Raw genomic sequence first — 57,671 nt, forward strand, 5'->3', positions numbered from 1 at the left:
TCCCATTCCGAACCCGGAAGCTAAGACCCAGCACGGCAATGGTACTGCACCCGGAAGAGTGTGGGAGAGTAGCACACCGCCGCCACTACACCTACATAGGGAGGTCTCTTCAGGAGGATAAACCTGAAGAGACCTCCCTTTTTCCATATCTTCTCAGACTCAGGTCCGGTAATGTTGCATCCGTGCGCAAAGCCTCACGGGAAATAAGCGGCCACGATCAGGCTGAGCAAGAGAGGCTGCCCCTCACCAGCAGTCTGCAATCGAAGATTTGCAGGCACGGGCGCGGAAGCTCAGGCCGGTTTTACCGCCTGTCGTTTATGCCCACAAGATCTAGAATGAGAAGCAGCCGAATCATATACGCAAACACATATGCGAAGAAAGCGGATGAGCATGGGCAAACGAATCATTCTTGTAGGAGCCACAGGCCGAGTGGGCGCATCGACCTGCGAGGACTTGGTAAAAGCCGGCCACGAGGTGGTCGCCTGCGCTCGGGGAGCCTCGAAGATTCCAGCAGGCCGGCAGGTGGAGCCCATGACCCTGGACCTGCATGACCCGCTCTCCCAAGTCACCGACGCATTCCGCAAGTCGAATGCGGACGTCGTCGTCTTCACCGCAGGCTCACGTGGCAAGGACATCAATCAGATCGATGCCCTGGGAGCCATGAAGACCATAGAGGCCGCTAAAGCGGTCGGCATCACCAGGTACATCATGCTGGGGGCCATGTATGCAGCGGACTGGCTGCGCTGGGAGCAGCCACAGGTCAAACCAGCCATCGACGCCCTAGCCGACTACTACGTGACTAAGAACATGGCTGACCAGTACCTGATCAGCTCAGGTTTGGACTACACCATCATCGAGCCAGGCAGCCTCACCGAGCAGGAAGGCACAGGAACAATCCAGGTGGAGCCAGACGGACCCGGGCCCATACCGATTCCCGACGTGGCACAATGCCTGGCCGACTGCGTCGATCTCCCCCAGACCGCGAACAGGATTTACAACATCGTCGGTGGCAGCACACCCATCAGGCAGGCCCTCACTGCAAAGCAGTGAATGAAACCCAACCGAGTTCCTCAGAAGAGCCTCCCGTTGACAGACTATGGCGTGTCTGCACAGCATGGGGGATGGTACCTTGGTTGCAATGCTTGTTGCTGTTGATTGCGCGCTGGCATACTGAGTTCCCGTGTCCCTTCTGAAGGCAGGGTTTGCTTGGAGGCAGGGCGGATCTCGAGGAGGTCATTGATGAATATCACCAATTTTCGTGATCTGGGAGGCACCCGGACCATCCACGGCCGTCAGGTCCGTCCCTACAAGTTCATCAGGTCAGGACAGCTGGTCGGCCTGGACGAGGAGACCAAACAAGAGCTCGTCAACCGTTATCAGGTGACCCAGGTCGTGGACTTCCGCAGGCCCTTCGAAATACAGGAAAGCCCGGATGATCGGATTGACGGCGTAACCTTCACCAACATCGATTTGTTGGAGCAAAGCGGCACCAACAGTGCCAGTTTGGACGATTTCGCATCGTTGGGTTCGGCGGATCAGGTCAACGGCCACATGCTGAATGTCTACCATGACCTGGTCATGAATCCTGCGGCCCAGCAGGGGTATGGGCGCTTCCTGCGCATCGTCGTGGGCAACACCCAGGGTGCCACGCTCTTCCACTGCTTCGCCGGCAAGGATCGAACCGGATTCGCCGCGGCTTTGGTCCTCTGGCTGCTGGAGGTAGACGACGACCAGGTGTTTGCGGACTATCTGAAGACCAACGTGGAGCGGGTCGAGGCTAACAATCAATTGCTGGATCTATTCCGCGCCAAGGGCTTCGACCAGGATTCACTGGATGCACTACAGATTGCGCTCTGCGTCAAGAAAGAATACCTGGCCCATGCCCAACAGACCATGCTCGAGGCTTACGGGGATGTCTTCACCTATGCCCAGCAGGCTCTAGGGTTCGGGTCAGACCAGGTAGATGCCCTGCGCAGCAACCTGCTGGAGTAAACTTATAAGGCTGGATAAGTGGAGACTTCACCATAGTCCCCACTTTGTATATCTGAATAGACTGCCTTCCAAACATGTTGTTCCCGTTCTGCGGACTGTCACCGTCCCGTCTTACATCTGCAACAAAACTCTGTCCTCCTTCCTTGTTTATTGAGTTCGTACTTGGGGAATGGTGAATGGTTCCTCGGGACTGGTCTTATCCTCGTTACGTGCAACTACCAACTGCAACAGATTGAAAGTTATCTGTTCTGAAGTGTGAGGCATCATACTATATATGAGGTAGTGCGGTAATCAAAGTTGAAACCGCATTGTGCTAATGACAGGGGCCAACCGGTTCATAACGAAGCTCAGAGGTGAACAGATATGAACGTAAGCGGGAATAATCATAGAAATGCAGCAGAGCAGGCTTATTTGTCTGTCATACGTGAGTCATTGCGACGGAGAATCCGATTATTGCCTGCGATCTTGGCGGCATTGGCCACCTTAGCTGCGCTGGTGCTGACCGGGTTGATTGGGCCGGTTCAGGCTATGGCGGCGGAGCCGTCCAGTACTGCTGGAAGATCCTCAGTCGGCGATGCGCGACCCTTTACTTCTGTAGGTGTGTCAAAGACCGGTAAAACCTATTACGTTGATTCAAGTCATGGCAATGATGCCAATGATGGATTGGATTCGACGCGGGCCTGGAAGTCTTTGGACAAGATATCAGCCACGACCTTCGCGCCAGGCGACCATATCCTTCTTGAGTCCGGGTCTACCTGGCAGGGGCAGATACGCCCGAAAGGGGATGGTAGCGACACAGGAAAGATCGTTCTGGATTTCTATACCCGCCAGACAGATGGGTCTGCCTCGTATGAGGCGGCACGACGACCTGTCATCAACGGCGGCGGGACCTATGGCTCGGGCTCCTTTAAAAGGTATGTGTCGGGAGCGGTACAGCTGACCAACCAGGAATACTGGACAATCAGGAACCTTGAAGTCACCAATTCACCGGAACAGAAAGACCTTGAGGGCTATAAAAAGCACGGTGACGCCCAGAGGGTCGGAATACTCCTGCTGGGGTTCGGGTTGGACAGAATGCTTGAATCCGATACGGTCGAGAACTGCTATGTCCATGATGTTCAATCAGAGTACTACCTGCAAGCCAGACGAGAAGGTAAGCCGCAGACCCTGAAGGCCGTTGGAGGAATCATCGCTCTGGGACACTGGGTTGATCCGGACGGGCGGACCTTAGACGACGGAGTGACCAACACAGGCTTCCATAACCTGACCATACAGAACAATATCGTTCGGCGTGTCGGCCTTGAAGGCATACGAACCAAGGCGGACAGTTCCAATGACTCATCCCCTGGGCTCTTTGAGAAGGTCACCATCAGGAACAACTACCTGGAGGATATTGCAGGCGATGCCATCGTCATCTCAGAGAACAAGGCGCAGGGGCTGGTTGAGGGCAATACCGTGGTGCGGGCCTGCAACGCGGACTATGGAACCGAGAACTACGCGGCCATCTGGGCCATGGCCAGCAAGGACGTCCTCCTACAGTTCAACGAGGTGTACGGCAATACCCATGGGTATAACGACGGCGAGGCCTTCGACATCGATATGGGCTGCGACCGAATCACCTACCAATACAACTACAGCCACAACAACGGTGGCGGCTTCATGCTCCTCATGAGCAACCAGACCAACTCTGTCATCCGCTACAACATCTCGGTGAACGACGGGGCGGGGAACTCGGGCACGAATGCAGCCGGACCTGGTCACGGCTCCTACGATTACAAGGAGCAGAGTCTTTTCCATTACTGGATATCCGATCCTGGTGCCAGCATGCCGCAGATATACAACAACACCTTCTACGTGGGTGACGGGGTCTCGACATCCCTCTTCGGGGAGGGCAACTCCGGCGACAACTCCGGCACCATCGCTTACTTCACCAATAACATCCTCTACAAGACAGGTTCGGGGAGTCTGAAGTTCCTGGCAGCCTATCCGCCGGACGGCAGTCAGCCCATAGAGCACAGCCTGCACAATAATGCGGGCGACTTCATCAAGCACAACCTGATCTGGCCCGATACTGTTCCGACCGCTGCAAGTGGCGCTACTGTCGATGAGCTGAAAGCAGCAGGAAACGTTTTCCAAGCTCCGAAGCTGGATATCGACAAGAACACGGACGCAGCTAAGGTAATCCGGGATCAGCTTGCTACAACCCTCTCCAACCCTGAGACTTCCCTTCCCTGGTCCAATCAGGTCGATCGGATGCGCGAACGGGCTTCTCTCTTCAAAATTCAGACAGAGAGCCCTGCAGTCGCTGCTGGTATCAGAATGGAGGGTGCGCCTAATCAGGATATGTTCGGAGGCAGTACCAAGGACCGCGGCATCGATATTGGAGCCAATCAGATATCAAACAATGAGATTACGACCAGATACGAGATTCCGGAGACCAGGGTCAGCACTTTTGCTGGAGTTTATCCGGCATTGCCGGAGACCCTGAATGTCACTGTCAAGGAGTCATCTGGCGGATCCAACACCGAGAAAGTGACCAGCATGCCGGTCACCTGGGACCAGCTCAGTCTCAAGCAGTTCAGTCAGGAGGGTGAGTTTACCGTTACGGGCAGGATCCAGGGGATTCCCGATCTGGCCAAGGCCACTGTGACTGTAACAGGGCAGATGGGTTCGGGCAAGCTCAGGGATATCAGGTCCTTGGCTGATCAAGCGGCCACGGTTGAGCGGGGCTCAAGCGAAGCACTGGGCGCCAAGCCTGGAACCTCATCCAAGGCCATTGGCGACAAATACCCATTCGGTGTCTCCTATTCAAACAAGCTTGCTCTGAAGCTGAAGAATTCGTCTTCGGCCTCATACAACCGCCGTTTCTATGTCAAGGTCGATCCCTCTGCCTATCCCGGCCAGACCGACCAGATCAAGAAGGCCAAACTGCGGGTCTACCTGTTCAGGTTCGACATCAACACCAGTGCGGGGAGCAGCGACGCGGAACGTTTGAACAATACCGCTTTCAGCATTGACGTATACAGGACCGATCCGGGATGGGATCAGAGCACCCTTACCTGGGCCAACGGTCCTCTCAATAGCGAGGTGACCGAGGCCAACCATCAGCCGCTGGGGACCGGCGAAAATATCCCCGACTATGTCCAACTCCGGCCCGGCGCCCACCAGGTCTTCACCAACAAGGAGATCATTGACAATGGGTATGCCGTCGACATTGATGTGACCTCGATCCTTCGGAGTATGGGTGGTTCTCATTTGACGGGGCCGATTAGTTTACTTGTCGACATCCCGATGAGCGATACCCCCAACTTCAATCGTGACAATGGCGGATTTGATGCTTTCTCGGTGGAGGGGGCCAAGCAGGCCTATGCCGACTTCCAAAGCGGCCTGTTGACCGTGCCCGCCGGTGTGAGCAAACCTACCGATGAACACAGTCTGGCGCCGCAGCTGCTTATTTCCGATACCTATATCACTTCGGTGCAGGACGTTTCGGTTACCGTTAAGCCCGGGCAAGTCCCGGATTTGCCTGAAAACGTCTTGGTCGGTTATTCCGATGGGAAGTTCATTCGGAAGGCTGTGAATTGGAAGGTCGACCCGGCCTTGTTGACTCACGACGGCGTGTATACAGTGCAGGGAAGGCTACAGGACGATACCACCATGGTAAAAGCCCAGGTCAAAGTTGAGTCCGATCCGATTGTGTCCTTCGAATCCCTGCCCGCCATGGATAAGCCTGTTGGACTGGCGCGCCAGGAGCTGGGAATGCCCACGACGGTCAAGGCCAGCCTGGCATCAGGGAAGCAGGTGGATTTGACCGTGACTGGTTGGGATGACGATCCCTCCAACTACACGGAGAATAGTGACCCTGGCACCTATCACTTCCCTGGCGGTGTCAGCCTGCCCATGGGTGTCAGCAACCCCTCGAATCTGAAACCCATTCAGGAGGTCCGTACCCACCCTAGGCCTGAATCGATTGAGCTGAAGATGAAGCGGCCCGAGGTAATTCAGGGCAGGAATGCAGAAATTTACTTCAAGGTCCACACAGCAGCCCCCTTCACTGAACCGGATGACTGGGGCAAAAAGATCAGATGGACTGTTGCCCCGGGAGTTTCTAGTCGGCAGTTGCGGCAGAACCTCCCCGTTGTCGACCAAAGCGGGCAGGTCCGAACCAATCAGGACACGCCTCTTGGGACATACAGGATTACAGCAACCAGCATCCGGAATGCGGCGGTTGCGGCATCTGTCGAGATTCATGTGGTGTCCCCGGCTGATACCGCTTCTCTGACGCAGAAGGTGAATCAGGCTAAAGCCGTCAAGCCTTCTGCAGGCCACCAGTTCACGGTTGCCAGCGCAGCTGCGTTGAGGACGGCCCTGGCTGATGCAGAACGGATCATCAACGATCCTGATGCTTTGCAGGCCGAGGTTAATGAGGCTCTTGCCAACCTGAACGCAGGACTTCTGGGGTTGCGGGAGGAACCTTTGGACACGGATGGTGGCACGGATGGTGACACGGTTGGCGGCGTGGATGGTGGCACGGATGGTGGCACGGTTGGCGGCGTGGATGGTGGCACGGATGGTGACACGGATGGCGGCGCAGATGGCGATGAAGACCATACCTCCGATGCCACCCATCAGCTTTCTAGTCCAGACCATTCCTCCGATGCCACCCATCAGCTTCCTGGTCCAGACCATGGTCGGAAGAGTTCCACCAGTTCTTCATCAGACACCGGGAATACGGTCCTCAGCGCGACTGGTGCTTCAGTTCGCCCTGCCATCCTGATGATCCTGGCACTGTTTGTCTCCTCCCTAGCGACCCTGGTTACGGCTATCTCCTGGCGTAGAAACAACACTGATGAGCGCGAATCGTAGGGGCGCGACGATAGGATTGCATCAGTTGAATTTCTAAGGAAGAAACATGAAATATATGAATATTGGGGTCTCGGGTGTAAAAGCCTCCCGGGTGGCCCTGGGAGTCATGCGGATTAATACCAAGTCGTCCGAAGAGGCTGCCAAGATAGTGCAGAAGGCACTGGATGCGGGAATCGACTATTTCGATACGGCCGATTGCTACCATAACGGCGAGAGCAGCAGGGTGCTAGGTCGGGCCCTGAAGGATCTCGGCGTCGACAGGTCTAGTATTGGCATCCAGACCAAGGTCGGCATCTTCCGTAATCCTGACAACGATGAAATCACACGGTATGACTTTTCTGCCAAGCACCTGATTGCGGCTGTTGACCAGGAGCTCGAGAACCTCCATACGGACTACGTTGATTACCTGCTCCTGCACAGACCGGATACCTTGGTCGAGCTGGACCAGCTGGCGGAGGCCTTCAACACTATGCAGACTTCGGGGAAGGTTCGCCACTTCGGTGTCAGCAATGTCAATCCCATGCAGGTCGAGCTTCTTCAGAGCGGAGTCAGCCAGAGGCTGGATGTCAACCAGATTCAGTTCGGGCTGGGCCATACCGGCATGATTCAGCAGGAATTCCATGTCAATATGATTGACGGGCCCAGCCTGGACCATGACGGTGGGTTGATTGCCTACTCCCGACTGAGGCAGATGACCATCCAGGCATGGAGCCCCTTCCAGACTGGGTTCTTCGAGGGGGTCTTCATTGACAATCCCAAGTTCCCGGAGCTGAATGAACGTCTGGAGAAGGTGGCCGGGAAGTACGGCGTCAGCAAGAGTGCCATCGCTGTGGCTTGGATTCTTCGTCATCCCGCCGGCATGCAGGTTTTGCTTGGGTCTATGACCCCTTCCCGTATTGCCGAGATGGCCGCCGGGGCCGATGTGGAACTTACCGCCCAGGAGTGGTACGACCTCTATCTGTCCACCGGGAATGACCTCCCTTAAGGCGATTTCGGCGGGTCAAGAGGTTCAGTATCAAGGTATTCCATGCATTATTTCACTCCCAAACGATGTTCCAGCACCTCGAAAATCATGTATCACGACAAGGCGAAGGCGTTGCGAGCTGCTGATCAAAGTCTGATGGAGCGGGGTGCCCGGCTCTGGGTGTACCGATGCCAGTATTGCGGTGCATGGCATCTGACCAGCCATGAGCCGGGTTCCTATGCCCGGGTGCCCTTCAACCAGCAGTTGAAACCGCACTCGCGGAAGAAAGGGTATAAGCCCAGGCATGTGAAATGAGGGGACTTCTGGCCGCAATGGCGCTTGCAGGTCATCGACTCATATCGAAGCCTTGTGCCTGGATGGAGGGGAGCATGGGTTCATGGCCCTCTTTGGGGCTGCAGGATTTGTCGGCCATGATCTGACTAAAGGCCTTGCGAGGAGCGTCCATATGGCGCAGGTCCCGGTAGTAGAGCTTGACCGTTTCGTCGAAGTCCTTAAGGGCCCGGGCGGCCTCACCAGGCCTGTCGGACTGGCCATAGGAGTCGATGAATATCTGCGCGGGCCGGGGCATGCGGGGCTTCATGGGCGGATCCTGGTCAGGATGGCCAATGGCCAGACCCAGCACCGGGTAGACTAGGCGGGGCAGGTCAAGCAGGTCGATCAGTCCGTCTACGTCGTTGACGACGCTGCCCAGGATGACGGCTCCCAGGCCCAGCGAGTTGGCGGCTGTCTCCATGGCATGCAGAGCAAGAACGGCGTCGTTCTGGGATTGCAGGAAGGCATACCCTGTATTGAGTATAAACGAGTCCGTATCAATATCGACGCCTTCCTGTCGGGCCAGGTCAGCATTCCGGCGCTGGTCTGCGAGGAAGATGTATAGGAGGGGTGCCTGGGACACGTAACCTTGGTGCGCCATGTCGGCAATGGTCCGGGCTTTGTCGGAATCGGTGATGCGGATGGCGGACCATTCATTGAAGTACCGACTAGTGGCGGCATGCTGGGCCGCCTCCTCCAGAATGGCTATCGTGTCAGGGTCTATTGCCTCATTGGTGAAGGCCCGGATGGTCCGGCGGTTAAGCAGGGTGCTGATGGTCTGGTTGGGGACGGTTCTCTCGGATTTGGCGGATTGATCGCTCTTCCCGGCATCAGCGGGGGTCTGAATTGAAGTAGTCATGATGTCATTGTGACCATCGTAGGCAGGGAGACACAAGAACTGAGAAGATAATCTTGCTCTGAGAATAGTGACATATATCCAATCGGGCAGAAGTATTCCAGGTGGATCTGCTCAGATTGGAGAGGTGATATGCCGAATTGTGGAAGCCAGTCCATGCGCTGCCTTCGTAAATACTCGGCGGGCAGGTTTGCGGCAGCTTGGTTGGAGTTGCCTACTTATGGCGCTTGTCGATCAGAGTCTGGGATCCGCGTTCGATCAGCCCTGAAGCCAGGGTTGTCACGGCCGCCGAAAGTACCGCAAAGAGCAACCCGGCCGTTGCGCTTTCTTGATCGCCCTCCTCGGTGTCCATGTCACCATTGCGCTTGCGTACCAGACTGCTCCAGAACGCTTGGAAGAGCTTGCCGGCCAGCAACCCTGCGATGCTGGGAAGAGCGAACTTCAGCAACTTGTCCATAAGAGTCTCCTGATCAGATTCGGCTAAAGAACGCATCTGGCTCACCTTTTCATCTATACGGCTGAATGCGCCGACCAGTTGATCGGCCTGATTGTTCGGTTCTCGTTTTGCCATGTCCATATGGCCATTATTCCACGCTTCCGGGCCTTAATACCGCTCACTTGTGCATGATAAAATCATGGCCATGGTACTTGCAGCGTTTGCATCAGGCAAGGATGCCCTTGACAATGGATATGCCGTACTTCTGCGCCACGGGCAGACCGCATGGAGCGAAACGGGTCAGTACACCGGCAGGACGAATCTACCCCTGACAGCTGAAGGCAGGAACCAAGCAAAGGCAGCAGGCGAGCGTTTGGCAAGTGCTTTTCCAGAAGGATTCGATCCTGGATTTATTTTTTCCAGTCCCCTGCAGAGAGCCCGGGAAACCGCTCAGCTGGCTGGATTTAATCGGCTTACTGATATGCCTGAAATTATGGAGTGGGATTATGGCCGCGCTGAAGGGTGCCGACCAGCGCAGGTAAGTACTGAAATGAGGAAGGACTGGCGTCTTTGGGTCGACGGCCCCCAGGCCTTGCGTCGCTTCCCGGTCAAAGACTGGGAGACTGAACTGCCCTCTGGCGAGCGTATCAAAGTCCATGTCACGGAGGGGGAAACTCTCAATCAAGTGGCCCGACGCACACGCAAGGTTGTTGATCGGATCGAACCTGTTATCCGTGCCGGTGGGCACGTTCTTCTGGTCGCCCATGCACATGTTTTGCGCATTCTGGTTACCCAGTGGCTGGATCTGGAACCGAACAAGGCCCAGCTTTTGCGCATGGATACAGCTCACTATGGTGTTCTAAGCATCTACCAGAATCAGCGTGTCCTCAAGCAATGGAATGTCTGAGTCGAATGTTCAAGAGCTACTTGCTGCGCTTGAATCCTCTTTGGTGCATGAACTGATATGGCTCGGAACCTCTTGGGGGAGCTATTTTGGTGCATCAATCGCTGGCACTGTTGCTTGAATCTTAAGCGTCTTGGTGATGCAAGAAGTTCACTGTAACTTCCGTATTTGCTTCTCAATCGCAAATACCAGCATCTGATTCATATGACCTATAGTCTGCTGTATTTGCAAACGTTATACTATAATTGCTATTTTATATCCGGCATCGGGTCAACTTTCTAATTAATAAGCGGATTTACAAAATGCCATCGTTTGCTTTTTCGGTATTTTCATGCATAATTAAATTGATGATGCGAAAGGGTGCCAGACAGGTTCAGACACCTGTTTAGCTGCTCCAAAAAGAAAGGTCTGATATGTAGGTAGTCGGATTCACGGATTATAGGATTCTGGCGGATGCGTATGTTCATTGGAATATGCTGGTCCAGGCTGCCGGTTTTCGTATCCAGATGACAATATCAGTATCGAAGAAGTATTGAAAATTGTGTGCACGGGGGTTCACGCGACTTTTGATTCTTGCTAATCACCCTGTGCTGTCTTTGAAGATATATTCCCTGGCAGTTGGGATTTGTTGGCTTCAGTCAGCAGTACTTGGGCGATTTAGAGACGCTGATTCATATCTCAATGAGGAGTATGGCTAAGAATGATTTCAATGGCCGGGAAAGCAGTCAAGAGGTGGTGGGCGTTATTCGCCTTGCCGACTTTTATAGCTTTCATCATAGGTTTTATAGTTCCATTCCTGATGGGAGTGTATTTAAGCTTTACCAGGTTCAGCACCGTAACCGATTCCCAGTGGGTGGGTCTGAGCAACTATGCAGCAGTCTTCAGTGACCCTGACTTTATTCATGCGCTTTGGTATACGGTGCTTTTTACCATTGTCACAACGGTTGTCGTGAATATCGCTTCTTTTGCGATTGCCTATATGCTGACGCGCGGAATTAAAGGATCCAACCTGTTCAGGTCGGTTTTTTTCATGCCTAATCTGATTGGTGGCATCGTTCTGGGCTACATTTGGCTTCTCTTGCTTAACGGAGTTCTGCAGACGTGGGGGAAGTCGATCACCTTCTCCGGAACATATGGATTCTGGGGGATGGTGCTTCTTGTTTGCTGGCAGCAAATCGGCTATATGATGATTATCTACATTGCCGGCATACAGGCTTTGCCTGGCGATTTAATCGAGGCGGCCGCCGTTGATGGCGCCAACAGATGGCAGACCCTTTCCAAGGTCGTTATCCCCTTGATGATGCCGTCCATTACCGTTTGCACTTTTTTGACAGTCACCAATGGTTTCAAGATGTTCGATCAGAATCTGGCACTGACTAATGGCGCCCCATCAAATAGTTCTGAGTTGCTTGCGTTGAACATTTACAGGACCTTCTATGGCCGTGCAGGCTTTGAAGGTATCGGGCAGGCAAAGGCAGTGGTCTTCTTCGTGATTGTGGCAGTCATTGCATTGGTGCAAAACAAGATCACGACCAGCCGGGAGGTAGAGGCATGAACGCACAGAGAAAGCATAATTTGTTATGGACCCTCCTGTTTGCCGCCATTTCGTTGGTCTGGATCTTCCCCATTGTTCTTGTGTTTATCAATTCCTTTAAGCAAAAAGCCTATATCTCTAGGAATGCTTTTTCCATACCCAAGGGCAAAGCTTTTGTCGGTTTGGAGAATTATCGTACAGGAATTGAGCAGACCAACTTATTTGTGAGTTTCGGCTGGACCATTGTGGTCACTGTGGGTGCTGTCTTACTGATTCTTGTTTGTACCTCAATGTGTGCCTGGTGGATTGTCCGAGTGAACAACTGGACAGCTAAAACGCTGTATACCCTGTTTCTGCTGAACATGATCGTACCGTTCCAAATGGTGATGTTCACACTCTCCAAACTGGCTGACATGCTCGGGTTCAATACGCCTTGGGGATTGTGGTTCATATATTTGGGATTTGGCGCAGGCTTGGCTGTCTTCATGTTTACGGGAGTGGTAAAAGGGATTCCCAAGGAGCTTGAAGAGTCGGCCATGATCGATGGTGCCAGCGTTCCGAGGATATTCTTCAGTATCGTTGTCCCGATAATGAGACCATCCATAATTTCGGTTGCCATCCTTGAGGCCATGTGGATTTGGAATGATTTCCTTCTTCCGTATCTGACTCTTGACATAAGCAAATACAAGACGATGAGTATTGCCATCCAATACCTCAGAGGCGGCTATGGCAGTGTGGACATGGGCGCTATGATGGCCTGCCTGGTCTTGGCCATCATTCCAATCCTTCTCTTCTATTTGCTCTGTCAGAAGTACATCATCAAGGGCGTTTTAGCTGGTGCAGTAAAGGGCTGACTCCTCAGAAAGCCAGTCTTTGCTTCACTGTTGTATCTGCAGGGCTGGCTTGGTCGCAGTTCTCCGATCGGGGGAAGAGTACCGCGAAGACCCTTATATTTCTGCGTGCTGCTGAAACTGTAACGAAAACCAAGTCGTACCAGCGACTGAAAAAGAAAAAGATAGGAAAGAAAATGCAAAAAGTTCGGCAAATCATCATCACTGCCGTCGCCGCATCCTTATGTGTAGGAATGACGACCGCATGCGGCTCCGGCGGTGGAACATCAGATAAAAATGCAGATGGCAAGGTCTATTACCTGAATAAGAAACCGGAACATGCCAAGTACTGGGAGAAACTTGCCAAGCAGTTCCAGAAGGAAACAGGCATCGAGACGAAAATTACGACGAGCCCCAATTACGATGAGACGCTTCGATCAGAGATAGCCAAGAGTGATGCCCCGACTATGTTCCAGGTGGACGGCCCGCCGAATCTTGAACAGTGGAAAAAGTACGGTACCGATCTTTCCGACACCCAGGGGTACAAAGAGCTTACTGATAGCAAGTTGGCTCTGAAAGCTGATGACAAGCCAGTGGCACTTCCCTTTGCCATCGATGCCTATGGCCTGATTTACAATAAGGCAATTCTGAACAAGTACTTCAAGTCATCGTGGGCGAGCGTAAAGTCTCTGTCCAAACTTAACAATTTTGAAGCGCTGAAGACCGTCGCCGACGAGGTCCAGGAGCATAAGGATGACCTTGGCGTCAAGGGAGCCTTTACTTCAGCAGGCATGGACGATACATCGGGATACAGATTTAATTATCATCTGCCCAGTGGTCCTCTTTTCTATGAGTACAAAGACAACAACTGGGATATGAACACGACCGTTCCTGCGGTGAAAGGAACCTACGTGCCGAATATGAAGAAGATCTGGGATCTGTACATTCATGATTCGACCGTTCCCGTGTCGGCCATTTCGGGTAAATCCATGTCAGACGCCACTTCTGAGTTTGCTCTTGGAGAGGCATTATTCCTTCAGAGTGGCACCTGGTCCTATACCGACATCTCTGGCCAGAGCGTCGAGGATTCAGATATCGGTGTTTTGCCTATCTATCTTGATGTTAAAGGAGAAGAAGATCAGGGTCTGAATACTGTTACCAGCAATTATTGGGTTGTGAACTCCAAGGCTCCCAAAGCCAACCAAAAAGCAACTAAGAAATTCATTGATTGGCTGATTACCTCTGATGCCGCCAGGACTTCCATTTCGCAGGACATGGGCTTCCTCACGCCTTTCAAGACGTTCTCTGGCAAGAAGTACGCTCCCAAGAACCCGATTTATACCGAATATACGAAGCTGAAAAAGGAAGGAAAATACGACGTGTATGGTGTCTGTGCAGTGACGCCTTCCCATCAATGGCAGAAGGATCTGGGAAACGCGATGCTGAACTATGCACAAGGAACAGGTGACTGGGATGCCGTTCAAAAGGTGTTCAGCGACAATTGGGCCAAGGAATATAACCTGGTTTACAAGCAGTAAGGCATGAAAAAAGACGGTGCTGCGTAAAACCTTACCGGGCTGCGTAGCACCATTGAGCCTGTCTGTGCCCCCCCCCCCTCCCCCTAGTTTTCTTCAGTGGCATGGTCGGCTGCGAATTATGGCTGGTCGTTCAGTTCGGCTAGTGCGTGGTTAAAATCTGACAGGCGAGGATTTAAAACGGTGCCTGCCCAATCAGTTTGGGCAGGCACCGTTCGTTTATATAGGTTTGGATGATGATTACCTGGCCCGGGTCAACACCTCGGTAAGGGCGCTGAGCACGGCTTGCGGTATCACCGGGCTGGCTCCAGTTTCTTGGTCGCGCCCCGAGGCCTTGTCGACTTCGCCTACCGACATGAGCGAGGCTATGGAACCGCCCTTTTCGGCTTTGATGATGGAGTAGGCTTCCTCTAAGGTGGTGTATGCGATTTGGGCATCACGCAGTACGGCGAATGACTCGCTCACCACCGATTTGGAGGCTATGATGATGGGCCTGTCCTTGGAGGGAAGAATGCGTATGGTTGATGATGCAGGAATCTTCTTCACAGAGATGGACAGCGTCTCGGTTGCCTCATCGTAGTCGATTGTAGCTGCGCGGTCATTTCCGTCAACTATCACCCTGCATGTGCCTTTGGTGACGCCCCTGAATCTGATGGTCCAGTTGCGTTCAGTCGGCAACGCTGCAAGATTGCCCTTGGCGCCTGCTATTCTCAGCTCTGTCAATTTGCCGTCTTCATTCGACCATAACGTAGTAATTGATGTAGATGCGGCATCGGATGCTTGAGGACTTTCACATCCAGAATCTTCAAGGATGGTGAAGTGGTTACTGGCACCCGGAAAGACCAGGATATCTAGATCAACCGGATTGTCGGTGTCGTTGATGTTGCCGGAGCCTGTCTGCAGTTTTTGCATAGGGATGATAGCCCCCGCTTTAGCAAAGACCGGTATGCGGTCCAGCCCGCGCCAAACCTGCATATATCGGCCTTGCGCCGATTTGGCCTCATACCTTGAACCATCAAAGAAATCAAACCATATTCCTTGGGGGAACCAGACATCAGTGTGGGCTTTCTGCACATCATGGCTCTGTGGCTCAGTGATGGGTGAGACCATGAGTTCGCTGCCGAACATATACTGATTCCTGACCTTGTAAGCGGCGGAGGTTTCTGGATTATCCCAATACATTGGCTCCACGATGGGCAGCCCTTCAATCGCAGCCCTCCAATTCATGGTGTACAGATAAGGAATCAGACGGTGCCTAAGCCGCAAGGCCCGTACCATCGACTGCATGATCTCAGGGTGGTAATTCCAAGGCTCCTTGCTGTTGAAACTGGAATCGGTTGAATGAAGCCGGTTGATGGGGCTGAATACCCCAAGCTGATACCAACGAGCTTCTAGTTCCTCATCACGGTAACCGAACATGTGCCCGCCGATATCGTGGCTCCACCATCCATATCCGATGTTGCTGGCCGTTGCAGTGAAGTATGGCTGGAAATTGAGCGATTTCCACGAAATGACCGTGTCGCCAGAGAAACCGATCGGATATCTGTGCGAACCGGGCCCCGCATATCTTGAAAAGGTCAGAGCTCTGGTTCCTCTGCGTGAAGAGTCAAGGTAATGCAGATAATTGAGAATCCATAGAGGATCCAAACCTTTCTGTCTGGTTACCCCGCCCTGTTGCCAATCAAGCCACCAAAAATCGACGCCCTCATCTTCGAGGTCATGATGCAAATCCAGATAAGCATGGACGAAATCAGGATTGGTCAAGTCGAAATCAATGGTCTTCTCGTTCTTGGGATCCAGCCCCATCGACTTGGCTGCCTTGGCGTAACCCTGCTCGAAAGGCCTGATGCCATCCCTTGGGTGTACGTTCAAGGTTGTCCGAATGTTTCGTTTATGGAGCTCTTTCAGGAAATCTGCATGGTCGGGGAAGAGCTCTTGATTCCATGTGTACCCGGTCCAACCGGATCCGTACTTGGTATCAATATCCGTCAGGTGCCAGTCCATGTCGAGCACTCCGACTGCGAGCGGGATGCCCTCGGCGTTAAACCGATCCATAAGTCTGAGGTATTCATCCGCCGAGTATGGATAATATCTACTCCACCAATTGCCAAGAGTGAAACGCGGTATTAGTGGTGTCGGGCCGCATAGCCGGTAGAAATCCTGGACGGCCTCCTTGTATCTATGCCCATATCCGAATATGTACAGGTCGACATTGGAGTTGGCCCTTGGACGGATTGTGCCGAATGGGTTCGTTGTGGATTGCGATGAGTGCGTACTCGGAATAACTTCATTGCTCCTGGAATCGTCGAGTATGGCCCATCCGTCGAAGGACGCGACTCCTGGATCGAGCGGCGCCTCGCCATTGACTCCATCAAGTGTTCGTCTGGTGCCGAGTAGGTTGCCTTCCTGAATGTCCTGATAATGCCAGGTGTTATTGTGCGTGATAGGAACATTTTTGACAGTTACGCTCAGTCCCTCCTTGCTGAAAGGCTTTTTGTCATAAACCAGATGCATCTTGGCGGTATCCACAATCAGCCTATCGCCCTCGACGGTGGAGGTGTAATGAGGCTTGGCATCCCAATTGCGGTTTACTACTATTTGTGTCATCTCATCTTCGAAGTTACCGGAATCAGACCATTCAAGTCGTAGCAGGGAATCAGTAATGATGCCTATCCGCCAATGCTGTCCGGTGATAGTCGAGTCGGGATCCATCAAGGGATGGAAGGACGAACGACGAGACATGCAATGCTCCTTTGCTCAGCAGTTTCTTTATATCTGTCATTTTCCAGCATACTATGCAAACATATTCATACACCAATAAAGCTATAAATATGCTTAATTAGTTAATATAATGCTAACGTTTGCTATTTGGTGTGTATTTCTTTATCCTGAGTGGACGTTGATTGTCATGTGCGCTTTTTACAGACTGCTGTCGTTTCACGAAGTAAGAGGCGAACGGGCGGTTTTTCGTACGGTTCTTCCAATGGATCACCTTCAATCAGCGCCATCGTCTTTTTGGCCGCAGACTGTCCGTTGATGAAAGGGTCTTGGTGCAGTGTCGATAGGCCGATCTCGTCGGCGTAAAGACTGTCATCGAAACCAAGTATGGAAAAATCATCGGGAACCTTGATGCCATATTGTCTTAGACGGAAGAGCACCGGTATGGCAGATCGGTCACTTTCGAAGAAAGCCGCTGTGCACGACCTAGCATCAGAGGTGAGACGGCCCAGAATAGTACTGGTCAGATCCTGCCCGGGGTCGACCTCAAGCACGTAGGGGTTGATTGATTCGCTACTGGATTTGCAGGATCTGAGGAAGGCCTTTTTCCTGGCTTCAGAGCTGAAATGTAGGTTCTTTGACTCGTTAAGTACTGTGACGTAGGCGATGTGACGATGGCCGAGGGATATAAGGTGCTCTACACCTGCTTTTACCGCTTTGGCATCATCAATGGAAACAGTTGCGTTAAACCCCTGCTCGGGTGGCGTATTGATGCCGATGACAGGAACATTCATCTCGCTCAGTTTGGCCACTTCTTCTCCGACAATGTTGAAAGAGCAGACGATGACGGCATCGACATTGCGCCGCATGGGGAGTTCCTCGAAGAAAGCCTTGCGGGATTCCCCGCTGTTGATCCGGTAAATGGATATGTCATAGCCGGCGGTATGGAATACGGAATCCAGACCAGCAAGAATTTGCGAATTGAACCACTCGGTTGTCGGATCATTGGTGAGCACGGCGATTCTTAGGGATTGTCCTGATTTCAGGGCTGTTGCGGACCGTGATATGCGAAAATTCAAGGCGTGGGCAGCTTGCATGACTTTGGCCTTGGTGCCCTTGGCAACCAGATCTGGTCTTGCAAACGTTCTAGAAACAGTGGATACGGAGACCCCTGCTGCATCTGCCACATTCTGTATTTTGACAGTCATATTGTGCCCCATTTTGTGCGCCTGCAAAAATTGATACAAGTAAATGTTAGTTCACGACCTGCGTGGTAGAGCAACGATCCATGGAAAAGGGTCGTTTATCGGGTTGCTGCCATGGGGCTCGACGGATTGAATGTGCTACAAACGAGGATGTAATATGAAAACGTTGCATATCCTGATATCTGCATTGAGTATGACCAGGCAAGGAGTGGGATGGAGTTCCTGTCACCTGATTCAAAATTGATGCGAGGTCTGTCTGATCTGGTCGATGCCATATGGATCAATGTCCTGATGCTGATAACCTGTATTCCAATAATCACCATTGGTGCAGCTTTGACTGCGGCTCAGGTTGCCTCACGACGCTCGTTGCAAGGCCAGGGAAAGGTTACGGTCAATTACTTCAGAGCTTTCAAGGAGAATTTTTTTCAATCCACCCTTTTATGGTTCGTTTTCGGCCCGCTTCTGGCGGTTCTGGTTGCATCTTGGATATTTCTGCAGATCACACCCCTGCTCATTCCCAAATTCGGATTAAGTATCGTCTGGCTTGTCGCCTTTGATTGGGTCTGGCCCTTGCAGGCGAGGTTCACTAATTCTGTGGGGCGTACCCTGCTTAATTCCTTGGTTTTCGGGTTTGCCTATCTAGGTGAGACCGTAGCCATGGTGTTGATTGATGTTGTTTATTTCGGTCTCGTGGCAGCTTCCTGGTTCTTCATGCCCCAAGGTTTGATCCTGCTCCTGATCCTGGGATTTGGTGTAATCACGATGCTTCATGTCCCGCTTACCGAGAAGGTGTTCGTCAAATATGTGCAGGCTTAGCCGGCCGGGGCGCTTCAGCCTTACCAGAGGGTGCGTGGAGAGCGACAAGACCGATATGCAGAGCAAGATACCAGCATAAAATGCTGGAGGTTCTTGAAAATGAGGGCAACCTTGTCGAAGCGATGTGCCGCCACTCAGATGAATTCCGGTCAATTGGTGGCGGCTCTTCTCTCAATATAGGGGTCTCGCTTAGGCTTTAACTAGCCAAACACAGGTATCGGTTGGAATTTTACCTCCGGCAAGCGGTTCCGAGGAGATGACAACGCGACCTTCAGGGGCGTCCACAGGTTGATGTGTAAAATTGGTGATGCAGACCAGATGACCAGGCTTGTTGTCAAGAAGGGCCGAGCGCGTATAGGTCAATACCCCGTGGTTTTGATTAATGGATTCTATGGTCTTGTTGCCTGTGGCCGTCAGAAGCTGAGCCCTCAGTATGATTGCCGTACGGTATAGATTGAGCATTGAGCTCTTATCGTGACATTCGACATCAACCGCGAATTTCTTGAACCATAGAGGCTGTGGAAGATGAGGATCGTCGGCAATGGTGCCATCAGCCTTGGTTTTGGGAGAAAAGCCGAATGAGGCACCCTGCCCAAAGTTCCTGTTCCAATCAGCTGGCTCCGGTGTATCCTCGGAATTCCAAGGCAGGGGGACCCTGCATCCATCTCGTCCTTTTTCAGTAAATTCCCTACTTGATCTGAAGGCGGTTGGATCCTCCAGACGGTCCCATGGGATGTCAGCAACTTCAAAGAGGCCAAGCTCCTCTCCCTGATAAATGTAAAGGGATCCTGGCAGAGCCGCCTCCATAAGGAAACCTGCGCGTGCGCGACGATTACCGACAGCGCGGTTTTCCTTATAAGTCTGACCGTTTCGGAGCAGCCAGTCCTTTCCCAGTTGCTGGGTATCCAGATCCTCCGCTTGAGGAAGCGCATACCGTGTGGCGGAACGGATAATGTCGTGGTTGTTCATGACCCATGTAGTCGTGGATCCGGATTCCTTGGCCTCCTGCAGGCCCTCTTTGATTGCCGCTGAAAACGCCTGGCAATTCCAATCGGCCTTGGCGAATTCAAAGTTGAAGACCTGTCCCAATTCGTCCTCAGAGGCATAAAGGTGCTGGTGCTCCGGCACAACCCAGGCTTCTCCAACGGCGAAGCGATGAGGTTCGTACTCGTTGAACACCTGCCGCCATTCTTTATATATGTCATGCACTTCAGGCCTGTCCCAGAGCGGGTGCTCGTAATTGTGACTGGCTGATTGCTGCTGCACAGGCCAAGCGTCGAGTTCGGACAGAGGTTTACTGTCGAGGTCCTTGGCCAGCCCATGCGCAACATCGATACGGAATCCGTCGGCGCCATGGTCGGACCAGAAGCGGAAGATATCCTTGAACTCCTCGTGAACATCGCGGTTCTTCCAATTGAGATCAGGCTGCTCCTTGGCGAAGAGGTGCAGGTACCATTCCCCGTCTTCAACCTGCTCCCAGGCGGGGCCGCCAAAAATGGACATCCAGTTGTTGGGAGGGAGCTCCCCATTTTTGCCTCGTCCTTTGCGGAATATATACCGATCGCGCTCAGCTGATCCAGGGCGGGCTTTTAGTGCCTGCCGGAACCACTTATGTTTGTTGGAAGTGTGGTTTGGCACGATATCCACGATGATTTTGAGGCCGGCCTGGTGTGCCGCTTCAACCATGGCATCGAAATCCTCCAAGGTTCCCAGCCTCGGATCGACGTTTTCATAATCAATGACATCATAGCCGCCGTCGGCCAGATCCGACGGGTAGAAAGGTGAGAGCCAGATGGCATCGATGCCCAGCTCCTGCAGGTAGCCGATTTTTTCAGTCACACCACTGATGTTTCCGATTCCGTCCCCGTCAACGTCCTTGAAACTACGAGGGTAAACCTGGTACACAACCGCTTGCTTCCACCAGTCCTCGCTCAAGTTGTTCGTTGTCATGATGGGCATCCTTCCTGAAGATATTCACCAACTCAGTCAGCTATTAACTGATAATGATAACGATAGCAAATAGGTCAATACAATCTGAAAATAGAATATCCCTTGTATGATAAGCAATATCTACCCAAGATTCTCTTTTTCTTAAGCAAAATGTTGTGAGATATATTTATTATTTGCATACGTTTGCAAATCAGTTTAGAATTTAGCGCCTATTGCAAAATCGACCTGTCTGAGTGGGAATAATATTTGCCAGAAGAAGTTGAGTGATGTAGGCTCAAGTTTCGGAGTGGTCATGATGGCTGCTTGCCCGGGTCGACGGAAGCCGGCCATCGGGACCACGAACGAAGCGCGAGCGGAGAACGTGAACGTCGAGGTGCGGGGTCAGACCCTACGCCCCATTTCATCAGGAGGTAACGAGTATGGCACGTGCAGTTGGCATCGATCTGGGAACCACCAATTCCTGCATTGCAACCCTGGAGGGCGGCGAGCCCACGGTAATCGTCAACGCTGAGGGCGCGCGTACCACGCCATCGGTGGTGGCATTCAGCAAGTCCGGCGAGATTCTGGTCGGTGAAGTGGCCAAGCGTCAGGCCGTCACCAATGTGGACCGGACCATCAGCTCGGTCAAGCGCCACATGGGCACCGACTGGTCCGTCGAGATCGACGGCAAGAAGTGGACCCCGCAGGAGATTTCGGCCCAGATCCTCATGAAGCTCAAGAGGGATGCCGAGTCCTATCTGGGCGAACCCGTCACTGACGCGGTCATCACCTGCCCTGCATACTTCAACGACGCTCAGCGCCAGGCTACCAAGGATGCCGGCAAGATCGCCGGTCTGAACGTCCTGCGCATCATCAACGAGCCCACGGCTGCGGCTCTGGCCTACGGTCTGGAGAAGGGCAAGGAGGACGAGCGCATCCTGGTCTTCGATCTGGGCGGCGGCACCTTCGATGTCTCCCTGCTGGAGATCGGCAAGGATGACGACGGCTTCTCCACCATCCAGGTCCAGGCCACCAACGGCGACAACAAGCTGGGCGGCGACGACTGGGATCAGAAGATCATCGACTGGCTGGTCAGCGAGGTCAAGAACAAGTACAACGTCGATCTGTCCAAGGACAAGATCGCCCTGCAACGGCTCAAGGAGGCCGCCGAGCAGGCCAAGAAGGAGCTGAGCTCCTCCTCGTCCACCAGCATCTCCATGCAGTACCTGGCCATGACCCCTGACGGGACCCCAGTCCACTTGGACGAGACCCTGACACGCGCGCACTTCGAAGAGATGACCTCCGACCTGCTGGGCCGCTGCCGCACGCCTTTCAACAACGTGCTGCACGATGCCGGCATTTCGGTTCAGGACATCGACCATGTGGTGCTGGTCGGCGGTTCCACACGTATGCCCGCCGTCAAGGACCTGGTCAAGGAACTGACCGGTGGCAAGGAAGCCAACCAGACCGTCAACCCTGATGAGGTTGTGGCCGTCGGCGCTGCCGTGCAGTCCGGCGTCATCAAGGGCGACCGCAAGGACGTCCTGCTGATTGACGTGACCCCGCTCTCCCTGGGCATCGAGACCAAGGGCGGCATCATGACCAAGCTGATCGACCGCAACACCGCCATCCCCACCAAGCGGTCCGAGGTCTTCTCGACCGCCGAGGACAACCAGCCCTCCGTGCTGATCCAGGTCTACCAGGGCGAGCGTGAGTTCGCCCGCGACAACAAGCCTCTGGGGACCTTTGAGCTGACCGGCATCGCTCCGGCCCCGCGTGGCGTTCCTCAGATCGAGGTCACCTTCGACATCGACGCCAACGGCATTGTGCACGTCTCCGCCAAGGACAAGGGCACCGGCAAGGAGCAGTCCATGACCATTACCGGTGGCTCCGCCCTGCCCAAGGACGAGATTGATCGCATGGTCAAGGAGGCCGAGGCCCACGAGGCCGAGGACAAGCAGCGTCGTGAGGATGCCGACACCCGCAACGCCGCCGAGTCCGCTGCCTACCAGACCGAGAAGCTGGTCAACGACAACAAGGACAAGATCTCCGACGAGGTGGCCAAGGAGGTCACCGACAAGGTCAACGCTCTGAAAGAGGCTCTGAAGGGCGAGGATATGGACAAGATCAAGAACGCCCAGAGCGAGCTGATGACCTCTGCCCAGAAGATCGGCCAGGCCCTCTACGCCCAGCAGGGCTCCGCTGACGGTGCAGGCGCTCAGGGCGCTGCAGGTGCCGCCGGTGCTGCCTCGGGTGCAGGCTCTTCCTCGTCCGCCGATGACGACGTGGTGGATGCCGAGGTCGTGGACGACGACGACAAGAAGAAGGACGGCGAGTGACATGTCGGCTTTCGACAAGGATGATGCCGGGCCGCTGAAGGGCGACCCGGCCGCCGCCGGCAAACCGGACGGAAATGAGGCCAAGGCCTCTGACGCCGCCTCTACGCCCGATCAGGAAGCGGCCCGCGGCCGTCATGCCGGCAGGAGCGCTGCAGACGATGACCGGGCGGCCGGCCAGCCCTCGTCGGATTCCTCCGCCAAGGATGCGTCGTCAGCGGATGCTCATGCTGATGACAAGACTGATGCTGACTCGGCCAAGGAGGAGAGCACCGACAAGGGATCAGACGGGCTGACTCCTCTGGGCCAGGCCAAGAAGGAGGCCGCCGATTACCTGGAGGCCCTCCAGCGCGAGCGGGCCGAGTTCGTCAACTTCCGCAACCGTGCCAAGAAGGAGCAGGACATCTTCCGCCAGCATGGCATCGTGGATGTACTGACCGCCCTTCTTCCGGCCCTCGATGACATTGACCGGATCAAGGAGCACGGGCAGATGGACGATTCCTTCCAGGCCGTGGCCAAGAAGATCGACAAGACCTTCGAGAAGTTCGGTGTCGAGAAGTTCGGCGAAAAAGGCGAGGACTTCGACCCCACCAAGCATGAGGCCATCCTGCACAAGCCGGACCCCGATGCCAAGAAAGAGACCGTTGACACGGTCGTCGAGGCAGGTTATCGGATCGGCGACCGGGTGATCCGGGCCGCCAGGGTAGTGGTGACCTCGCCCGGGCAGTAGCAGGGACGGTGATTGCGGACCTTCCGCAGGCTGAATCGGCGCCTTCGCATGCGGCGGCTGGTGGGTATGGTCCTGCCCGCCGCCGCACGCGAAAGGGCGGATTCCAATTCGATATATTCGTAGCTTATGAGGAAAGGAGACATGGATGGCTGAGAATGAATGGCTGAGCAAGGACTATTACAAGGTCCTTGGTGTCTCCAAGGACGCCAGCGAAGCGGAGATCACCAAGGCCTACCGCAAGCTTGCCCGCAAATACCATCCCGATCTCAATAAGACCAAGGAGGCCGAGGAGAAGTTCAAGGACATCTCCGAGGCCTACGACGTGCTCAGCAACAAGGAGCAGCGTCAGAAGTACGATGCCATCCGCCAGTTCGGCATGGGGGGAGCCCGGTTCGCCGGAGGCTCAGGCCAGGGTGGCTTCAACACCGATGCATTCTCGGACATCTTCGGCTCTATGTTCGGCGGGGCCGGGGCGCCGGGAGGCACCCGCATTCGTTTCGGCGATGGTTCGGGACAACCCGACTTTGCTGACATCTTCTCCTCCTTCGGTGGGGGTGCCGGCGGTGGCGGTCGGACCGCTTACCAGGAGGCCAAGCCCAGGCCCGTCAAGGGCGAGGATCGCAATTCGAAAATCGGCCTGTCCTTCCGTCAGGCGGTCAAGGGGGCTACGGTCTCTCTGAGTGTGGGTGGCAAGCGTTTCAAGACGCATATCCCCGCCGGGGTTCGCAACGGTCAGCGGATCAGGCTGGCTGGCAAGGGTCGGCCTGGCAGGGACGGGGGCGCCAATGGCGACCTCTACCTGCAGATCAGCGTCCAGCCCAGCCACCGGTTCACCATGAAGGACAAGGATTTGGTCATGACCCTGCCGGTTACGGTATCCGAGGCGGCCCTGGGAGCCAAGGTCCAGACCCGGGACATCGATGACCAGGTCGTCACCTTCAGGATTCCTGCTGGCTCCTCCAGCGGCGACGAGATTCGTATCGCCGGCAAGGGGGTTCAGGACCGGCGCGGCAAGGGCGACCTGGTGGGACGGATAGAGATCCGCATGCCCGGTCGGCTGGGTATGGCCCAGAAGAAGGCCATGCGCGACTTTGCCAAGTCCAGTGGCGACTTCGACGAGCAGATCGCCGGGGAGCGCATGAAGATATGACGATCCGGATGCCGGATCAAGTCGGAACGAAGAGCGGAGAGGAGTGATGATCATGGTCAGGGTGGATCCCGAGACCAGGCGGATCTATCTGGCCTGCGCTCGCGGACTGGTGGCCGGACACATCAGCCTGGATGCTGCCGACGATGCCGGTTTGGACATCGAGCTGCCGGTCTTCAGCGTCGGCCAGGTCGGGCAGTTGGCCAACATCCATCCGCAGACCCTGCGCCAATACGACCGGCTGGGTCTGATTGTGCCGGAACGTACCGAGGGGGGTGCGCGCCGTTACTCCCTGCGGGATCTGGACCGGCTGGGCCAGGCCCAGCATCTGAGCCAGGACGAGTCCATCAACCTGGCAGGTGTGACGAGGATCCTGGCCCTGGCCGAGGAGAATCGTCAGCTGAGGCGCCAGCTGCGCCGCTCCCATCAGTCACAGGGATCCAGTATGTTTGCCGCTGCCACCGATGGCCGGGTCGTCGAGGTCAGGCGGTCCAGCAGGGCCAGGCTCTGGCGGCAGGACACGACGCATGACGAGGCCGATCCGACTGATTCCAAATCGTTGATCGTCTGGAGCGTACGCTCCTGAAATGGGTGCGGGGCCTGTGCTATGGTGTACAGGTTGGCCGCTCGCCCAAGAGCGACGGCTGATTGTCGCCTGAATGCTTTGAGTACGGGGAAACCGCTTGCGCGAAATTCGTCATTCTCTGCTTTGCACGCGGCCTGCGAACTGTCGACCGACAGTACCGTTTTCCCTGTTGTGAAAGGTCATTGTGACTGCTTCATCCATGCCCGATTCCAATTCGTCCAATTCCGGCCAGTCTGCCGTAGAACCTATGACTTTTGACCAGCTGGGGGTGCCTGAGCCCTTGGTTCGCGTCCTGCGCAAGGACGGCAAGACCAGGGCCTTCCCCATCCAGCGGGATACCCTGCCTGATGCCCTGGCTGGCCGTGACATTCTGGGACGGGGCCGGACCGGTTCCGGCAAGACCCTGGCCTTTAGCATCCCTCTGGTGGCTCGACTGGCTGCCTGCGAAGGAGGACGGACCCGCCATGGACGCGGTGGTGCCGCCGGTTCAGACAGTCTGCCCCGCCCGCGCGGTCTTGTCCTGGCTCCCACCCGCGAGCTGGCCAATCAGATCGACGAGGTTCTCAACCCCCTGGCTCAGGCCTACGGCATGCGGACCTGCACCGTCTACGGCGGGGTGGGCCAGGGTCGTCAGGTCGATGCCCTGCGGCGCGGGGCCAAGATTGTGGTGGCCTGCCCGGGCCGTCTGGAGGATCTGCTCCGCCAGCGCAAGCTCAGTCTGGGGGAAGTGGAGATCGCCGTGTTGGACGAGGCCGACGAGATGGCCGACATGGGCTTCTTGCCAGCTGTGGAGCGGATTCTGGCCCAGGTTCGTCCGGGTGGTCAGCGCATGCTCTTCTCGGCCACCCTGGATCACGGTGTGGATGCCGTGGTCAAGCGTTTCCTCAAGGACCCCAAGATTCACGAGGTGGATTCCGCTACCCAGCATGTGGATCTGATGACCCACCACATCTTCCGCACCACCCAGGCAGCCAAGCACGATCTGGTGCGCAGGCTGGCCTCGGGTACAGGACGGCGCATCCTCTTCACCCGGACCAAATTCCAGGCCAAGAAGCTGGCCAAGAACCTGATCGACAACGGCATTCCGGCTGCACAGCTGCACGGCAACCTTTCCCAAAACCAGCGCGATCGCAACCTGGAGGCTTTTTCCCGGGGTGAGGTGAAAGTCCTGGTGGCTACCGACGTGGCCGCCCGCGGTATGGATATCAGCGACGTAGACCTTGTGGTCCAAGTGGATCCACCGGCCGATCCCAAGTCCTTCCTTCACCGGTCAGGGCGCACGGCTCGGGCCGGTCGTTCCGGCGACGTGGTCACCCTGGTTCTTCCCGACCAGTGGCGTGACACCAGACGGATGCTGCGCATGGCCCATATCGATGCCAAGCCGGTTCAGGTGACTGCCGATTCATCCGAGGTTACCGAGCTCGTAGGACCCGTGGCCAAGCCGGTACATGGCTGGTCCTTGCAGACCGAGCAGCCGCAGGCTTCCGCTGGTCGCCCTGCTCGTAGCGGGCGTGGCGGCCGCAGCGGACATCGGGGCCGTTCCCGCGCAAACAGGCGCTTTGATCGCGGCGGCCAGGCCCGGGCTGCAGGTCGAGATCGGGATCGCCGGCCTTCCCGTTCCAGGCGGTCAGATGACCGATCGGCATTCAATCGTGAGGATGGTCCCTTGGATGGCCGGACCAGAGGCCATCGTCATGCCGACAGTAGCGGGCGTGCCCATGGTCATGATCATGGGCACGGCAACGGTCGCGCCGGCTCCCGTTTTGATGCAGACCGTCGGGGATTTCGCCGTGGTCATCGCCACCATCGCCGTGACGATAATCCTTTCCGCTCTGCTTCCCGGCGCTGATCCGTTTAGCGGCAATCATGATTCCCAAGCCTCGGTTGGCATAAAATCGGTATTGACGGCGTGCCTGGTCTCCAGCAGGGAAAAGAGGAGGATCCGATGTCAGTAAGTAAGCGCACGTTGGCCTACGATTACCTGCGCGATCAGATCGTCTTCTGCAAGATGAAACCTGGTGATCTGATTGACGAAAAGGCTGTGTCGGCCCAACTGGGATTCAGCCGCACACCTGTACGCGAGGCTATCAATAAGCTGGCTGAGGAGGGTCTGGTCCAGGTTTTTCCGCGCAAGGGGATCATCGTCAGCCAGCTTTCTCTTAAAGACCTCAACGACATGCTCGACAGCAGGATGCTGGTCGAGCCTTATCTCATGCATCAAGCTTTCGCTCATCTGGATGCCCAGACCCTGCGGAGCTACCGTGCGGCCGCCAATACCAGGCTGGAGCGTGGATCAGTCAAGCCGGTCTCCATTCAGGATGACTTCGATTACACTTTTCACATGTATTTCGCCAGGCAGGCAGGGAACAAGTACCTGCTTGCCTTCATGAGCACCCTGCTGGCATTGAGCCAGCGCACCCGTGTTTTCCTGCCTTATCAGGAGGGGAGGGACGAGGCTTCCTGCCAAGAGCATATAGCCATCATCGATGCAGCGCTCAATGGTGACGAGGAAGGCGCGGTGGAGGCCATCCGCGCCCATCTGCACAATTCGCGAATCAGCTATCTACAGGCCAGCAGGGTTCATGCCGATTACTTCCGCTGATAGCATCTTCTTCCGCACCGTCCGACCTTAAGCAGGGACGCGTGTGCTGCATCCACTACATGGTCAGCGGTGATGCCGTAGTCTATGAGATTGCTTTCGCCGTCTCCCTGAAGTCCGAAGTCCTCGACTGAAACAGCCTTGCCTGCGTCTCCCAGATACTGGTGCCAGGACAGGGCGAGTCCGGCTTCGACGCTTACTCGTGCTCGTATCTCCTCCGGCATGACCCAGCTGCGGTAATCCTGGTCCTGTTGCTCGAACCATTCCATGCAAGGCACGGAGACAACGCGGGCGCCGATGCCTTCGATCGCCAGGCGGTTGGCTGCCTCCAGAGCCAGCTGCACCTCAGATCCTGATGCCATGATCAGCATGTCCAAACGGTTCTCGGGCTCTTGGAGGATATATGCTCCACGGGATACGCCCTGGCGGGCTCGAGCTGCGGTTGCAGCCAAGTTGGGCAACGGTTGTCTGCTGAGCACTATGGCCGTGGGATGTGTGTCGCTTTTTTCGAAGATGTGTCGATAGGCTTCTGCCGTTTCGAATTCATCGGCAGGGCGGACAACAGCCAGACGGGGGATGGCCCTCATGGCAGCAAGATGCTCGACTGGCTGGTGTGTCGGGCCATCCTGTCCAAGGGCGATTGAATCGTGGGTCCAGATGTAGATATTGGGAATGTCCATCAGAGCGGCCAACCGGACCGCCGGCCGCTCATAGTCGGCAAATTGGAAGAAGGTGCTGCCAAAGGGCCTGGTGTCCGAGTCCAACAGGATGCCGTTGGTAATGGCCCCCATGGCGAATTCTCGGACGCCGAAGTGGATCTGTCTGCCATAAGGATTGGCCTTTGGGAACTGGCGAGTGGCCCGACCGGCGGGAGCGAAGGAGTCCGCTCCTTCCAGATCAGTCATGCAGGCGCTGCCCAGGTCAGCGGATCCGCCCCAGAGTTCAGGCATGATCGGGGCGATGGCGTTGAGCACGCGCCCTGAAGCCTGTCGCGCCGGCACGGAATCTCCCACATGCAACTCGTTTTCAAGTTCATCGATGGCGCTGTCGAGCTCCTTAGGCGGCTCGTGCCTACGGATGCGGTCGTAGAGAGAGGCCCGCTTGGGATTGTCCTTTCGCCACTGTCTATAGCGTCGATCCCAATCAGCGTGGGCTCGAACCCCGCGTTGCGCAGCCTGTCGGGCGTGCGCCAGAGCCTCCTCGTCAATGGGGAAGTCCTCATTGGGATCAAATCCAAGAAGGCTCTTCAGGTCAGCCAGAGCCTTTGCGCCCAAAGGCGAGCCGTGGGTGGAGGCATCATTGGTCAAACCTGGGGTCGGCCAAGCAATCAGGGTGTTGACCTTGATGAACTTGGGGCGATCGGTGATCTCGCCTGCTTGATCCAGGGCGCGGGACAGCGCAGACAGGTCTTCTTTGTAGCTACCGTCCGGCTGGACAAAATCGATGGAGTCGGTGTACCAGCCGTAGGCGCGCATACGTGCGCATACATCTTCGCCTAAGACCATGCTGGTGTCGCCTTCAATCTGGATATGGTTGGCGTCATAGATGACGGTCAGATTGTCCAAGGACTGATCTCCGGCCAATGAGCAGGCCTCTGCGCTCACGCCCTCCTCCAGATCGCCTTCTCCGCATATGGCCCAGATTCGATGATCAAAGGGAGAGGAACCCCTGGGGGCATCAGGATCCAGCAGGCCGCGCTGATAGCGCTGGCCATATGCGAAGCCTACGGCCGAAGCCAACCCCTGTCCCAGCGGACCGGTGGTCATCTCCAGACCAGGGGTGACACCCAGCTCGGGGTGGCCTGGAGTCCGTGTGTGGGCGCCGGACCGGTAGTTTCTCAAATCATCCAGCGTCAGGCCGTAGCCGGCCAGGAAGAGCTGAGTGTATTGAGCCAGGGATGCATGGCCGCCGGAGAGGATGAACCGGTCGCGGCCGGGCCAATGGGGGTCGGTCGGGTCATGCGTCAAATACCGCTGATAGAGGGCGTAGACGATTGGGGCCAAGGATATGGCCGAACCCGGATGTCCATTGCCGGCCCGCTCCACCGCATCAGCCGTCAGCACCTTGGCCATGTTGATGGCTCGTCGATCCAAATCATCCCAAGGCTTTTGCATGATTCTTTATCCGCCTTTCCAGGTGTGTTCGTGCACCGTTGGTCGTCTTCTGTGGTCAGCTTTCGCCAATCCTCTTGGACGGCCCAAATTGACACCGCTGTCTTTCGCCTTTAATATATCAGTAATATATCAGTTACGCAATGAAGCACTGATTCTGGCATCGGGCAGGAGAACAGTCAATGGGCTCAGACCGAGCGCCGGAGCGAACAAAGGAGTCCAATGACGGATTTATCAATTTACCAGACCCTTGACAGGGCCAAGGCCATTCTGGACAGACAGGAGGCCAAGCACTCCTCGAGGGCCGGTTGGCTCATGGTGACGGCTCTGTTGATCGAATCCTGGGATATCTACTCGATGTCGTTCATCATGACCCACCTCAAGGATGTCTTCCACCCCAGCAGCTTTCTGCTTGGATTCGCGGCAGCCGGCACCCAGCTCGGTGCCATCGTCGGTTCCATCCTGGGCGGCTGGCTGACCGACCGGTTTGGGCGTCGCAACATCTTCTTGGCTTCCATGAGCATGTTTGCGGTCTGTGCCGTTCTTCAGGCGCTTTCGCCCAACATGTGGGTTCTGGCAATCATCCGCTGCTTTGCCGGCCTGCCTGTAGGGGCCGATGTGGCCAATGGCTTTACCTATATGATGGAGATCCTGCCCAAAGGCAAGCGCGAGATCATGGGCAACCGATGGCAGTTCATGTTCTCCCTTGGGATTTTATGCGCCATTCTGCTGGTCACCGCCTTTGAGCTGAGCAAGATGCCGGCCAACCTGACCTGGCGGTTCATCCTGGCTGTGCCCGCCATCCCTGCCGGCCTGCTTCTGCTGGTCAGGTCCGGCCTGCCCGAGACCCCCGTCTGGCTTGTGGAGCATGGTGATTTCGTCAAGGCCCGGAAGGTGGCCAACGAATACTATGGCAAGGATGTTTTGGCTGGCGTTTTGCCTGATCATGATATGCATATTCCCCAGCCCTCCTGGCGTGAGGCCATCTCGGACCTTTTCAGCGACAGCTTCAGTCGCAGGAGCACCATATTCGCCTGGATATCCTGCTTCGTCCAGGCGTTCGAGAACTATTCGTTCTCCTTCTATCTGCCTACCATCCTGGCCGGCCTGGGCATAGCGACCCTCGTTCAAAACAATATGGCCATGTTCGCCGTTTACCTGCTGGCCTCCATCTCCGCTTTCGTAGGACCTCTTACCCTGCCCAAACTGGGGCATAAGGGATTGAGCGAATGGGGCTTCGGCCTGGTGACCATCGGCATTCTGGTCATGGTCTTCGGCATCACCCGGACCAGTATGGCCATCATCATCACCGGATCGGGCATCATGCTCTGGGGCCATTACTGGTCTTCGGAGAGTGGAATGACCATCGCCTCATTGGTGGCCAAGCCGGCCTATAGAGGAGCCGCTTCAGGCATTGCCTATGTCTTCGTCAAGCTGGCCTCCTTCCTGACCCTCTGGGTGTTCCCGACCCTTTATGACCGGCTGGGCGTGCCTAAAGCCACCCTGCTGATCGCTATCGGTCCTGTGGTGGCCTTCCTGGCCGCAGTCTTCATTCTGCCCGAGACCTTCGGTCACGCGGTCAATGCGGAGACCATACAGTCGGCTGAAGCCAAGGCGACCGGATCTAAAGACTGATTCGCTGATTGGAACGCTTTGTCTGCAAAGGATAGGCGCGTTTGGATCAACATGCGATGTGACGCTATGAAAAGGCGTCGATAAGAAAGGAATTATCACCATGTTCCAAGTACCGAAAATCAAGAAAATAGAACTGACGACCGCCCGGGTTCCGTTGCCGGAAGGCCCATGGGGCGACCAGATCCACCACGTTGAGAACATAGAGGTCGTCGTTGCTGATGTCACGGCAGACAATGGGATCACCGGCACGGGGTTCAGCCATACCTCCGGCTGGTGCGGGGCCACCATCGCCGCTCTGGTGAGGGAGATGATCCCCGATGTGATCGGCCTGCCCGTATCCCCTCGAGCGCTTTGGCAGCGCTCGTGGAAGTACATTCACGATGTAGGTGGGGCCGGTGTGACCACCCACGCCCTGTCCGCTTTGGATATCGCCTATTGGGATCTGCTCGCCAAGTCCCTTGACGTCTCTCTATATGATCTGCTGGGCAAGGTGCGCGATCGTGTCCCGCTCTATGGGTCCGGCATCAATCTGAATCTATCGGCGGATGAGATTGTGGATCAGGTCAAGCGTTGGAAGGCCAAGGGATTCATCGCCGCCAAGGTCAAGGTGGGCAAACCCGACATCGAAGAGGATGTAGAGCGCCTGAAGGCCATCCAGGAGGCTGTGCCAGGCTTCCCCCTGGCGGTGGATGCCAACCAAGGATGGGATTTGCCGGCCGCCTTGCGTGCATTCAAAAAGTTCGATGATCTGGATTTGCTTTGGATCGAGGAGCCGTTGCCTTCAGACGATATTCTGGGGCATAGGATTCTACGTGAAAGGGTCAATACCCCGCTGGCCATGGGCGAGAACATATACAACCTCAATCAGTTCAATCAGTATTTTGAGCAAGGTTCCTGCGACTATGTCCAGGCGGATCTGGGCCGCGTGGGCGGTATCACCGGCTACCTGGATATTGCTGCAGCGGCCAGGGCCCACAATCTGCCCATGACGCCGCATTTCGTCTTCGAGCTCAGTGCCAGCCTCCTGTCGACCATTCCTAACATCTATGCTTCCGAGGTCACGGATGGCGGCACTTGGACGGATCTGCGGATCTTCAAATCCTCGGGGCATGTGGATGAGGATGGCTTCTGGGTGCCTCCCACTGGTCCTGGACACGGCATTCAGTTGGACAGGGACTATCTGGAGGATCATCGCTTCTGACGGCATCGTACGTTCTGTGCCAAGATAACGGGGATTCGCCCACGATGACCGAGCGTCATCTTGGGCGAATCCCCGATGTCCTGCCCAGTGACTTAATAGAACCATTTACGCTTTTCTTGTATGCAGACCCCGCGTGCCTGTGCTTAGGGGAAGCCGGCGGATTTATGCCAAGGTCTGACAAATAGCGAAGGAAGGCCCGAAGGCTGATGGGGATAGCCGTAAGCCTGATCTTTAGGCGCGAGGAGCCTGGCGACAGAATCTCACGTGAGCGCAAGCGCCGGTCGCTTGCACCTGAGCCAGCTTCATTCAGCCGAGTCGCGCTTTGACAAGTATTCTCGTTCATTGGCCGGATCTGGCCCGATCTCCTGCGGTGAAGATACAGACAAAGCGGAAAGTTGAAGGACTCAACGGCGATTTCGTCTGTGGCCTGAGCCGCTGTGGCCTTAAGGGTATCCCTATGAAGGAACGTCGGTGGTTGGTGATTTGCCGTCTCTCGTCGGCCTGGCGATGGATATCATCTCAAGTAAGCGGTCGGACCAACTTTCGCCTGGTCCTGAATCCTGCGTTGACGATGACTGTGCTCGAGAATGTTCTTATTTCTGCCCAGTTTGCTGGTTTGGGCATTGATGTGAGGCGAGCCGGATTTATTTTGCAGCTGTTGGGCCTTGCTAATTACTTGCTGATTGTATTCATGACTTTGTTCTGAATTTGTCTGGAAGGCAACAACTGAGAGCCGCTGTAGTGCATGTGACTCCACCTCCAGCCCAGGATTGTCTTCGCGGACGAGCCGATTGGAACTCTTGATTCGGCAAACGTTCCACTCGTCATTGGGCAACCGCGATTTCTGGCCAAGCGTGTTTCCATTGCAATAATCGTGACACGCAGTTTGGATGCCGTAAGCGCATTTGACCCCCCCCCCCCCCACCCTTGGTGGTTCATGAGGTCGTTTGACTCATCAGATTATGCAGCCCAGGGAGTATGAGCTTGGCTTTGCATCGGTAAATCGTCATCCTTGCAATCTGTATTCCTAGCAGGGCAGAAAATGCACGCCTTTCAATAAGGGAGTCGGTTTGATGTGAATTAGGCAAGTATCTGCTGCAGGAACTGCACAGACTCAAGGTCAATATATGTGGAACGCAGATTTACTACAGCGGAATCTCTTGCGAGAGTGGAGCTGAGGGTAGTCGAAACCCCGACCTCTTCGATGCGAACGAAGCGCTCTACCAACTGAGCTACAGCCCCATTCGTTGCCCGACCGTAGCCGAACAACAGAAATTTACTTTAGCGTGTGCCCTGGCCAAACGCAAAATATCACAGGTCAGACATCAGTCCGCCGTGGAGCTGGTTTTTTCTGAGGGAGCTTTATGACCGAACTTGGCCTTGAGCAGACCGATGACCGTGGGCAGGACCGAAATGACCAGAATCAGGATGATGACCAGCTCGAAGTGCTGCTGGACTGCGGGGATGCCGCCGAAGAAATAGCCCAGGAGGGTGAAGAGGGTGGACCATATCAGGCCGCCCAGGATGCTGAATGGGGTGAAGCGCCTCCAGCGCATTCCGGAAATGCCCGATATGAAGGGCATGAAGGTCCTGATGAAGGGAAGGAAGCGTCCCAGGACCACGGCCAGGGGTCCCCACTTGTCGATCAGCCCCTCGGTCTTGGCGATTCGTTCGGGGGTCAGTGACTTCACGCGGCCGGAACGGACGATGGCCCGGCCGAAGAAGTGTCCGATGAAGTAGTTGCTCTGGTCGCCCAGGATGGGGGCCAGCCAGACGACGGGAAGGAGCACATCCAGGGCCATCCCGCTGGACGGGTCATGGGCGAAGACACCGGCGGCGAAGAGTAGGGAGTCTCCTGGCAGGAAGGGCATGAAAACCACGCCGGTCTCGATGAAGATGATCAGGAAGATGAACGCATATGTGGGTACCAGTCCCATGGCAATCCACCCCGCGATGGCGCTGCGCGGATCTTTGAGCAGGTTGATGAGCCAGTGTATGAATCCCATTTGTCAAAGACCGTCCTGTTGTATTGAAACGCAAACCGTTTCAATACTGTAGCAAGACTGCTCCACGGCAGGTAGGTCTCCAGTAGACCCTTGCGAGGAAGACACAACTGTGGCCCATAACGGCTGATGCGCAGACAATCCATATGAAGTGTGCCTTTGACATCAAGAGGGCCGGTGGCAGGGTGATGGCACCGTCCTGGCCGTGCCCTGCACATATTCCGTGTGGAAAGGGGGAGGCCAGCCATATACCTATTTCCTGACAGCCTTACAGGGAACCTTTCTTGTAAGTAGTTTTGGCGTCGCCCCTGGTTCCGCGTTCGAAACGGTCGAAGGCCTGCAGATAGATTAGTGATTTGACTAATGCCAGTCGGGAAAAGCCGAAGATGATGGCCGGGACCTGCAGGAAGGACGCGGAGTAGATGAGGAAAGCGAAGACCACGTAGATGGCCAGGAGGCAGATGGCGTAGAACGGGGTACCTATGGGAATCTCGACACAGAGTTTGAAAACCCAGTCTGTATTGGTGTAGCGGGATTGTAGGGGGTAGAAGAACTTGTATGAAAGGACTAGGAGCGCGATCCTGATGATCAGGATGATGAGGGCAAGGTAGGTCACTACCCCCCCCCCCCCCCAGCGTCGCGTGGATGATGAATGCGATGATGGACTGTCTGACCACCCGGACGAGGAGTTGCGGGTGCTGCCTGCAGAGGAGGATGTCCTTGTGGTTCTCATCGCAAGACCGCGCCGTAGAGGGCGCTGCGGGCGAGGCCTATCGAGACCAGGGGTAATGCAGGTGAGGACGAAGAACAGGTTCAGGGTTGTGAATCTGAGTAGGGTGTTCAAGGAGAGTCAGAAGGGGCTTTCGAGGTTGAAGTGCATGATCCGCCTTTCCTTCCTGCAGGGTTGGCGACGTGCAGGCAGGCGAATGGGTCCGGCCATCCCGTGTAGCGCTGTCTCCTGCTCGGTCGGCTATAGGACCGTCTGCTGGACATGCCTGTCAGGAGGATAATCGTCTCTGACCAACCCTGGACAATCTGTCTGATTAATGGGCTGACGGTCCAATCCTGCCTCATGTAGTGACACGCTTGGCAGCGGGCTGCGGTTTGACGGCTTAGTCAAATCGACGTACCAATCTATTTACAAATGTATCAATAAGACAACTATGATCTGCGCGGTGCCGAGACGTGGTAGAAATATGAGGTGCTGGCTGGTAATGCAATGGGAGCGGGCTTATGGGAAAAGACAGAAGGGTAGTATGTCAACTGTCGACATTCATTGAAAGCCACCCGGCGGCGTGAGACTAAACACTAAGGGACATAAGCGGCAGGAAGAAACACAGCATCAACCTTTTCCTCTTGACCGTCCCCTTTCTGATACTGTTCGTCCTCTTCAGTTACTATCCCCTGCTCGGCTGGGTATATGCCTTCTATGACTATCAGCCACCCATCCCACTGTCGGAGAGCGAATTCGTCGGCTTCCAATGGTTCAAGATGATTGTCCAGAACCCTGCCCAGTTGCACGCGGTCGTCCAGGTCCTGACCAACTCTGCCTAACTTCATCAGCCGGGTCCTGGTCCACGCCGTGGCATTCGCCATGTTTTCCTCCGTTGGCATGGTCAATGAGCTCTTGCAGAACCTCCGCCTGATTTCACAGCCTATCCATTTCCTGGATTCCGACAGCGGGGCCTACATCAAGATGCTCCTGTGGAGCTTGTGGAAGGGTCTGGGCTGGGGATCGATCCTCTACCTGGCTCTCATATCCGGCATCGACCCCGAACTCTACGAGGCCGCCAGGCGGATGGAGCCAGCCGCTTCCAGCAGATCATCTATGCTACGGTCCTGTAGCTCATACCCACCTACCCAGTAATGCCGATGCTGAGCGTCTCCAACTTCCTCAGCAACGGGATGGACCAGTACTTCGTCTTTCCGCAACACCTTCAACCTCAAGCACATCCAGGTGCTTGGCCTCTACGTCTACAACACGGGCATGGGCGAGAACAGCCTCTCTCTGGCTGCAGCCAAACCCATGCTGAAATTCTAGGTCAGTGTGGTCCTCCTGTTCCTGGTCAATTGGGCCTCGAAGCGGAACCGTGGCGAGTCAATCATCTGGGTGTGAGGGGAAAACAATCATGAGAGACAGCATGACAAACGAATCGGAGGGCATCTCTCCTCTCCTGCGGCGGACCAGGGATAAGAAGATGTTCAATGTCTTCAACATCGCCTTCTTCATCCTCTTAGTCTTCATCTGCGTCTACCCGTTCTACTACCTGATCATCAACAGCATCTCCGACAACACCCTGAGTGCCGCCGGCAGGATAGCCGTCCTGCCCAAGGGAATCAACTGGAGTAACTATGTGGAGGTCTTCAAACAGGAGTGCCTGGGCACAGCCGCCATGGTCTCCCTGGGACGTACCGTGATCGGTGCCGCCCTGACCGTACTGGCCAGTGCCTTCCTGGGCTTCCTTTCACCCAGGCGAGCATGTGGCACCGTAAGTTCTGGTATCGCTTCATCATCATGACCATGTACTTCAATGCTGGTCTGATCCCCCTGTTCATCGTGATGAAGAACCTGGGTCTGACCAACAACTTCTGGGTGTACGTTCTGCCGACCATTGTGCACCTTTCAACATCATCCTGGTGAAGACCTGCATCGAGTCCATCCCCTCCTCCTTCCCGGAGGCGGCCGAAGTGGACGGCGCCGGCACTCTGACGGTCTTCTTCAAAATCGTCTTGCCCATCTGCACGCCGATTCTGGCCACGGTGACCATCTTCTCGGCCGTGGGGCAGTGAAACTCCTTCCAGGACACTTTGATATACATGACCGATTCAAAGCCTTACTTCCTGTAGTACTTGCTCTATCAGTACATCAACCAGGTAAGCTCTCTGGCCACCCAGCAGACCCCGTCGTCGATCAGGATGACTGTCTCGGTCATCGTGGTCCTACCCATCCTCTTTATCTATCCGCTCTTCCAGCGTTACTTCGTCAAGGAGTGATCGAGAGGAGGTGCAATCCCGCCACCGTACGGGCCTGATTCCACGCGGTGGCCAGGAAGTGTTCATGTCGATTCATCAAGGAGGATAAATCGATGAGAGATGCAAGGCCGACAGTGGTCCCTTCAGTCCGCAGAAAATCAACCACTGGGTTGACCATCACCGCTGCCGAAGTCGTCGGCGGTGGCAGATTATCCGACCGCAAGTCGGCGGGCAGGGCCTGGAGGCCGGAAGCGTGGACCGAGGAGGATCACGCAGTCCGTTGAGACAATCATATGAGCCATAAGGACGTAAGCGGAAGTCGGTATCATCCCGATGATCTGCGGTCCGCCGGCCTGCAGAAAGTGACAGGACGGGCCCGGGAGCCGGACAGTGTCTGGAAAGGGGAAACAATGCAAGCCAAGAAGCTGGCGGCGGTGGCTGCCGCTGTCTTAACCATGTCCATGGCCTTGGCGGGCTGTGGCGTCCGAGACAACTCTGCCAACGAGAAGGACGACGGGTCGCTCATGCAGGTGGAAGTCTTCGATGGGCTGGCAAACTACCAGGGCATCCAGAAGGGTTGGTTCGCCAAGATGGTCAAGGACACAAGTTCAACCCCAAGTTGAACATTGTGGCCCCCAATGTGGCGGACGGGGGCAACTCCCTCTTCAATACCCGTTCAACAGCCGGGAACCTGGGCGACATCATCATCGCCGGCTCTGGTCAGGCGCCAAGCCGGTCAAGGTCCACCTGATTGAGGACATGACGCCGTATCTGAAGAATGCCAAGAAAATCAAGAAGTATAAGTCCGTCACCGATACCCTCAACAAGGCGGCCGGGCAGACCGGCGGGGTCTGGAGCCTGCCCGGGTCGGTCACTTCTCTGCCGCCCCACGGAGACCTCCGAGGGGCTGGAGCCCACTTTCGGCCCTTATGCGCGGTCTGACATCCACAAGGAAATAGGCTATACCAGGATTGCCGACCTGGATGACCTGGTCAAGGCCCTCTAGTTCCTTTAGCAAGGCCAACCAGATGGGCCTGGCCGACCCCCAGTCCTCCACCCAGCGCTACGACTCCAGCATGTGGAAGTCCACCATCGACCGGTTCAGTAACTCCGCCCTGGACAAGGATCGGTCCGAGCATATGGACAGGGCCAAGACCTCCATGCAGTGTCTGGAGAAAGCGAGCAAGCTCATGATCGCCCCAGGCTCCAGCTTCACCCAGTCCGATGAGTCTTCTCAGATCTCCACCTTGCGCGGTCAGGTGAAGACCGAAATCATCAACACCTCCTGGAAGGCAGTCTTCGCCAAGGAAGACAACGAGTTCAACGGTCTTATGGATGAAATACGCTCCAAGGTCGACGGACTGGGCTTCAAGCAAGTCCTGAATGTGGACATGAAGAACGCCAAGGATCAGAACACGGCCCATGTCAACGTCAAGAAACGGCTCACCAACTGCAGGCATCGGGAAGCAGCTGATTCCACGCCAGACGGTAGGGCAGGGCAGCCTCGGCGACCCCTGCCCGCCGTCATGCATGTACTTCTGGGGAGCGTGTAGCCGGGCGGTGATCAACCACCTTCCGTCGCGCTCCCTTGCCATGCCGGTTGCACGACGGTTGGTTCCCCGGTCACCGCTTATGAATGCGGCCTCGGTCCCGATTAGGAGCCATGCCGCGGATGGCGGAGAAAAAATAGAGAAGGGAAACGGGATGCGAGAGCGGCATGCTCCCATTTGGATAGAATTCGAGGATCGTCTTCTGCGGGGACTCGGTCACCGATGACAACCGTGGTTGCAAGGCCGTCCCCGTCAGCTGGGATTCCTTCGGCGGCGGCTATGCCAACCCGGTCCACGCCCTTCTTGCTACTGCCTACCACGACAGGGAACTTATGATTTTGAACGACGAGGTCAGCGGGGATGACATCGAGTTGATGGCAGCCCGATGGGACATGGACGTGCTCGACATGAAGCCCAACAGGAATGATTCGATGAGGGCCAGGGTCGACCGGTATGCCGAGGTGGCCAGGCAGGTGGCTGACAACCACGGGGACACCTACGTGGACGACCAGGCCGCCATGGACGACATTCTTGAGAAACTGAGTAGCTATATACTTTAGCGTGGACCGTTGCAACCTCAGAATCGAGGGGCATATGCTGGTGGCCAGGATCTGGCTCCAGGCCGTCGGCTTCGACTGGGAGAGGACCACATTCGATGACGAAAAGTGAGCAGGAACCCCGTCCGCTGCGTGAAGACGTGGTTGGGGCCGACGACCTTTCGCGGGTGGATGACGAGATTAGCCGTGGCGCTTTCAAGGCCGATTGGGCCTCTTTGTGCGCCATGGAGCCCCCCACTTGGTTTACCGATGCCAAGTTCGGCATTTTCACCCACTGGGGCCTGTACAGCATTCCCGCCTATCATAACGAGTGGTACTCGCGCAATATGTACATCAAGGGATACCCGGAGTTCGACCACCATGTGAAGACCTACGGACCCCAGAAAGAGTTCGGCTACAAGGACTTCATCCCTATGTTCAAGGTGGAACGTTTCGATTCCGACCAGTGGCTGGATCTTTTTCGCCGGGCTGGCGCCCGCTACTACATGCCCGTGGCTGAGCATCACGATGGATTCCAGATGTACCGCAGCGACCTGTCAGAATGGAACGCCTACGACAAGGGGCCACACCGCGACCTGATCGGTGAACTGCGACGGGCCACTTTGGATCAGGGCCTTCACTTCGCCCTGTCCGACCACCGGGCTGAGCACTGGTGGTTCATGGGCCACGGGCAGGAGTTTGATAGCGACGTGTGTCAGCCAATGAAGAAGGGCGACTTCTACTGGCCCGCCATGCCCGAGCCTGACGACCAGGATCTCTTTAGCAAGCCCTATCCCACCAAGGAGTACCTGGACGACTGGCTCCTGCGGGTCTGCGAGGTGATCGACGCTTATCGGCCCGAACTCCTCTACTTCGATTGGTGGGTTCAGCACGAGGCGTTCAAGCCCTATTTGCAGCGCTTGGCCGCATACTATTACGACCGGTCCGTCGAGTGGGGGGTTCCGACCGCTATCTGTTACAAGATGGATAGCATGGCCTGGGGTTCAGGCATTGTGGATGTGGAACGCGGCGGCTTCGCCAACCCCACCCCCTTCGTCTGGCAGACGGACACTGCCATCGCCCGTAACTCCTGGTGCCATACGACCACCCTGGACCACAAGTCGGTGGCTGAAATCCTGGCCGCGCTCCTCGACGCGGTCAGCAAGAACGGCAATCTCATGCTCAATGTGGGTCCTTGCGCCGACGGATCCATCGATCCTGAGGAGGCGAGGATGTTGGAGTCCATCGGTCGGTGGATGGATGTCAACGGGGAGGGGATCTACGGGTCCCGCCCCTGGTGGGTCGCCCAGGAGGGCCCTACCCACCCGGCAGCGGGATCCTTCGCGGATCAGACTGAGGCCGTCTACACCCCCGAGGATTTCCGGTTCACCTCGGCGTCAGGCGCCATCTACGCCTACCAGCTCAAGCCGTCCGCAGACGGACGGGCCCTGATTAAGGCTTTCGCCCCACGGGGAGAGGAGGGACCGATATTTCAGGGGATTGTCCGAGAGGTCAGCCAGTTGGGTGCAGGACCGGTCAGTTATGAGCTGACAGACCGGGGGCTGGAGGTTCAAGGCCTCAAGGACCCCGCTGGGACCATGGCCACCGGCCTGCCCCTGGGCATCCGGATCGATGTGGAGTGAAATCCCTACAGGGTTTCCGTCACCGGCCCGAGGACATAGTGACCGACAATAACAAGGAAAGATAGGAAAACAATAAGTTCCTCAGGGGGGGGGGGAATGGCTGGTGCGCGACGGTTTCGACATCAAAATATGCGGCTAATATTTACCGTGCAGACGTCGAAGAGAAGAGGCTGATTCTCTATCCCCCCCCCCCCCGGGGACAATCAGGGACCCCGGCTTGATTGAGGTCGGCGAAGGTCTGGTCGACTTGGTCGTCCCTCATGAAGCGCTCAAGGAGGGCGTGTGCGGGTTTCTTATTGATGATTCCCGCCTTGGCGGGGTTATCTGGGTCCTCCCACTTGTCTTCCTTATATCGACTCCGAGAACGACCTGCTCAGGGATGGTCATGGAGCAGGCCTACGACTCCTCTGAGGCCAACCAGTTCATCTATACGACCTGTACGGGGACGGATGCGGACGGGCACAACCTCCTCTTCTTTCCCTGATTCTGCGCCAACAATGTCATTTTTAATGCCCGCAGGCCGGAGATGGTCAAGCTCTTCTCTATCCTGAACGGAGAGGCTCTCAGCCCTTCGCACCCAGCCCACCGCTATTTCATAGGTCGCAACCAGAAGTTCTGGCAGACCATCAAGTCACTGAACTGGTGCCTGCCCAGAGGGTACGACCTGGGCCGCTCCCACCCATGTGGATGCTGTGCGTGTCGGCCATGGATGGCTTGCAGTACCGCTGGCTAGCGGACGGGTCAGCCGATCCGGTGGTCGAGTGGCTTGCCTTCTCCGACGAGCTCTTCTCCCCGGAGAAGTGGCATGGGTTTATGGACCCCAAAGACATCGACCCGGACTCAGAAGAATGCCTGGCCTCCTTCAGCCTTATCACGGGTGGGGGGGGGGCAGTCGGTTCAGGACCGGCGGCTTCGACCAGACGACCCCTGCGGTGGAACAGCGGTCACCGAGGATGTCCACCGGCCGGAGGGCAGCAAATGGCCGCAGGCGAGAAAAGCGCCATGAATATGAAAGAAATGAAAGAGAGCATCAGCATGGGTCAAGAGGGCAAGTTCACCTCCCCGTCCGATTTCATCTAGGGAACGGCCACGGCCGCCTTTCAGGTGGAAGGGGCAGCACATGGGTATGGTAGGACGGATTCCATCTGGGGCACATGAGGACCTCGCCGCCAAGAAGAGGGCCGACCTCTTCACCGACGAGGTCTTTCTGGCCCATGCCGGAAGGTTCCTTATCCGGAAAATGCCAGTCAGGCGGGGGGGGGGCACTGACCGGTGCTTCGTGCAGGATGGTGACCTGGAGGCCATCCATCCGGTCTGCGGTCGGCAACGGCTCCGTGTAATCTGTGGGCCGCCCGCCGACCCTGACCATTTAATCAGGTCGGCAGGGGGGTGACTCTTCCCGTCGGCCTGATTGATGTGTTTGCTTTCCGGATTTCTGGATCCCTCATATCTGGCTTGGCGGTCACGTGTCAATTTGTCAGAACCCGTAAGGGACCTGAAAGGTCATCCATAGGGACAAGAAGAGGAGGGAGGCCAGCACGATGCGGCCTGGGATGATCGCCTACCAGCATCGATAGGTCATCCGTCCTGCAATACGCACGAGCCAGTCGGCCTTGCAGCAGATGGCCGGCACCATCCAAGGAAGGATGACCCGCCTAAGTGGAGATGCTCCTGGTGGTGACCGGGTTCGCCGCTTTCCGCAGACGGACGCTTTCCATGTACACCTACAGGTGTGTCAAGGATTGAATTGACTTTTTTTACAACGTTAGATAAACTAACTTTGTCATGACGGCACAGTTGCCGAATGTGGATTCCTTCAGGTTCAAGGATTGAGCCGGATGGGAGCAATACTAGTCATAGAAGGGCTGAGCATGAACGGAACCGATGTAGAAGTCGACCGTCAGGCCAAGACTTCCGGTAAAACCGCGCGTCTCGCCTCCTCCAAACCCGCCAAGGCACATAAGACTCTTTCTCGCGGGGGGGGGGGGGTATAAATCTTCCCTGAAGCGCTGTTGGCCCTTATGGGTCATGGTGCTTCCTGCCATACTGTTCGTGGCCATATTCAACTACGGTCCCATGTATGGCATTCAACTGGCGTTCAGGAAGTATGATTTCACCAATGGCCTCACCGGAGGCGACTGGGTCGGTTTCCAGTATTTCAAGCAGTTCTTCGCCTCACCCATGTTCAAGCCCCTCATGATCAACACGATCAGGATTAGTCTTTGGACTCTGGTCATGGGCTTCATCGCCCCCATCATCCTGGCTCTCCTGATCAACCAGATCCACTCCACCAAGGTCAAAAGCTTCGTACAGACCATCACCTACATGCCGCACTTCATATCTACGGTGGTGATCGTGGCCATGATCAACCTTTTCCTGACCCCCTCCACGGGTCTGCTCACCCGCTTCCTCTCCTTCCTCCACATCGACAACGCCAACTTCATGGGCAGTCCCAGCACCTTCACACCCATCTACTGGATCAGCGAGGTCTGGCAGCATATGGGTTGGAACTCGATCATCTACCTTGCCGCCCTAAGTTCGGTCGACGTGGCCCTCTACGAGGCGGCCAAGATGGACGGGGCAGGCCGTTTCCAGTTGATTCGTTACATCGATATACCCGCAATTTTGCCCACGGCCGGCGTCCTCCTGATCCTGAACATGGGCGGTGTGCTCAACGTAGGCTTCGAGAAGGTGTTCCTCATGCAGAACACCCTGAACCTGCCGGCCTCCGAGGTCATATCGACCTACACCTACAAGATCGGCATCCTGCAGAATCAATTCTCGTATTCCACGGCCATCGGCCTGTTCAACATGCTCATCAACTTCGTCTTCCTGGTCATCGCCAATCAGATCTCCAGGAGGGTGTCTCACACCGGCATCTTCTAAGGGGAGGAAGACAAAATGGAAAACACGCAAGATATGGCACGCTCCGGGGCCCGCAGGGTCAGACGGCTTATCGGGGGGAAGACGCTGGGAGACTGGGTGGCTGACCTGATCATCGTCCTCATCCTGCTACTGATAGTGGCCTCCATCCTCTACCCAATCTGGTTCATCATCATCGCTTCGGTCTCGGATCAGACCTTGGTCAACACGGGCCAGGTCACCTGGATTCCCAAGGGCATTTCAGCTTATGGCTTCCAGCAGATCCTCGGGGATGACAGGATCTGGAACGGCTACCGGAATACGTTGATCTACACTGTGGCAGGCACCGTTTTGAACCTGGTCGTCACCATGCCGGCGGCCTTCGCCCTCTCCCGGCCCGAGTTCAACTGGCGCCGCCTGATCATGCTCTTCTTCACAATTACCATGTTCGTCAACGGCGGTCTGATCCCGACCTACCTCCTCTACAAACAGCTTGGTCTCCTGGACTCCTGGGCGGTCTTCGTCATTCCCCAGGCCCTGAATGTCTACAATCTGATCATTGCCCGGTCTTTCTTCGAAAGCTCCATCCCTGAGGACCTTCATGATGCCGCTCAGATTGACGGGCTGGGCTACTTCCGCTACTTTACGCGGATCGTCATCCCTCTGAGTTCTGCCATCATCGCCGTCATCGGCCTGTACTACCTGGTACAGCACTGGAATGATTTCTTCACCGGCCTGGTCTACATACGCACCTACGACAAGCAACCCCTTCAGATCGTCCTGCGCGACATCCTCCTGTCCAACCAGGCTTTCCAAGGAGGGTCGGGCTCGACGGCCGGCGCCGGATACGGACAGGAGTTCGCCGACCAGATCAAATACGGGGTGATCATCGTCTCCACCCTTCCTCTTCTGGTCATCTACCCCTTCATACAGAAGTACTTCAACAAGGGGGTCATGATTGGGGCGATCAAGGGCTGACCGCACCGGACCGTCCTACTGACGGGGAGCAAGGACAAGACGGATATGGGCCGGACAGCTATGGCTGTACCCGGGAAAGGAGGGAGCATGCACAGATTCGCCCTCGGATACGAACAGGCGGCCCGCCTGGTCCTGGTGACCTTCATCTCCAACCTGGCCCTCCTGGCACACACCATCATGGGGCTTGTCCTGGTAGGCTTCTTCCCCTCCCTGGCTGCAACCTGTGGGGTTTTCAGGAGGTGGCTGACAGACGAGGACAGGGAGTGGGGGATCGCCCAGACCTGGCGGACCTTCCACCGTCTGTGGAAGAGGGAGCTCAGGGGGGCCAACATCTTCGGTTGGGTACAGGCCGCCATCTGGGCCCTCCTGCTGGGGGATTATTGGATCGTCAACTTTCACCGGACCGGCGGGATCGGGGTTTTCGTCTCCGGAATCCTCTTCTGCCTCATGGTCTTCCTGATTTTGGCCACTGCCCTGTCCTGGGTTCTTTTCGCCCTTTATGACCAGGGGGTCGCCTGGATTCTGGTCAGGTCGGTCCAGATGGTCCTGGCGCGCCCCTGGATGAGTGTGGTTTTGGCTTTCGGTCTGGCCCTTATGGCCTTTGCCTGTTGGGCCTGGCCTGGCCTGGCCGTGGTCTTCGGGCCTGCCCTGCCCTGCCTTCTGTCGTCGTCGGCGGTCTGGTTCTACGGCAGGCTCGATGGTTTTTCCGTCCGCATGCGCCGGGGCGCACAGGGCGGGATGGCAACGAAAGGAGAGTGACGGATCCGTCCTTGAGTACACCGCCCGGACCAGTGCAATCGGTGCATGCGCCCGGGGTAAGCAGAGAAGTTCACTGTCGAACAGGAGAAGCGAATCATGAGTTCGTTCGGGAAACACAGTTTCAGGAAACGTCTGGTGGCCGTGGGGGCCGTGACGATGGCCATGTCGATGATGTTGGCCGGTTGCGGTGGTTCTAAGGAACCCACCACCAATGCCCAGGGCAAGCCGATCATCACGATAGCAGTGGCCAAGCACCCTCTGACCAAGAAGATATCCAAGATGAAATGGCCCAAGCAGCTGGAGAAGGAGTGTGGCTGCGAAATCCATTGGCAGGAGGCCAGCTCGGACTGGGATCAGAAGAAGCAGGCCATGCTGGCGGCCGGCGACGTGCCCGACCTCATCCTCAAGGGGATCAACCTGGTAGACATAGCCACTTACAGCTCCCTTTTCGAGGATCTGAGCCAGGACCTGGACAAGATGCCGAATGTCAAGAAGATGTTCGACACCGACCCCACCGCCAAACAGGTGGTCGCCATGCCGGATGGGAAGATCTACATCCTGCCCGCCGTCAAGAAGGGGATCTGGCCCAAGGCCGTCAGCCATATGTACATCAACAAACAGTGGCTGGACAAGCTGGGCCTGAAGGTTCCGACCACCTGGGATGAGCTTGAGCAGGTGCTCAAGGCTTTCAAGACCCAGGACCCCAATGGGAACGGGCAAGCCGACGAGATTCCCTTCGACTTCCAGTCGCCAGGTACCGGGGGTTTCGGTGACTATCAGCCCACCCTCCTGCTGGGGAGTCGAGGCATCGTGACGTCGGCAGGTGGCGCCCAGGGCTTCTATGCCGACAAGGGCAAGATCAAGTCCTTCCTGACCGATGACCGCTACAAGGAGCTGATCCAGTTCCTCAACAGGCTCTGGAGTGAGGGGTTGATCGCCAAGGACGCCTTCACCCACGACTACTCCAAGTCCCAGTCCACCGCACGCGGACAGGGCGACATGGCCAAGATCGGCTTCACTTGGGGGTGGACAGCCTCCGACCGTTTCGGTGACAAGTTGGCCGGTCAGTATGAGGCCATGCCCCAGCTGAAGGCCAAGGCCGACCAGAACCCGGATGAGCTGGTCTACGACACCCAGGGGGACCGGTTGGACTACAGCGAGTTCGCACTAGTGGTCTCGGCCAAGAGCAAGAACAAGGAGACCGCCATCAAGGTTGCCAATGCCTTCTACGGGCAGGACATGTCCCTGCAGATGCTCTGGGGTGACCTGGGCACGGACGTGCAGAAGACGGGGCCGGACTCCTACAAGGTCCTGCCGCCCGCGGACTCCACCAAGGACCCCTCCACCTGGAAGTGGACGGAGACCCTGGCTGATGACTCTCCCTACTGGATCCGTCCTAACCTGAAAATCGAGCTGCCGGCGGACCTCGAGGAGGTAAAGGGCCAGGAGCAGCCTCTGGAGCCGGCCTTGGCCCATGTGGATCCCAAGTTGGATGTCATCCCGGCCGCCCTCAAGTACTCTTCCGAGGATCAGACCACCATGCAGAACAACAACACAACCCTGATGAACACCGCCATGACCAAGTTTGCCCATTGGGTGACCAAGGGTGGTGTTGACCAGGATTGGGACAACTATGTGCAGACCCTGAAAAAGGCCAATTTGGATCAGAACATCAAGTTGGTGCAGAAGGCCTACGACCAGTATTACTCCAAGAACTGACGGATGCAGGCGTACCCTGGGGTCCTCCAGTGATTCAAGGAGAGTCCCCAGGGTCCGTCGTACCCCGGGGCCACCAACTACACGATATGGTCCCCGGGAGGGCCGATGAGGCGGCCGGGTTGGCGACAAACCGCCGTCTGAGTTCAGGGCTGCCTCAGACCATCCGTCAAAGCTCGGCTGTTTCTGTACACGGGTCTATGGCCGTCAATAGTCCGGATTCTCCGGTTCTTCTCTGGTTCCCCTCCGGTTGGACACTACCCATCCGATGCAGACTGAGGGCATGCATGGCATCCCCCCCCCCCCCCCCCCCAGAGGCTGTCGGATTCACGGAACAGGGGGGGCTGCCCGCCGGGCTCTGCCTTCTCCCGGTGGGTTGCCCTCTTGTGCCATTGGCCGACTGCCAGCGTTTTTGCTGGAGTAATCATGACCGGCTTCGGCCCCTCCCCGGGCGTTTCGCTGGCCGTCAGTGCCCTCAACTGGAATGGGCCTGCCAGGTCCACCGCGACCTTGGCCGAATCGTAGGAGGATCCTCAATCCTGCCAACGTTGGGACGTTGACCGTTATATCGGGTCGTTGCCAGGGATTTGTGCGATTTGGGACTCAATTATGACCTTTTCGCCCGGATCATGACCGGCAATCTTGGGAAAGTGGTCCAGAAGCTCTTCCGCCAGTGCCGGGGCCAACCTGGCTTTGCTGAAGACCCGCAGCGCCTGGCGCAGCAATGTGCTCAACTTCTCCCTGGGGCTGTTCAAGGAGGTCAAGCCGCGGGCCATCACGCGCAAGATCGACTGGGGCATTCCCGTGCCTGTGGACGGCTGGGTCGATGCCGTCATCGGCTATTTGTCGGCATCCATCGAATGGGCTCTGGTCTGAACTAAACGTTTTGGGCTGATCAGACGACTATAAAACCCAGGAGCGGATCTGGAAGGATTGCGATTTGAGGTACGCGCAAATCATCAGCGATCGAGCTGTCTGAGTATGACGGTATCCAAACGTTGCTGCAAGGCGGGTCGGGCAAGAAGGATGCCCGACCCGCCTTGCCTTTGTCTTAGATCCAGCTGGACAGCCACATGTGCATGCGCCAGAAGTCATAGGGGATGGGCATGGCGGTCCATAGCGGGTAGAAGAAGGCTGAGGTCAGGCCCAGCAGGGTCAGGCCCATGATCATGGTCTGCCGGTAGAGGACGCTGTCCGAGTTCTGCCGTAGCCAATTGGCCACATAGCAGATTGCCAGGATCATCCAGGGCAGGATGACGATGGAGTAGAAGGTGAAGGTGGTCCTGTTCATGTATTGCATCCAGGGCAGCCAGCCGGCCAGCAAGCCTGCCAACACCCCCCAGATGCGCCAATCACCGTGCTTGACCACAACGGCGATGAAGATGGCCAGAATCACGCAGATGCTGCCCAGCCACCAGGTCAGGGGATTGCCCAGGGAGGTGACGGCGGCTACGCAGGGGGAGTCCTTGGCCAGTCCGCACAGGCCGGGGAAGCCCGTGATCTTCTGCCAGTAGAAGCTGGTGGGCCTGATCTGCAGGGGCCAGGTCAGGGGGTTGGCCATGTATGGGTGGCGGGTATGCAGGGTGGTGTGGAAGTGCCACATCTGCCGGTGGTATTCAGCCAGGGACCGTAGCCCCTCAGGCAACCAGGTCAGACCCTGGTCAGGGTGCTGGGCCGCCCAATTGTGCATGAAGGAATCGCCGTGCAGGAACCATCCCGTCCAGGAGGCCAGATAGGTTCCCGCCCAGACGGGGATCATAAGCAAGGCCGCCGGCAGCCCGTCCCTGAACACTGCACTCTGCAGCCAGGATCCATACCCTGCCTGATGGCGCTCCCATCCGTCCCAGAGCACTGAAATCAGGGCGAAGACGGCGAAGAAGTAGGCCCCTGACCACTTGGTGCCGGTGGCCAGCCCCAGTAGCAGGGCGGCGCCGGTACGCCACCAGGACCAGGCGATGAAGGGGCCGGTAGTGGCCACGGGCAATTCGACACGGCTTTCCTGCCCTGGATGCACCTGTGACTGAATGACCTTCACCCGGTAGTGCAGACGGAAGTCTGCCTGATCCTTGGCCCAGGATTGTCGCAGTCTGGCCCGAGCCCAATCCCGATGGCCCATCAGGCACAGCCAGGCTCCCAGGACGAAGATCATGATGAAGTTGTCCAGCAGACCGGTACGGCTCATGACGATGCCCAGACCGTCGATGGCCATGAGGAAGCCGGCTGTCAGGGCGATGGGCAGGTTGTGGAAGAGGCGCAGGGCGACACGGCATAGCAGCAGGATGGCGATGGTGCCGGCCAAGGCAGTGGCCACTCGCCAGGCGAAAGGATTGCCGGCTCCACCGAAGAGCTTGAGACCAAGGGCGATGCACCACTTGCCTACCGGTGGGTGGACCACGTATTCGGCCTGGGGCAGCCAGCCGCTGGTGTGTCCCTGGGCGAAGATCTGGTCTATGGGAAGATCAAGCGGGCCGGCTGTTTTCGGCCAGTTGCGTGGCTCGCCGGTCATCAACATGGTCCAGGCGTCTTTGACGTAATATGTCTCGTCGAAGACAATGGCGCGAGGACTGCCCAGCCGTACAAACCGCAGAAGCCCGCCCAGAAGCGCCATAAGTATGCAGGCCAGCCAGCCGCTTTCCCGATGGGAGAGCCGGGGAATCGAGTTGATCCCTCTCTTGGTATGCTGACCCTTGGGCCCGCTGAAGATGGACAGCATGGCAGGGCGACCGGACCGGTGGGCGGCGTGCCTACCGTGTCTGGAGGAGCGATGCTGCGAAGAAAGCCCTACCAAAGATGTCATCACCCCTAGATTAGGCCATACTAAAGGCATGAGCAGCATGAATGGCCGGAGCGATGGACATACACCGGGCGGAGAAAGTCATGAGGAGACGATTTCGTCGGGTGTTTCACGTGGAACAGTGGTGCTGGCGGCCACGCCAATAGGCAATGTTGGCGATGCCTCGACACGCTTGGTGGAGCTCCTGCAGTCGGCGGACCTGGTGGCTGCGGAGGACACGCGGCGGCTCTATGATCTGGCCAACCGGTTGGGGGTGCGCGTAGGCGGCAGGGTGTTGGCTTATCACGATCACAACGAGCGGCGAATGGCTGATCCCATCCTGGACCAGGTTCGCGACGGAGCCTGTGCGCTGGTGGTTTCGGATGCTGGCATGCCGACCATCAACGATCCGGGCATGGCCATCGTCAGGCGGGCCATCGAACGAGGCATACCGGTCACCTGTGCGCCCGGCCCCAGCGCCGTGCTGGATGCCCTGGCCCTCTCCGGTCTGCCCACTGACCGCTTCTGTTACGAGGGGTTTCTTCCCCGCCGACACCAGGAACGGCTGCGGCATCTGCGCACCCTGCGCAGCGAGGAGCGGACCATGGTCTTCTACGAAACGCCCCACCGCATTGATCAGGCTATGCAGGACCTTCAGGAGGTCTTCGGCCCCGACCGGCTCATGGCCCTCTGCCGGGAGTTGACCAAGGAGCATGAGCAGATCCGGCGGGGCACCATCGGCGACATTGTGCGCTCCCTTCAGGAGGATCCTCCCAGGGGCGAGATGGTCCTGGTCGTGGCCGGTGCTTCCGCCCTGGAAGCCAGACGCAACGATCCGGATGCCATGGATGACCGGCAGCTGGCAGTCCTGGCTCGTGACCTGGCCCGATCCGAGGGCCTGCGGCTCAAGGAGGCCATCGCCAGGATAGCTGTCGAGCATCCCCTGGCCGATGGCAGCCTGCCCAATCGCAAAAGGATTTATGCCTTGGCCGTTGAAGAGGATAAAGAGGACTGATTCCCTTTCCCTTCTTCCAGTAGTACCTCCAGTGCCCTGCGTACACCAGGCCCGCCCAGCTGGGAGACGGCCTCCAGCAAGGCTGGCGAGGCGGCGGGATTGGCTACCAGCCATCGACGCAGCCGGGGCTCTTCCCGGGCGATGGCCCAGAGGATGCTCGGATCGGTCTCGGGGTCTGTGGCCATCAAGGCCGTTGGCACCAGGGGAGGCTCTGGCGGTGGGGCGTGCACCTGGGCCATTGGTTCCAGGCTATAAGGCTCGTCTTGGCTCAAATTGTCTTCTGCTGCGAGGTGCGACCGGTTACTGAGGGCGGTCATGAGTTGGGCCATGCGTTCAGCGGCGGAGAATTCACGACGGCCCCGATTCCGTTCCCGGTGTCGAAGATGGCCATGCCAGCGTCGGTCACCCCTCATCTCCTGATTCATAGAATCGCCCTGAGTCGTCTTATGGTCTCCAGTCCTTGGGCGTGGCCAGGCCAGCGCGGATTGGAGGATAGAAGTTCCTCGCAGGATCCACAGCTGACCTGATACCGCTCCATGAGCTCTTGCAAAACCGCCATGGTCTCCTCCCCGTTGCATTGGCCCGAAGAATCGCAGGCCAGATCGCAGGCCGTCCAGAGCGGCGAAGTCACCCAGAGCTTCCCAAGCTTCATCAGGTAACGGGCATCCAGCTGGCGTTGGTGGGGCCGCAGAGGCCTGCCGTGAACCGGAGTGCGAAAGTGGGAGTTGGAGATGATGTCCAGCGTATCGGGGAATTGGCCGTTGATCCATATCCAGAGCGCCAGCCCGCCGCATGCCGCTGCACCGTATGGGACCATGGGCGTGACGATGGAGGCGCGACCGTAGAGTCCCTCCGCCTGTTCGTTCAGGTAGCAGCAGGATTGGTCCAGACAGGTCACGATTCCTTCATTCACCAGCAGGCTAAGACTGAGCGGACCGGGCAGATCCTCAGTTCGGATCAGACTGGGCAGCGGTTCGGGTTCAGGGGCTGGGGCCGCCAATTCGGGAGTAGTCGGACGGCCGCGGGTGTGTGTCGGCGCTGCCCCGGCTTGTAGTGGTCGACTTGGCGGCTTGGTAGTAGCTCTAGGGGGGCGGCTGGCGCCAAGGGCACTGGTAGGCGTCCACGTCGCTCCCCCGAGCGCGTGTTCTCGATTCATGGTTCGACTGTAAATGGTTGTGCCCGGGTTTGCCTGAAGGAGGGCCAAAATTTGTGTACTTGTGGATAATTTCCTTGCTCGGCTGCAGCCCTGTGGACGAGCAGGGGGATTGTAGGCCTGAGTCGATAATCTTGCTGGTATGAGTCATATCCTTGTTTCCGTCGCCTGGCCCTACGCGAATGGGCCCCGTCACATCGGCCACGTCGCTGGGTTCGGCGTCCCCTCGGACGTCTATGCACGCTACGAACGCATGAAGGGCAATGATGTCCTTATGGTTTCGGGGACTGACGAGCACGGCACTCCCATTCTTGTGGAGGCCGATGCCGAAGGAGTGGGCCCCCAGGAGATCGCCGATCGCTACAACCGGGTCATTGTCAAGGATTTGTGTGATCTGGGGCTCAGCTATGACCTTTTCACCAGGACCACGACCGGCAATCATGAGAAAGTGGTCCAGGAGCTCTTCCGCCAGTGCCGGGCCAATGGTTACATCTATGAGGGCCAGCAGAAGGTGGCCATCTCGCCTTCCACCGGCCGAACCCTGCCGGACCGCTATATCGAGGGGACCTGCCCCATCTGTGGCGCCGATGGCGCTCGCGGCGACCAGTGCGACAACTGCGGCAACGAGCTGGATCCGGACGAGCTGATCAACCCCGTATCCAAGATCAATGGGGAGACGCCACGGTTTGAGGAGTCCAAGCACTTCTTCCTGGATCTTCCCGCTCTGGCCGAGGCCAACCTGGCTTGGCTGAAGACCCGCAGGGGCTGGCGCAGCAACGTGCTCAACTTCTCCTTGGGGCTGTTCAAGGAGGTCAAGCCCAGGGCCATCACGCGCGACATCGACTGGGGCATTCCCGTGCCTGTGGACGGCTGGGTCGACGACCCCAACAAGAAGCTCTATGTCTGGTTCGATGCCGTCATCGGCTACCTGTCGGCATCCATCGAATGGGCCCGCCGTCAGGGCGATCCCGAGGCCTGGCGCAAGTGGTGGAACGACCCCAAAGCCCTGGGCTACTACTTCATGGGCAAGGACAACATCACCTTCCACTCGCAGATCTGGCCCTCGGAGATTCTTGCATACAACGGCCAGGGCTCCAAGGGCGGGCAGCCGGGAGCCTACGGCGAGCTCAACCTGCCTGAGCAGGTGGTGGCCAGCGAGTTCATGACCATGGAGGGCAAGAAGTTCAGCTCGTCCAGGGGCATCGTCATCTATGTCAAGGACATCCTGGCACGCTATCCGGTCGATGCAGTCCGCTACTACATTTCCATCGCCGGACCGGAGACCTCGGACTCGGACTTCACTTGGGCGGAGTTCGTCCGGCACAACAACGAGGAGCTGGCCGCCTCCTGGGGCAACCTGGTCAATCGCGTGGCCAACCTGCTCAACAAGGACTTTGGCAGTATCCCCGCCGTCGAGCAATCCTGGCTGACCGAGGAGGATGGTGCCCTGCTGGATCGCAGCCTGCAGGCCTTCGATACTGTAGGATCCTTGATCGAGCACCATCGTCAGAAGGCCGCCCTGGTCGAGGCCATGGCTCTGGTGGGTGACATCAACAAGTACATCTCTGCCCAGGAGCCCTGGAAAATTAAGGATGACCAGAATCGACTGGCTGCCGTTCTGCATACTGCCGCCCAGGCCGTACTGGATGCCAACACGATGTTGGCCCCCTTCCTGCCCCATGCCTCTCAGCAGGTCTGGGAGACCATGGGCGGCAAGGGCACCTTCTCGCCCCTGCCCCGTGTCGAGGAGGTTGACGACCTGGATCGGTCCGACTTCCACTATCCCATCATCACCGGCGACTACCGGCTGGGGGAGACGGTCCATCCTTGGGCGCGCGAGCCCCTCAGGGACGGCACGCCGATCGATCGACCCACACCTATCTTCCCCCGCATTCCCAAGGAGGCCGTGCAGGAAGAGCTGGATCGCTTCCAGGAGCAGCTTGACCGCCGCAAAGCCAAGGAGCGCGCCCGGTTCGAGGCTGAGCAGGCCAAGCTGGGCGATCAGGGTAAGTAACAGTCGACACGCCTGGGACGGTATCCGTGATTCACAGAAAACTTTGAGGTTTTCGGGCACTTCCTCCAAGGTAGCGCTGGTTATATTTGTTCTGTCGGTTGAGGTACTGGCCGATGGGGGTCATGCGGCCCCGATAACTGAACCCCTTCTTCTCTCTCTTCTCGCCCGGCGGTTCTCAGAACCGCCGGGTTCTTTCGTCATGGAAGACTCATAGGATGAGAAACCATGAAAGTTGCCCAATTCGCCTGTGTGCTTTTCGACTTGGACGGGGTGCTGGTGCCCACGACCATCCTGCACAAGGCCGCCTGGAAGGCATTGTTCGATCAGGTCCTGCCCGGGAACGTCCCGGCCTATACGGAGCAGGACTACTACGCTTACGTGGATGGCCGGCCCCGCTATGACGGTGTCGACGCCCTGCTGCGCAGCAGGGGTATCGAATTGGACTGGGGCAGCCCCAATGACGATCCGCAGCTGGACACCGTCTGCGGATACGGCAATCGCAAGAACGTGACCTTTGAGCGGATGCTGAAGCAGAAGGGCATCGATCCCTACCCGGACACAGTGGATCTGCTTCGGCACCTGCGCGCTGACAAGAAACGTCTGGCTGTGGTATCCAGTTCGCGCAACACGGCCGAAGTCCTCCAGGCTGCTGGAATCGCCGGATACTTCGACACTGTGGTGGACGGCAATCTCAAGGACGAGATGGGTCTTCAGGGCAAGCCTGCCCCGGATACCTACGCCTATGCGGCCAAGGTGCTGGGCCTGCGCAATGAGGATGCCGTTGTGGTCGAGGACGCCCTCTCTGGCGTGGCCGCGGGTCACGCGGGCAGGTTCGGACTGGTCGTGGGCGTAAACAGGGGCGCCGGCCGCGAGCAGCTGCTCAAGGCGGGTGCGGACCTGGTGGTGGATCAGTTGATCGAGCTGATCGACGACGATGCCAGCGAGCGTGGGCAGGGGGAAGACCCCAGTCTGGATGAGGATCGCTTCCCTGTGGAGGAGTGGGGGCTCAGCGAGGTCGGTCGGCCTGATGCGGTCAGTGCCACAGTCTTCTCGGTCACCAACGGCTCCGTCGGTGTCAGGGGCGAAGGCGGCGGGGAGCGGTGCCTGGGCAACGGCACCTTCCTGAGCGGTTTCCATGACACCTTCCGGATAGCCCATCCCGAAAGCGCCTACGGATATGCCAAGGTTGGCCAGCTGATTCAGGGAGTGCCCGACGCTTCGGATTTCACCCTCAAGGTGGAGGGGTTGCCCTTGGGTCGACCGGAGAAGACCACTCAGCGTCTGGACTTCCGAACCGGAATCGCGACCACCGCCAATCTGTATGATCTGGGCCATGGCATCCATCTGAAGACCGTGCTCACCCGCATGGTCTGCCTCTATGACCGCAGCCTGACCGTTTGCACGCTGACTGTTGAGTCACCCGACCGGGACATGGCTGTGGTGGTCGAGGGGCCGGTCAACGCCGACAACCCCCGACATGTCAATTCCAGCGACCCCCGCAAGTCGACCTTTGTGGACGGCTGTGGAATTCACGAGGTGCTGGACAATGCGGTCTACGGTGAGCTGAGTGCGGATTGCAGGGTCTTTCGTTGCAATAATTCACGGCTCAGTCTGGCCCTGGGCGTCCGGCAGTTCAGGGACGGCCGACCTGTCGAGGGATCCGGCTGGCGTATGGATGTGCCCAAGGGCGGTTCCACCCGTCTGGTCCGTTACGCTGTCTACCGCAGCCACCCCATTCTTCCGGCTGGTACCAGCGGCAACGGTCTGGTCGTGCAGACCCGGGGCGAGGGGACCAGGAATCTGGTCGAGGACTGCCGTGATCGGTTGGAGGAGGTCAGCACCCTCTCTCTGGATGAGCTGGAGCATCGCCAACGGGAATGGCTGGATCGGTTCTGGGAGCGGCAGGATATCCGCATCCAGGCCGATGATGGCGGTCGTACCCAGCAAATGGTGCGCTGGGAACTTTTCCAGTTGGCCCAGTCCACGGCCCAGATCGAGAACGGTGTGGGCGCCAAGGGTCTGAGCGGATCCGGCTACAGCGGCCACTACTTCTGGGACACCGAGATCTACATCCTCCCCTTCCTGATCTATTCGGCGCCTGCTCGGGCAAGAGCCGTCCTCCACTACCGCTACCTGATGCTGCCAGCCGCCAGGCGCAGGGCCTGCGCGCTCAACCTGAACGGCGCCCTCTTTCCATGGAGGACCATCGATGGCGAGGAGGCCTCCGCCTACTTCCCTACGGGCACGGCCCAATACCATATCGATGCCGACATCGCCTACGCGGTGGCCCAGTATGTGCAGGTCACCGGCGATGAAGACTTCCTGCAGGCCGAGGGCATCGACATCCTGGTTGAGACGGCCCGTCTCTGGATGAGTCTGGGGCGTTACAAGGAGGACGGCCGTTTTCACATCCACTGTGTGACCGGTCCTGAC

General features: G+C 57.0%; 49 protein-coding genes, 1 tRNA gene, 1 rRNA gene and 2 pseudogenes (1 of these 53 running past the window's edge). 40 read left to right on the plus strand and 13 right to left on the minus strand.

Features of this window, described 5'->3' with window-relative positions:
• From rrf to H3T89_RS08910, 6 genes are all read left to right on the plus strand, one after another.
• Positions 1-85, plus strand: a 5S ribosomal RNA gene (gene rrf / locus H3T89_RS09190); the annotation flags it as partial.
• A gap of 299 nt (positions 86-384) precedes the next feature.
• Positions 385-1,050 (plus strand): NAD(P)H-binding protein, encoded by a 666-nt coding sequence (locus H3T89_RS04690; protein WP_198203547.1) that lies wholly within the window; start codon positions 385-387, stop codon positions 1,048-1,050.
• Between the two features lie 189 nt (positions 1,051-1,239).
• The gene (locus H3T89_RS04695; RefSeq protein ID WP_198216372.1) at positions 1,240-1,992 is read left to right on the plus strand and encodes a tyrosine-protein phosphatase; all 753 of its coding nucleotides are present in this window, start codon (positions 1,240-1,242) and stop codon (positions 1,990-1,992) included.
• 690 nt (positions 1,993-2,682) lie between these two features.
• Complete coding sequence (locus H3T89_RS04700) at positions 2,683-6,858, plus strand: Ig-like domain-containing protein (protein WP_198216373.1); 4,176 nt, start codon at positions 2,683-2,685, stop codon at positions 6,856-6,858.
• A 46-nt stretch (positions 6,859-6,904) separates the two neighbouring features.
• A complete protein-coding gene (locus tag H3T89_RS04705; protein ID WP_198216374.1) occupies positions 6,905-7,843 on the plus strand; it encodes an aldo/keto reductase in 939 nt (312 codons plus the stop codon).
• Between the two features lie 42 nt (positions 7,844-7,885).
• Positions 7,886-8,137, plus strand: coding sequence for a hypothetical protein (locus H3T89_RS08910; RefSeq protein WP_015021186.1), 252 nt, complete (start codon positions 7,886-7,888; stop codon positions 8,135-8,137).
• A gap of 31 nt (positions 8,138-8,168) precedes the next feature.
• Here H3T89_RS08910 and H3T89_RS04710 read toward each other — a convergent pair whose 3' ends face one another.
• Positions 8,169-9,014, minus strand: a complete 846-nt coding sequence (locus H3T89_RS04710; protein WP_015021187.1) for a nitroreductase family protein — start codon at positions 9,012-9,014, stop codon at positions 8,169-8,171.
• A gap of 211 nt (positions 9,015-9,225) precedes the next feature.
• The gene (locus H3T89_RS04715; RefSeq protein WP_110416718.1) at positions 9,226-9,588 is read right to left on the minus strand and encodes a DUF4235 domain-containing protein; all 363 of its coding nucleotides are present in this window, start codon (positions 9,586-9,588) and stop codon (positions 9,226-9,228) included.
• Positions 9,589-9,646: 58 nt separating this feature from the next.
• On the opposite strand from H3T89_RS04715, the gene H3T89_RS04720 reads away from it, so the two are divergent.
• The 4 genes from H3T89_RS04720 (at position 9,647) to H3T89_RS04735 (ending at position 14,253) form a co-directional block, all read left to right on the plus strand.
• The gene (locus tag H3T89_RS04720; RefSeq protein ID WP_227028590.1) at positions 9,647-10,354 is read left to right on the plus strand and encodes a histidine phosphatase family protein; all 708 of its coding nucleotides are present in this window, start codon (positions 9,647-9,649) and stop codon (positions 10,352-10,354) included.
• A 697-nt stretch (positions 10,355-11,051) separates the two neighbouring features.
• Entirely contained in the window at positions 11,052-11,906 is an 855-nt protein-coding gene (locus H3T89_RS04725; protein WP_198203552.1) for a carbohydrate ABC transporter permease, read from the plus strand.
• Complete coding sequence (locus H3T89_RS04730; RefSeq protein ID WP_198203553.1) at positions 11,903-12,739, plus strand: carbohydrate ABC transporter permease; 837 nt, start codon at positions 11,903-11,905, stop codon at positions 12,737-12,739. The genes H3T89_RS04725 and H3T89_RS04730 overlap by 4 nt, the downstream gene beginning before the upstream one ends.
• 173 nt (positions 12,740-12,912) lie before the next feature.
• Entirely contained in the window at positions 12,913-14,253 is a 1,341-nt protein-coding gene (locus H3T89_RS04735; protein WP_198216375.1) for an ABC transporter substrate-binding protein, read from the plus strand.
• A gap of 237 nt (positions 14,254-14,490) precedes the next feature.
• Here the strand turns inward: H3T89_RS04735 and H3T89_RS04740 are convergent, their stop codons facing one another.
• Both H3T89_RS04740 and H3T89_RS04745 read right to left on the minus strand, forming a co-directional pair.
• On the minus strand, positions 14,491-16,992 hold the full coding sequence (locus tag H3T89_RS04740; protein WP_198216376.1) for a glycoside hydrolase family 31 protein: 2,502 nt from the start codon (positions 16,990-16,992) through the stop codon (positions 14,491-14,493).
• Between the two features lie 164 nt (positions 16,993-17,156).
• Positions 17,157-18,176 carry a LacI family DNA-binding transcriptional regulator gene (locus H3T89_RS04745; protein WP_198203556.1) on the minus strand — a complete coding sequence of 340 codons (1,020 nt, stop codon included), beginning with the start codon at positions 18,174-18,176 and terminating at the stop codon, positions 17,157-17,159.
• A gap of 210 nt (positions 18,177-18,386) precedes the next feature.
• Here H3T89_RS04745 and H3T89_RS04750 point away from each other — a divergent pair, with 210 nt between their 5' ends.
• The gene (locus H3T89_RS04750; RefSeq protein WP_198216377.1) at positions 18,387-18,989 is read left to right on the plus strand and encodes a YesL family protein; all 603 of its coding nucleotides are present in this window, start codon (positions 18,387-18,389) and stop codon (positions 18,987-18,989) included.
• Between the two features lie 189 nt (positions 18,990-19,178).
• Here the strand turns inward: H3T89_RS04750 and H3T89_RS04755 are convergent, their stop codons facing one another.
• On the minus strand, positions 19,179-20,939 hold the full coding sequence (locus H3T89_RS04755) for a glycoside hydrolase family 13 protein (RefSeq protein WP_015021195.1): 1,761 nt from the start codon (positions 20,937-20,939) through the stop codon (positions 19,179-19,181).
• 419 nt (positions 20,940-21,358) lie between these two features.
• Here H3T89_RS04755 and dnaK point away from each other — a divergent pair, with 419 nt between their 5' ends.
• From dnaK to H3T89_RS04785, 6 genes and pseudogenes are all read left to right on the plus strand, one after another.
• A complete protein-coding gene (gene dnaK, locus H3T89_RS04760; protein ID WP_024627812.1) occupies positions 21,359-23,257 on the plus strand; it encodes a molecular chaperone DnaK in 1,899 nt (632 codons plus the stop codon).
• Position 23,258: 1 nt separating this feature from the next.
• Entirely contained in the window at positions 23,259-23,984 is a 726-nt protein-coding gene (gene grpE, locus H3T89_RS04765) for a nucleotide exchange factor GrpE (protein ID WP_198216378.1), read from the plus strand.
• A gap of 145 nt (positions 23,985-24,129) precedes the next feature.
• Positions 24,130-25,134 carry a DnaJ C-terminal domain-containing protein gene (locus tag H3T89_RS04770; RefSeq protein ID WP_198216379.1) on the plus strand — a complete coding sequence of 335 codons (1,005 nt, stop codon included), beginning with the start codon at positions 24,130-24,132 and terminating at the stop codon, positions 25,132-25,134.
• Between the two features lie 52 nt (positions 25,135-25,186).
• Complete coding sequence (locus H3T89_RS04775; protein WP_198216511.1) at positions 25,187-25,717, plus strand: heat shock protein transcriptional repressor HspR; 531 nt, start codon at positions 25,187-25,189, stop codon at positions 25,715-25,717.
• 199 nt (positions 25,718-25,916) lie between these two features.
• Positions 25,917-27,539, plus strand: a pseudogene (locus H3T89_RS04780) (DEAD/DEAH box helicase); the annotation flags it as partial.
• A 123-nt stretch (positions 27,540-27,662) separates the two neighbouring features.
• Positions 27,663-28,319, plus strand: coding sequence for a GntR family transcriptional regulator (locus H3T89_RS04785; protein WP_110416724.1), 657 nt, complete (start codon positions 27,663-27,665; stop codon positions 28,317-28,319).
• Here H3T89_RS04785 and H3T89_RS04790 read toward each other — a convergent pair.
• Complete coding sequence (locus H3T89_RS04790; RefSeq protein WP_198216381.1) at positions 28,307-30,430, minus strand: transketolase family protein; 2,124 nt, start codon at positions 30,428-30,430, stop codon at positions 28,307-28,309. The genes H3T89_RS04785 and H3T89_RS04790 overlap by 13 nt on opposite strands.
• Before the next feature lie 219 nt (positions 30,431-30,649).
• Between H3T89_RS04790 and H3T89_RS04795 the strand changes: the two genes are divergently transcribed.
• Together H3T89_RS04795 and H3T89_RS04800 are read left to right on the plus strand one after the other, a co-directional pair.
• Positions 30,650-32,062: an MFS transporter gene (locus H3T89_RS04795; protein WP_015021213.1), complete on the plus strand. Its 1,413-nt coding sequence runs from the start codon at positions 30,650-30,652 to the stop codon at positions 32,060-32,062.
• A gap of 100 nt (positions 32,063-32,162) precedes the next feature.
• Complete coding sequence (locus H3T89_RS04800) at positions 32,163-33,263, plus strand: mandelate racemase/muconate lactonizing enzyme family protein (RefSeq protein WP_198216382.1); 1,101 nt, start codon at positions 32,163-32,165, stop codon at positions 33,261-33,263.
• Between the two features lie 1,169 nt (positions 33,264-34,432).
• Here H3T89_RS04800 and H3T89_RS04805 read toward each other — a convergent pair.
• The 4 genes from H3T89_RS04805 to H3T89_RS08915 all read right to left on the minus strand — a co-directional run bounded on the left by H3T89_RS04805 (position 34,433) and on the right by H3T89_RS08915 (position 36,862).
• Positions 34,433-34,505, minus strand: a tRNA-Ala gene (locus H3T89_RS04805).
• Between the two features lie 83 nt (positions 34,506-34,588).
• Positions 34,589-35,269: a VTT domain-containing protein gene (locus H3T89_RS04810; protein WP_015021215.1), complete on the minus strand. Its 681-nt coding sequence runs from the start codon at positions 35,267-35,269 to the stop codon at positions 34,589-34,591.
• Positions 35,270-35,534: 265 nt separating this feature from the next.
• Positions 35,535-35,882 (minus strand): hypothetical protein, encoded by a 348-nt coding sequence (locus tag H3T89_RS04815; RefSeq protein WP_198203564.1) that lies wholly within the window; start codon positions 35,880-35,882, stop codon positions 35,535-35,537.
• Between the two features lie 692 nt (positions 35,883-36,574).
• The gene (locus H3T89_RS08915) at positions 36,575-36,862 is read right to left on the minus strand and encodes a hypothetical protein (RefSeq protein ID WP_232348461.1); all 288 of its coding nucleotides are present in this window, start codon (positions 36,860-36,862) and stop codon (positions 36,575-36,577) included.
• Between H3T89_RS08915 and H3T89_RS08920 the strand changes: the two genes are divergently transcribed.
• From H3T89_RS08920 to H3T89_RS04880, 18 genes and pseudogenes are all read left to right on the plus strand, one after another.
• Positions 36,861-37,133 (plus strand): hypothetical protein, encoded by a 273-nt coding sequence (locus tag H3T89_RS08920; RefSeq protein ID WP_232348462.1) that lies wholly within the window; start codon positions 36,861-36,863, stop codon positions 37,131-37,133. The genes H3T89_RS08915 and H3T89_RS08920 overlap by 2 nt on opposite strands.
• Positions 37,134-37,407: 274 nt before the next feature.
• A complete protein-coding gene (locus tag H3T89_RS08925) occupies positions 37,408-37,785 on the plus strand; it encodes a hypothetical protein (protein WP_232348463.1) in 378 nt (125 codons plus the stop codon).
• The gene (locus H3T89_RS08930; RefSeq protein ID WP_232348464.1) at positions 37,746-37,907 is read left to right on the plus strand and encodes a hypothetical protein; all 162 of its coding nucleotides are present in this window, start codon (positions 37,746-37,748) and stop codon (positions 37,905-37,907) included. Before H3T89_RS08925 ends, H3T89_RS08930 begins: the two co-directional genes overlap by 40 nt.
• Positions 37,904-38,056 (plus strand): ABC transporter permease subunit, encoded by a 153-nt coding sequence (locus tag H3T89_RS08935; RefSeq protein ID WP_236822208.1) that lies wholly within the window; start codon positions 37,904-37,906, stop codon positions 38,054-38,056. Before H3T89_RS08930 ends, H3T89_RS08935 begins: the two co-directional genes overlap by 4 nt.
• 60 nt (positions 38,057-38,116) lie before the next feature.
• Positions 38,117-38,260 (plus strand): hypothetical protein, encoded by a 144-nt coding sequence (locus tag H3T89_RS08940; protein ID WP_227028594.1) that lies wholly within the window; start codon positions 38,117-38,119, stop codon positions 38,258-38,260.
• Between the two features lie 389 nt (positions 38,261-38,649).
• Positions 38,650-38,862, plus strand: a complete 213-nt coding sequence (locus H3T89_RS08945) for a hypothetical protein (RefSeq protein WP_232348465.1) — start codon at positions 38,650-38,652, stop codon at positions 38,860-38,862.
• Between the two features lie 136 nt (positions 38,863-38,998).
• Complete coding sequence (locus H3T89_RS08950) at positions 38,999-39,181, plus strand: hypothetical protein (protein ID WP_232348466.1); 183 nt, start codon at positions 38,999-39,001, stop codon at positions 39,179-39,181.
• 41 nt (positions 39,182-39,222) lie between these two features.
• Positions 39,223-39,792 (plus strand): hypothetical protein, encoded by a 570-nt coding sequence (locus H3T89_RS08955; RefSeq protein WP_232348467.1) that lies wholly within the window; start codon positions 39,223-39,225, stop codon positions 39,790-39,792.
• A gap of 329 nt (positions 39,793-40,121) precedes the next feature.
• Positions 40,122-40,349, plus strand: coding sequence for a hypothetical protein (locus H3T89_RS04835; RefSeq protein WP_198216383.1), 228 nt, complete (start codon positions 40,122-40,124; stop codon positions 40,347-40,349).
• A 95-nt stretch (positions 40,350-40,444) separates the two neighbouring features.
• On the plus strand, positions 40,445-41,968 hold the full coding sequence (locus H3T89_RS04840) for an alpha-L-fucosidase (RefSeq protein WP_198216384.1): 1,524 nt from the start codon (positions 40,445-40,447) through the stop codon (positions 41,966-41,968).
• Positions 41,969-42,185: 217 nt separating this feature from the next.
• Entirely contained in the window at positions 42,186-42,452 is a 267-nt protein-coding gene (locus H3T89_RS04845; RefSeq protein WP_198216385.1) for a hypothetical protein, read from the plus strand.
• A 212-nt stretch (positions 42,453-42,664) separates the two neighbouring features.
• Positions 42,665-43,048, plus strand: coding sequence for a hypothetical protein (locus H3T89_RS08960; RefSeq protein WP_232348468.1), 384 nt, complete (start codon positions 42,665-42,667; stop codon positions 43,046-43,048).
• 40 nt (positions 43,049-43,088) lie between these two features.
• Positions 43,089-43,361, plus strand: coding sequence for a hypothetical protein (locus H3T89_RS04855; RefSeq protein ID WP_198216525.1), 273 nt, complete (start codon positions 43,089-43,091; stop codon positions 43,359-43,361).
• Between the two features lie 566 nt (positions 43,362-43,927).
• Positions 43,928-44,854 (plus strand): ABC transporter permease, encoded by a 927-nt coding sequence (locus H3T89_RS04860; RefSeq protein WP_332461048.1) that lies wholly within the window; start codon positions 43,928-43,930, stop codon positions 44,852-44,854.
• A 33-nt stretch (positions 44,855-44,887) separates the two neighbouring features.
• Positions 44,888-45,808 (plus strand): carbohydrate ABC transporter permease, encoded by a 921-nt coding sequence (locus tag H3T89_RS04865; RefSeq protein ID WP_232348493.1) that lies wholly within the window; start codon positions 44,888-44,890, stop codon positions 45,806-45,808.
• Between the two features lie 87 nt (positions 45,809-45,895).
• Entirely contained in the window at positions 45,896-46,567 is a 672-nt protein-coding gene (locus H3T89_RS04870) for a YesL family protein (protein WP_198216388.1), read from the plus strand.
• Positions 46,568-46,663: 96 nt separating this feature from the next.
• Positions 46,664-48,286 carry an extracellular solute-binding protein gene (locus H3T89_RS04875; RefSeq protein ID WP_232348469.1) on the plus strand — a complete coding sequence of 541 codons (1,623 nt, stop codon included), beginning with the start codon at positions 46,664-46,666 and terminating at the stop codon, positions 48,284-48,286.
• A 566-nt stretch (positions 48,287-48,852) separates the two neighbouring features.
• A pseudogene (locus H3T89_RS04880) lies at positions 48,853-49,150 on the plus strand (class I tRNA ligase family protein); the annotation flags it as partial.
• A gap of 184 nt (positions 49,151-49,334) precedes the next feature.
• Here the strand turns inward: H3T89_RS04880 and H3T89_RS04885 are convergent.
• On the minus strand, positions 49,335-50,891 hold the full coding sequence (locus H3T89_RS04885) for a dolichyl-phosphate-mannose--protein mannosyltransferase (RefSeq protein WP_232348494.1): 1,557 nt from the start codon (positions 50,889-50,891) through the stop codon (positions 49,335-49,337).
• Between the two features lie 226 nt (positions 50,892-51,117).
• Here H3T89_RS04885 and rsmI point away from each other — a divergent pair, with 226 nt between their 5' ends.
• Positions 51,118-52,071 (plus strand): 16S rRNA (cytidine(1402)-2'-O)-methyltransferase, encoded by a 954-nt coding sequence (gene rsmI, locus H3T89_RS04890; RefSeq protein ID WP_015021229.1) that lies wholly within the window; start codon positions 51,118-51,120, stop codon positions 52,069-52,071.
• Here the strand turns inward: rsmI and H3T89_RS08965 are convergent.
• Positions 52,035-52,496: a variant leucine-rich repeat-containing protein gene (locus H3T89_RS08965; RefSeq protein WP_232348470.1), complete on the minus strand. Its 462-nt coding sequence runs from the start codon at positions 52,494-52,496 to the stop codon at positions 52,035-52,037. The genes rsmI and H3T89_RS08965 overlap by 37 nt on opposite strands.
• Positions 52,493-52,969: a hypothetical protein gene (locus H3T89_RS04900; RefSeq protein WP_110416735.1), complete on the minus strand. Its 477-nt coding sequence runs from the start codon at positions 52,967-52,969 to the stop codon at positions 52,493-52,495. Before H3T89_RS04900 ends, H3T89_RS08965 begins: the two co-directional genes overlap by 4 nt.
• 397 nt (positions 52,970-53,366) lie before the next feature.
• Here H3T89_RS04900 and metG point away from each other — a divergent pair, with 397 nt between their 5' ends.
• Together metG and H3T89_RS04910 are read left to right on the plus strand one after the other, a co-directional pair.
• Complete coding sequence (gene metG, locus H3T89_RS04905) at positions 53,367-55,238, plus strand: methionine--tRNA ligase (protein ID WP_015021232.1); 1,872 nt, start codon at positions 53,367-53,369, stop codon at positions 55,236-55,238.
• A 225-nt stretch (positions 55,239-55,463) separates the two neighbouring features.
• Positions 55,464-57,671, plus strand: partial view of an HAD-IA family hydrolase gene (locus H3T89_RS04910; protein ID WP_198216389.1) — the 5' portion only. 813 nt of this gene lie beyond the right edge of the window; the window shows 2,208 of its 3,021 coding nt (coding positions 1-2,208); its start codon is at positions 55,464-55,466; the stop codon falls past the right edge of the window.

The sequence above is a fragment of the Bifidobacterium sp. W8114 genome (assembly GCF_016101165.1).
GTDB classification, from domain to species: Bacteria; Actinomycetota; Actinomycetes; order Actinomycetales; family Bifidobacteriaceae; genus Bombiscardovia; species Bombiscardovia asteroides.

Coding starts and splice junctions, on each gene's coding strand:
- H3T89_RS04690 (WP_198203547.1), top strand. CDS start 385: ATGAGCATGGGCAAACGAATCATTCTTGTAGGAGCCACAGGCCGAGTG.
- H3T89_RS04695 (WP_198216372.1), top strand. CDS start 1,240: ATGAATATCACCAATTTTCGTGATCTGGGAGGCACCCGGACCATCCAC.
- H3T89_RS04705 (WP_198216374.1), top strand. CDS start 6,905: ATGAAATATATGAATATTGGGGTCTCGGGTGTAAAAGCCTCCCGGGTG.
- H3T89_RS08910 (WP_015021186.1), top strand. CDS start 7,886: ATGCATTATTTCACTCCCAAACGATGTTCCAGCACCTCGAAAATCATG.
- H3T89_RS04710 (WP_015021187.1), bottom strand. CDS start 9,014: ATGACTACTTCAATTCAGACCCCCGCTGATGCCGGGAAGAGCGATCAA.
- H3T89_RS04715 (WP_110416718.1), bottom strand. CDS start 9,588: ATGGACATGGCAAAACGAGAACCGAACAATCAGGCCGATCAACTGGTC.
- H3T89_RS04720 (WP_227028590.1), top strand. CDS start 9,647: ATGGCCATGGTACTTGCAGCGTTTGCATCAGGCAAGGATGCCCTTGAC.
- H3T89_RS04725 (WP_198203552.1), top strand. CDS start 11,052: ATGATTTCAATGGCCGGGAAAGCAGTCAAGAGGTGGTGGGCGTTATTC.
- H3T89_RS04730 (WP_198203553.1), top strand. CDS start 11,903: ATGAACGCACAGAGAAAGCATAATTTGTTATGGACCCTCCTGTTTGCC.
- H3T89_RS04735 (WP_198216375.1), top strand. CDS start 12,913: ATGCAAAAAGTTCGGCAAATCATCATCACTGCCGTCGCCGCATCCTTA.
- H3T89_RS04740 (WP_198216376.1), bottom strand. CDS start 16,992: ATGTCTCGTCGTTCGTCCTTCCATCCCTTGATGGATCCCGACTCGACT.
- H3T89_RS04745 (WP_198203556.1), bottom strand. CDS start 18,176: ATGACTGTCAAAATACAGAATGTGGCAGATGCAGCAGGGGTCTCCGTA.
- H3T89_RS04750 (WP_198216377.1), top strand. CDS start 18,387: ATGGAGTTCCTGTCACCTGATTCAAAATTGATGCGAGGTCTGTCTGAT.
- H3T89_RS04755 (WP_015021195.1), bottom strand. CDS start 20,939: ATGACAACGAACAACTTGAGCGAGGACTGGTGGAAGCAAGCGGTTGTG.
- dnaK (WP_024627812.1), top strand. CDS start 21,359: ATGGCACGTGCAGTTGGCATCGATCTGGGAACCACCAATTCCTGCATT.
- grpE (WP_198216378.1), top strand. CDS start 23,259: ATGTCGGCTTTCGACAAGGATGATGCCGGGCCGCTGAAGGGCGACCCG.
- H3T89_RS04770 (WP_198216379.1), top strand. CDS start 24,130: ATGGCTGAGAATGAATGGCTGAGCAAGGACTATTACAAGGTCCTTGGT.
- H3T89_RS04775 (WP_198216511.1), top strand. CDS start 25,187: ATGGTCAGGGTGGATCCCGAGACCAGGCGGATCTATCTGGCCTGCGCT.
- H3T89_RS04785 (WP_110416724.1), top strand. CDS start 27,663: ATGTCAGTAAGTAAGCGCACGTTGGCCTACGATTACCTGCGCGATCAG.
- H3T89_RS04790 (WP_198216381.1), bottom strand. CDS start 30,430: ATGCAAAAGCCTTGGGATGATTTGGATCGACGAGCCATCAACATGGCC.
- H3T89_RS04795 (WP_015021213.1), top strand. CDS start 30,650: ATGACGGATTTATCAATTTACCAGACCCTTGACAGGGCCAAGGCCATT.
- H3T89_RS04800 (WP_198216382.1), top strand. CDS start 32,163: ATGTTCCAAGTACCGAAAATCAAGAAAATAGAACTGACGACCGCCCGG.
- H3T89_RS04810 (WP_015021215.1), bottom strand. CDS start 35,269: ATGGGATTCATACACTGGCTCATCAACCTGCTCAAAGATCCGCGCAGC.
- H3T89_RS08920 (WP_232348462.1), top strand. CDS start 36,861: ATGTTTTCCTCCGTTGGCATGGTCAATGAGCTCTTGCAGAACCTCCGC.
- H3T89_RS08915 (WP_232348461.1), bottom strand. CDS start 36,862: ATGGCGAATGCCACGGCGTGGACCAGGACCCGGCTGATGAAGTTAGGC.
- H3T89_RS08925 (WP_232348463.1), top strand. CDS start 37,408: ATGACAAACGAATCGGAGGGCATCTCTCCTCTCCTGCGGCGGACCAGG.
- H3T89_RS08930 (WP_232348464.1), top strand. CDS start 37,746: ATGTGGCACCGTAAGTTCTGGTATCGCTTCATCATCATGACCATGTAC.
- H3T89_RS08945 (WP_232348465.1), top strand. CDS start 38,650: ATGCAAGCCAAGAAGCTGGCGGCGGTGGCTGCCGCTGTCTTAACCATG.
- H3T89_RS08950 (WP_232348466.1), top strand. CDS start 38,999: ATGACGCCGTATCTGAAGAATGCCAAGAAAATCAAGAAGTATAAGTCC.
- H3T89_RS08955 (WP_232348467.1), top strand. CDS start 39,223: ATGACCTGGTCAAGGCCCTCTAGTTCCTTTAGCAAGGCCAACCAGATG.
- H3T89_RS04835 (WP_198216383.1), top strand. CDS start 40,122: ATGATTTTGAACGACGAGGTCAGCGGGGATGACATCGAGTTGATGGCA.
- H3T89_RS04840 (WP_198216384.1), top strand. CDS start 40,445: ATGACGAAAAGTGAGCAGGAACCCCGTCCGCTGCGTGAAGACGTGGTT.
- H3T89_RS04855 (WP_198216525.1), top strand. CDS start 43,089: ATGGGTATGGTAGGACGGATTCCATCTGGGGCACATGAGGACCTCGCC.
- H3T89_RS04865 (WP_232348493.1), top strand. CDS start 44,888: ATGGCACGCTCCGGGGCCCGCAGGGTCAGACGGCTTATCGGGGGGAAG.
- H3T89_RS04870 (WP_198216388.1), top strand. CDS start 45,896: ATGCACAGATTCGCCCTCGGATACGAACAGGCGGCCCGCCTGGTCCTG.
- H3T89_RS04875 (WP_232348469.1), top strand. CDS start 46,664: ATGAGTTCGTTCGGGAAACACAGTTTCAGGAAACGTCTGGTGGCCGTG.
- H3T89_RS04885 (WP_232348494.1), bottom strand. CDS start 50,891: ATGGCGCTTCTGGGCGGGCTTCTGCGGTTTGTACGGCTGGGCAGTCCT.
- rsmI (WP_015021229.1), top strand. CDS start 51,118: ATGAATGGCCGGAGCGATGGACATACACCGGGCGGAGAAAGTCATGAG.
- H3T89_RS08965 (WP_232348470.1), bottom strand. CDS start 52,496: ATGAATCAGGAGATGAGGGGTGACCGACGCTGGCATGGCCATCTTCGA.
- metG (WP_015021232.1), top strand. CDS start 53,367: ATGAGTCATATCCTTGTTTCCGTCGCCTGGCCCTACGCGAATGGGCCC.